Source organism: Corynebacterium pollutisoli (genome assembly GCF_900177745.1).
GTDB lineage: Bacteria > Actinomycetota > Actinomycetes > Mycobacteriales > Mycobacteriaceae > Corynebacterium > Corynebacterium pollutisoli.
Genome location: NZ_FXAR01000004.1, coordinates 1 through 53,301 on the forward strand (window position 1 = coordinate 1; position 53,301 = coordinate 53,301).

General features: G+C 68.2%; 66 protein-coding genes and 1 pseudogene. 47 read left to right on the forward strand and 20 right to left on the reverse strand.

What is annotated here, in order from left to right:
- Window positions 1-106: 106 nt before the first annotated feature.
- From B9Y70_RS06175 to B9Y70_RS06195, 5 genes are all read right to left on the reverse strand, one after another.
- Window positions 107-889 carry an SDR family oxidoreductase gene (locus tag B9Y70_RS06175; protein ID WP_085549400.1) on the reverse strand — a complete coding sequence of 261 codons (783 nt, stop codon included), beginning with the start codon at window positions 887-889 and terminating at the stop codon, window positions 107-109.
- Between the two features lie 23 nt (window positions 890-912).
- Window positions 913-1,554, reverse strand: a complete 642-nt coding sequence (locus B9Y70_RS06180; protein WP_085549401.1) for a DUF1707 SHOCT-like domain-containing protein — start codon at window positions 1,552-1,554, stop codon at window positions 913-915.
- A 17-nt stretch (window positions 1,555-1,571) separates the two neighbouring features.
- Window positions 1,572-2,180 carry an anaerobic ribonucleoside-triphosphate reductase activating protein gene (locus B9Y70_RS06185; RefSeq protein WP_085549402.1) on the reverse strand — a complete coding sequence of 203 codons (609 nt, stop codon included), beginning with the start codon at window positions 2,178-2,180 and terminating at the stop codon, window positions 1,572-1,574.
- Complete coding sequence (locus B9Y70_RS06190; protein WP_085549403.1) at window positions 2,173-3,948, reverse strand: ribonucleoside triphosphate reductase; 1,776 nt, start codon at window positions 3,946-3,948, stop codon at window positions 2,173-2,175. The genes B9Y70_RS06185 and B9Y70_RS06190 overlap by 8 nt, the downstream gene beginning before the upstream one ends.
- Before the next feature lie 134 nt (window positions 3,949-4,082).
- On the reverse strand, window positions 4,083-5,057 hold the full coding sequence (locus tag B9Y70_RS06195; protein WP_085549404.1) for an acyl-CoA thioester hydrolase/BAAT C-terminal domain-containing protein: 975 nt from the start codon (window positions 5,055-5,057) through the stop codon (window positions 4,083-4,085).
- 248 nt (window positions 5,058-5,305) lie between these two features.
- Here B9Y70_RS06195 and rpsL point away from each other — a divergent pair, with 248 nt between their 5' ends.
- From rpsL to B9Y70_RS06225, 6 genes are all read left to right on the forward strand, one after another.
- On the forward strand, window positions 5,306-5,677 hold the full coding sequence (rpsL, locus tag B9Y70_RS06200) for a 30S ribosomal protein S12 (RefSeq protein ID WP_085549405.1): 372 nt from the start codon (window positions 5,306-5,308) through the stop codon (window positions 5,675-5,677).
- 3 nt (window positions 5,678-5,680) lie between these two features.
- Window positions 5,681-6,148 (forward strand): 30S ribosomal protein S7, encoded by a 468-nt coding sequence (gene rpsG / locus B9Y70_RS06205; RefSeq protein ID WP_085549406.1) that lies wholly within the window; start codon window positions 5,681-5,683, stop codon window positions 6,146-6,148.
- A gap of 270 nt (window positions 6,149-6,418) precedes the next feature.
- On the forward strand, window positions 6,419-8,542 hold the full coding sequence (gene fusA, locus B9Y70_RS06210; protein ID WP_085549407.1) for an elongation factor G: 2,124 nt from the start codon (window positions 6,419-6,421) through the stop codon (window positions 8,540-8,542).
- A gap of 275 nt (window positions 8,543-8,817) precedes the next feature.
- Window positions 8,818-10,008: an elongation factor Tu gene (gene tuf / locus B9Y70_RS06215; RefSeq protein WP_085549408.1), complete on the forward strand. Its 1,191-nt coding sequence runs from the start codon at window positions 8,818-8,820 to the stop codon at window positions 10,006-10,008.
- Between the two features lie 137 nt (window positions 10,009-10,145).
- Window positions 10,146-10,553, forward strand: coding sequence for an aspartate 1-decarboxylase (panD, locus tag B9Y70_RS06220; RefSeq protein WP_085549409.1), 408 nt, complete (start codon window positions 10,146-10,148; stop codon window positions 10,551-10,553).
- On the forward strand, window positions 10,553-11,254 hold the full coding sequence (locus B9Y70_RS06225; RefSeq protein ID WP_085549410.1) for a hypothetical protein: 702 nt from the start codon (window positions 10,553-10,555) through the stop codon (window positions 11,252-11,254). Before panD ends, B9Y70_RS06225 begins: the two co-directional genes overlap by 1 nt.
- On the opposite strand, the gene B9Y70_RS06230 is transcribed toward B9Y70_RS06225, so the two are convergent.
- The 6 genes from B9Y70_RS06230 to B9Y70_RS06250 are packed head-to-tail and all read right to left on the reverse strand — an operon-like array spanning window position 11,251 to window position 13,590.
- The gene (locus B9Y70_RS06230) at window positions 11,251-11,808 is read right to left on the reverse strand and encodes a hypothetical protein (RefSeq protein WP_085549411.1); all 558 of its coding nucleotides are present in this window, start codon (window positions 11,806-11,808) and stop codon (window positions 11,251-11,253) included. The two genes, B9Y70_RS06225 and B9Y70_RS06230, sit on opposite strands and share 4 nt — an antisense overlap.
- Complete coding sequence (locus B9Y70_RS06235; protein ID WP_085549412.1) at window positions 11,805-12,326, reverse strand: DUF6286 domain-containing protein; 522 nt, start codon at window positions 12,324-12,326, stop codon at window positions 11,805-11,807. Before B9Y70_RS06235 ends, B9Y70_RS06230 begins: the two co-directional genes overlap by 4 nt.
- Entirely contained in the window at window positions 12,316-12,735 is a 420-nt protein-coding gene (locus B9Y70_RS06240; protein WP_085549413.1) for an Asp23/Gls24 family envelope stress response protein, read from the reverse strand. Before B9Y70_RS06240 ends, B9Y70_RS06235 begins: the two co-directional genes overlap by 11 nt.
- On the reverse strand, window positions 12,736-12,909 hold the full coding sequence (locus B9Y70_RS12865; RefSeq protein ID WP_162841655.1) for a hypothetical protein: 174 nt from the start codon (window positions 12,907-12,909) through the stop codon (window positions 12,736-12,738).
- Complete coding sequence (locus tag B9Y70_RS06245) at window positions 12,906-13,208, reverse strand: hypothetical protein (protein WP_085549414.1); 303 nt, start codon at window positions 13,206-13,208, stop codon at window positions 12,906-12,908. The genes B9Y70_RS12865 and B9Y70_RS06245 overlap by 4 nt, the downstream gene beginning before the upstream one ends.
- Window positions 13,198-13,590, reverse strand: coding sequence for an Asp23/Gls24 family envelope stress response protein (locus B9Y70_RS06250; RefSeq protein ID WP_085549415.1), 393 nt, complete (start codon window positions 13,588-13,590; stop codon window positions 13,198-13,200). The genes B9Y70_RS06245 and B9Y70_RS06250 overlap by 11 nt, the downstream gene beginning before the upstream one ends.
- 549 nt (window positions 13,591-14,139) lie before the next feature.
- On the opposite strand from B9Y70_RS06250, the gene rpsJ reads away from it, so the two are divergent.
- The 12 genes from rpsJ to B9Y70_RS06310 all read left to right on the forward strand — a co-directional run bounded on the left by rpsJ (window position 14,140) and on the right by B9Y70_RS06310 (window position 21,006).
- Window positions 14,140-14,445: a 30S ribosomal protein S10 gene (rpsJ, locus tag B9Y70_RS06255; protein WP_003848085.1), complete on the forward strand. Its 306-nt coding sequence runs from the start codon at window positions 14,140-14,142 to the stop codon at window positions 14,443-14,445.
- A gap of 29 nt (window positions 14,446-14,474) precedes the next feature.
- Complete coding sequence (gene rplC, locus B9Y70_RS06260; protein WP_085549416.1) at window positions 14,475-15,131, forward strand: 50S ribosomal protein L3; 657 nt, start codon at window positions 14,475-14,477, stop codon at window positions 15,129-15,131.
- On the forward strand, window positions 15,128-15,781 hold the full coding sequence (gene rplD / locus B9Y70_RS06265; protein ID WP_085549417.1) for a 50S ribosomal protein L4: 654 nt from the start codon (window positions 15,128-15,130) through the stop codon (window positions 15,779-15,781). Before rplC ends, rplD begins: the two co-directional genes overlap by 4 nt.
- Window positions 15,781-16,086: a 50S ribosomal protein L23 gene (gene rplW, locus B9Y70_RS06270; protein WP_085549418.1), complete on the forward strand. Its 306-nt coding sequence runs from the start codon at window positions 15,781-15,783 to the stop codon at window positions 16,084-16,086. The genes rplD and rplW overlap by 1 nt, the downstream gene beginning before the upstream one ends.
- A gap of 23 nt (window positions 16,087-16,109) precedes the next feature.
- Window positions 16,110-16,946: a 50S ribosomal protein L2 gene (gene rplB / locus B9Y70_RS06275; RefSeq protein ID WP_085549419.1), complete on the forward strand. Its 837-nt coding sequence runs from the start codon at window positions 16,110-16,112 to the stop codon at window positions 16,944-16,946.
- Between the two features lie 15 nt (window positions 16,947-16,961).
- Window positions 16,962-17,240: a 30S ribosomal protein S19 gene (rpsS, locus tag B9Y70_RS06280; RefSeq protein ID WP_040084843.1), complete on the forward strand. Its 279-nt coding sequence runs from the start codon at window positions 16,962-16,964 to the stop codon at window positions 17,238-17,240.
- Window positions 17,241-17,242: 2 nt separating this feature from the next.
- Window positions 17,243-17,605: a 50S ribosomal protein L22 gene (gene rplV / locus B9Y70_RS06285; RefSeq protein WP_040084844.1), complete on the forward strand. Its 363-nt coding sequence runs from the start codon at window positions 17,243-17,245 to the stop codon at window positions 17,603-17,605.
- Window positions 17,605-18,351: a 30S ribosomal protein S3 gene (gene rpsC, locus B9Y70_RS06290; RefSeq protein WP_085549420.1), complete on the forward strand. Its 747-nt coding sequence runs from the start codon at window positions 17,605-17,607 to the stop codon at window positions 18,349-18,351. Before rplV ends, rpsC begins: the two co-directional genes overlap by 1 nt.
- A 2-nt stretch (window positions 18,352-18,353) precedes the next feature.
- Entirely contained in the window at window positions 18,354-18,770 is a 417-nt protein-coding gene (gene rplP / locus B9Y70_RS06295) for a 50S ribosomal protein L16 (protein ID WP_085549421.1), read from the forward strand.
- The gene (gene rpmC, locus B9Y70_RS06300; RefSeq protein WP_085549422.1) at window positions 18,770-19,000 is read left to right on the forward strand and encodes a 50S ribosomal protein L29; all 231 of its coding nucleotides are present in this window, start codon (window positions 18,770-18,772) and stop codon (window positions 18,998-19,000) included. The genes rplP and rpmC overlap by 1 nt, the downstream gene beginning before the upstream one ends.
- 3 nt (window positions 19,001-19,003) lie before the next feature.
- Complete coding sequence (rpsQ, locus tag B9Y70_RS06305; protein WP_040084850.1) at window positions 19,004-19,288, forward strand: 30S ribosomal protein S17; 285 nt, start codon at window positions 19,004-19,006, stop codon at window positions 19,286-19,288.
- Window positions 19,289-19,488: 200 nt separating this feature from the next.
- Window positions 19,489-21,006, forward strand: coding sequence for an OFA family MFS transporter (locus tag B9Y70_RS06310; RefSeq protein ID WP_240309156.1), 1,518 nt, complete (start codon window positions 19,489-19,491; stop codon window positions 21,004-21,006).
- 123 nt (window positions 21,007-21,129) lie between these two features.
- Here the strand turns inward: B9Y70_RS06310 and B9Y70_RS06315 are convergent, their stop codons facing one another.
- Window positions 21,130-22,716 carry a GTPase family protein gene (locus B9Y70_RS06315; RefSeq protein WP_085549424.1) on the reverse strand — a complete coding sequence of 529 codons (1,587 nt, stop codon included), beginning with the start codon at window positions 22,714-22,716 and terminating at the stop codon, window positions 21,130-21,132.
- A complete protein-coding gene (locus B9Y70_RS06320; protein WP_205410418.1) occupies window positions 22,716-24,419 on the reverse strand; it encodes a dynamin family protein in 1,704 nt (567 codons plus the stop codon). Before B9Y70_RS06320 ends, B9Y70_RS06315 begins: the two co-directional genes overlap by 1 nt.
- 240 nt (window positions 24,420-24,659) lie before the next feature.
- Here B9Y70_RS06320 and rplN point away from each other — a divergent pair, with 240 nt between their 5' ends.
- From rplN to rplE, 3 genes are read left to right on the forward strand one after another with little or no spacing between them, the layout of a single operon-like run.
- Window positions 24,660-25,028 carry a 50S ribosomal protein L14 gene (gene rplN, locus B9Y70_RS06325; protein WP_085549426.1) on the forward strand — a complete coding sequence of 123 codons (369 nt, stop codon included), beginning with the start codon at window positions 24,660-24,662 and terminating at the stop codon, window positions 25,026-25,028.
- Window positions 25,029-25,343 (forward strand): 50S ribosomal protein L24, encoded by a 315-nt coding sequence (gene rplX, locus B9Y70_RS06330; protein WP_085549427.1) that lies wholly within the window; start codon window positions 25,029-25,031, stop codon window positions 25,341-25,343.
- Window positions 25,344-25,345: 2 nt separating this feature from the next.
- Complete coding sequence (gene rplE / locus B9Y70_RS06335; RefSeq protein ID WP_085549428.1) at window positions 25,346-25,900, forward strand: 50S ribosomal protein L5; 555 nt, start codon at window positions 25,346-25,348, stop codon at window positions 25,898-25,900.
- A gap of 54 nt (window positions 25,901-25,954) precedes the next feature.
- Here rplE and B9Y70_RS06340 read toward each other — a convergent pair whose 3' ends face one another.
- The 4 genes and pseudogenes from B9Y70_RS06340 to B9Y70_RS06355 all read right to left on the reverse strand — a co-directional run bounded on the left by B9Y70_RS06340 (window position 25,955) and on the right by B9Y70_RS06355 (window position 28,556).
- Window positions 25,955-26,239 carry a GNAT family N-acetyltransferase gene (locus tag B9Y70_RS06340; protein WP_085549429.1) on the reverse strand — a complete coding sequence of 95 codons (285 nt, stop codon included), beginning with the start codon at window positions 26,237-26,239 and terminating at the stop codon, window positions 25,955-25,957.
- Window positions 26,236-27,075, reverse strand: coding sequence for a formate dehydrogenase accessory sulfurtransferase FdhD (fdhD, locus tag B9Y70_RS06345; RefSeq protein ID WP_085549430.1), 840 nt, complete (start codon window positions 27,073-27,075; stop codon window positions 26,236-26,238). The genes B9Y70_RS06340 and fdhD overlap by 4 nt, the downstream gene beginning before the upstream one ends.
- Window positions 27,072-27,344 carry a DUF6457 domain-containing protein gene (locus B9Y70_RS06350; protein WP_085549431.1) on the reverse strand — a complete coding sequence of 91 codons (273 nt, stop codon included), beginning with the start codon at window positions 27,342-27,344 and terminating at the stop codon, window positions 27,072-27,074. The genes fdhD and B9Y70_RS06350 overlap by 4 nt, the downstream gene beginning before the upstream one ends.
- A 6-nt stretch (window positions 27,345-27,350) precedes the next feature.
- Window positions 27,351-28,556, reverse strand: a pseudogene (locus B9Y70_RS06355) (amidohydrolase).
- 280 nt (window positions 28,557-28,836) lie between these two features.
- Between B9Y70_RS06355 and rpsH the strand changes: the two are divergent.
- Genes rpsH through rplO form a run of 6 tightly spaced genes read left to right on the forward strand, consistent with a single transcriptional unit; the run spans window position 28,837 to window position 31,515 of the window.
- The gene (gene rpsH / locus B9Y70_RS06360; protein ID WP_085549432.1) at window positions 28,837-29,235 is read left to right on the forward strand and encodes a 30S ribosomal protein S8; all 399 of its coding nucleotides are present in this window, start codon (window positions 28,837-28,839) and stop codon (window positions 29,233-29,235) included.
- Between the two features lie 17 nt (window positions 29,236-29,252).
- Window positions 29,253-29,789 carry a 50S ribosomal protein L6 gene (gene rplF / locus B9Y70_RS06365; RefSeq protein WP_085549433.1) on the forward strand — a complete coding sequence of 179 codons (537 nt, stop codon included), beginning with the start codon at window positions 29,253-29,255 and terminating at the stop codon, window positions 29,787-29,789.
- A gap of 3 nt (window positions 29,790-29,792) precedes the next feature.
- Complete coding sequence (gene rplR / locus B9Y70_RS06370) at window positions 29,793-30,191, forward strand: 50S ribosomal protein L18 (RefSeq protein WP_085549434.1); 399 nt, start codon at window positions 29,793-29,795, stop codon at window positions 30,189-30,191.
- Between the two features lie 40 nt (window positions 30,192-30,231).
- Entirely contained in the window at window positions 30,232-30,873 is a 642-nt protein-coding gene (rpsE, locus tag B9Y70_RS06375) for a 30S ribosomal protein S5 (protein ID WP_085549435.1), read from the forward strand.
- Between the two features lie 4 nt (window positions 30,874-30,877).
- On the forward strand, window positions 30,878-31,063 hold the full coding sequence (rpmD, locus tag B9Y70_RS06380; protein ID WP_085549436.1) for a 50S ribosomal protein L30: 186 nt from the start codon (window positions 30,878-30,880) through the stop codon (window positions 31,061-31,063).
- 2 nt (window positions 31,064-31,065) lie between these two features.
- The gene (rplO, locus tag B9Y70_RS06385) at window positions 31,066-31,515 is read left to right on the forward strand and encodes a 50S ribosomal protein L15 (protein WP_085549437.1); all 450 of its coding nucleotides are present in this window, start codon (window positions 31,066-31,068) and stop codon (window positions 31,513-31,515) included.
- A 150-nt stretch (window positions 31,516-31,665) separates the two neighbouring features.
- On the opposite strand, the gene B9Y70_RS12765 is transcribed toward rplO, so the two are convergent.
- Complete coding sequence (locus B9Y70_RS12765) at window positions 31,666-31,812, reverse strand: hypothetical protein (protein WP_159449789.1); 147 nt, start codon at window positions 31,810-31,812, stop codon at window positions 31,666-31,668.
- 188 nt (window positions 31,813-32,000) lie between these two features.
- Between B9Y70_RS12765 and B9Y70_RS06390 the strand changes: the two genes are divergently transcribed.
- The 16 genes from B9Y70_RS06390 (at window position 32,001) to B9Y70_RS06465 (ending at window position 45,279) form a co-directional block, all read left to right on the forward strand.
- Window positions 32,001-32,438 carry a hypothetical protein gene (locus tag B9Y70_RS06390; protein WP_143337553.1) on the forward strand — a complete coding sequence of 146 codons (438 nt, stop codon included), beginning with the start codon at window positions 32,001-32,003 and terminating at the stop codon, window positions 32,436-32,438.
- Between the two features lie 135 nt (window positions 32,439-32,573).
- On the forward strand, window positions 32,574-33,896 hold the full coding sequence (gene secY, locus B9Y70_RS06395) for a preprotein translocase subunit SecY (RefSeq protein WP_085549439.1): 1,323 nt from the start codon (window positions 32,574-32,576) through the stop codon (window positions 33,894-33,896).
- The gene (locus tag B9Y70_RS06400) at window positions 33,893-34,438 is read left to right on the forward strand and encodes an adenylate kinase (RefSeq protein WP_085549440.1); all 546 of its coding nucleotides are present in this window, start codon (window positions 33,893-33,895) and stop codon (window positions 34,436-34,438) included. The genes secY and B9Y70_RS06400 overlap by 4 nt, the downstream gene beginning before the upstream one ends.
- 74 nt (window positions 34,439-34,512) lie before the next feature.
- Complete coding sequence (map, locus tag B9Y70_RS06405; protein WP_085549441.1) at window positions 34,513-35,307, forward strand: type I methionyl aminopeptidase; 795 nt, start codon at window positions 34,513-34,515, stop codon at window positions 35,305-35,307.
- Between the two features lie 30 nt (window positions 35,308-35,337).
- A complete protein-coding gene (locus B9Y70_RS06410) occupies window positions 35,338-35,991 on the forward strand; it encodes a L,D-transpeptidase (RefSeq protein ID WP_085549442.1) in 654 nt (217 codons plus the stop codon).
- A gap of 201 nt (window positions 35,992-36,192) precedes the next feature.
- Window positions 36,193-36,411 carry a translation initiation factor IF-1 gene (gene infA, locus B9Y70_RS06415; protein ID WP_003854422.1) on the forward strand — a complete coding sequence of 73 codons (219 nt, stop codon included), beginning with the start codon at window positions 36,193-36,195 and terminating at the stop codon, window positions 36,409-36,411.
- 198 nt (window positions 36,412-36,609) lie between these two features.
- Window positions 36,610-36,978, forward strand: a complete 369-nt coding sequence (gene rpsM, locus B9Y70_RS06420; RefSeq protein ID WP_085549443.1) for a 30S ribosomal protein S13 — start codon at window positions 36,610-36,612, stop codon at window positions 36,976-36,978.
- Between the two features lie 3 nt (window positions 36,979-36,981).
- Window positions 36,982-37,386 (forward strand): 30S ribosomal protein S11, encoded by a 405-nt coding sequence (gene rpsK, locus B9Y70_RS06425; protein WP_085549444.1) that lies wholly within the window; start codon window positions 36,982-36,984, stop codon window positions 37,384-37,386.
- Window positions 37,387-37,407: 21 nt separating this feature from the next.
- Window positions 37,408-38,013 (forward strand): 30S ribosomal protein S4, encoded by a 606-nt coding sequence (gene rpsD, locus B9Y70_RS06430; protein WP_085549445.1) that lies wholly within the window; start codon window positions 37,408-37,410, stop codon window positions 38,011-38,013.
- A gap of 117 nt (window positions 38,014-38,130) precedes the next feature.
- Window positions 38,131-39,153, forward strand: coding sequence for a DNA-directed RNA polymerase subunit alpha (locus tag B9Y70_RS06435; protein ID WP_085549446.1), 1,023 nt, complete (start codon window positions 38,131-38,133; stop codon window positions 39,151-39,153).
- 69 nt (window positions 39,154-39,222) lie between these two features.
- Window positions 39,223-39,843, forward strand: coding sequence for a 50S ribosomal protein L17 (gene rplQ / locus B9Y70_RS06440; protein ID WP_085549447.1), 621 nt, complete (start codon window positions 39,223-39,225; stop codon window positions 39,841-39,843).
- A 114-nt stretch (window positions 39,844-39,957) separates the two neighbouring features.
- Entirely contained in the window at window positions 39,958-40,149 is a 192-nt protein-coding gene (locus tag B9Y70_RS06445; RefSeq protein WP_085549448.1) for a YgaP family membrane protein, read from the forward strand.
- Window positions 40,150-40,169: 20 nt separating this feature from the next.
- Window positions 40,170-41,024, forward strand: coding sequence for a tRNA pseudouridine(38-40) synthase TruA (gene truA / locus B9Y70_RS06450; RefSeq protein WP_085549635.1), 855 nt, complete (start codon window positions 40,170-40,172; stop codon window positions 41,022-41,024).
- 72 nt (window positions 41,025-41,096) lie between these two features.
- Complete coding sequence (locus B9Y70_RS06455) at window positions 41,097-43,445, forward strand: DUF6541 family protein (RefSeq protein ID WP_085549449.1); 2,349 nt, start codon at window positions 41,097-41,099, stop codon at window positions 43,443-43,445.
- A 43-nt stretch (window positions 43,446-43,488) separates the two neighbouring features.
- Entirely contained in the window at window positions 43,489-44,715 is a 1,227-nt protein-coding gene (gene eccB, locus B9Y70_RS06460) for a type VII secretion protein EccB (protein WP_085549450.1), read from the forward strand.
- Window positions 44,716-44,850: 135 nt separating this feature from the next.
- Entirely contained in the window at window positions 44,851-45,279 is a 429-nt protein-coding gene (locus B9Y70_RS06465; protein WP_085549451.1) for a TIGR02611 family protein, read from the forward strand.
- Here the strand turns inward: B9Y70_RS06465 and B9Y70_RS06470 are convergent.
- Both B9Y70_RS06470 and eccD read right to left on the reverse strand, forming a co-directional pair.
- The gene (locus B9Y70_RS06470) at window positions 45,242-46,321 is read right to left on the reverse strand and encodes a S8 family serine peptidase (protein WP_085549452.1); all 1,080 of its coding nucleotides are present in this window, start codon (window positions 46,319-46,321) and stop codon (window positions 45,242-45,244) included. The two genes, B9Y70_RS06465 and B9Y70_RS06470, sit on opposite strands and share 38 nt — an antisense overlap.
- Window positions 46,318-47,646, reverse strand: coding sequence for a type VII secretion integral membrane protein EccD (eccD, locus tag B9Y70_RS06475; RefSeq protein WP_085549453.1), 1,329 nt, complete (start codon window positions 47,644-47,646; stop codon window positions 46,318-46,320). The genes B9Y70_RS06470 and eccD overlap by 4 nt, the downstream gene beginning before the upstream one ends.
- Before the next feature lie 190 nt (window positions 47,647-47,836).
- Between eccD and eccCa the strand changes: the two genes are divergently transcribed.
- The 4 genes from eccCa (at window position 47,837) to B9Y70_RS06495 (ending at window position 53,148) form a co-directional block, all read left to right on the forward strand.
- Window positions 47,837-51,445, forward strand: coding sequence for a type VII secretion protein EccCa (gene eccCa / locus B9Y70_RS06480; RefSeq protein ID WP_085549454.1), 3,609 nt, complete (start codon window positions 47,837-47,839; stop codon window positions 51,443-51,445).
- A complete protein-coding gene (locus B9Y70_RS06485; protein ID WP_085549455.1) occupies window positions 51,442-52,392 on the forward strand; it encodes a type VII secretion-associated protein in 951 nt (316 codons plus the stop codon). The genes eccCa and B9Y70_RS06485 overlap by 4 nt, the downstream gene beginning before the upstream one ends.
- A 134-nt stretch (window positions 52,393-52,526) precedes the next feature.
- Entirely contained in the window at window positions 52,527-52,844 is a 318-nt protein-coding gene (locus tag B9Y70_RS06490) for a WXG100 family type VII secretion target (protein WP_085549456.1), read from the forward strand.
- 16 nt (window positions 52,845-52,860) lie between these two features.
- Window positions 52,861-53,148, forward strand: coding sequence for a WXG100 family type VII secretion target (locus tag B9Y70_RS06495; protein WP_085549457.1), 288 nt, complete (start codon window positions 52,861-52,863; stop codon window positions 53,146-53,148).
- Window positions 53,149-53,301 lie beyond the last annotated feature (153 nt).

The following is a 53,301-nucleotide window of genomic DNA, read 5'->3' on the forward strand; positions in this document are numbered from 1 at the left end:
GGGCGCCTGGAACGTCATCCCGGCGGGGTGGTGCACATCCCACCGGATGGTGGGCCACCCCGCAGCAACACCCACCCCCTCCGCGACCTGTCCGCGGCTGGGAGGGTCACCAGGTAGAGTCGCCGCGGAAGACGGCGTCGACGCCACCGTCGATGAAGATGACCTGGCCGCACAGATGCGTGTTGGCCGGGGACGTCAGCCATGCCAGGAGCTCTGCCGCCGATTCCGCCGGCATCCACCCGTTGAGCGGCATGGGCACCTGCTCCTCCAGCTGGGCGCGCCCCTCGGGGCTGTTGACCAGCTGCTCGGTCATGGGGGAGAGCACCACGCCGGGGGCGATGGCGTTGAGGGGGATGCCCGCGCCGGCCCACTCCGGGGTGGGGGCGTGGCGGCGCACCCAGCGGGCGATGGCCTGCTTGGACGTCGAGTAGTTGAGGTAGCCGGCCTCGGGGCCTGCGGCCTCGAGGGCGGAGCCGCGGGCGACGGCTGCGGTCTCGTCGCCGTCGAGAAGCGCGGCGAGCAGTTCATCGTCGGCGGGCTGGAGGGAGGCCATGGAGGCGGTGACGACGGCGCGCGGGGCGTCGGACTCGAGGAGCAGCGGGCGCAGCCCCTCCAGGGTGGCCAGGGCGCCGAAGTAGTTCACCTGCACCGTCGCGGCTACGGGGGCGGAGATGCCGGCGTTGGCGATGATCCCGTCGAGGCGGCCCCCGGACAGGGACGTCGCCTCGTCGATCATGTGCTGACGGCCCTCGGGGGTGGTGAGGTCGACGGTGATGTCGGCGTTCTGGAGATCCACCCCGATGACCTTGTGTCCCTGGGAGGAGAGGAGTTCGGCGGTCGCGGCGCCGATGCCGCTGGCGGATCCGGTGACGAGGTAGGTACGTGTCATGACCCCAGCCTAGGGGTCGACGGCTACTTCGCGCCGCGCGCCTTGCGGGTCACCCCGACACCCCCCATGAGGGCCACGCCCCGGAAACGGATGACCGGGGCACCGGCGGGGATGTCCTCCCGGCGGAGGGTGACGCTCTTGTCGTCGCTGACCCCGAAACCACCCATGATGCCGACGCCGTCGCTGACGATGTGCACGTCCTCCGGGACGACGATCTCGATGCCGCCCATGATGGCGACAGCGTTGATGACCGTCTCACGGGCACCCAACCGGGCCTCCCGGAGATCCACCTCGGTGCCGCCCATGATGGCCAGCGAAGTGTGGGTCGGGGCGCACAACCAGTCGCCGGTGCGCTCCGAACCACCCATGACGGCGAAGCTGAACGAGTCCCCACCGGGCTCACCCGTCACCTGCAGGTGGGAGGGGCGCGTCTGCGGGGCGTGGCCCGGGCGGACGGCAGGGGTGCGCTCGCTGAAGACCCGCAGCGGATCCGGGAAGAGATCGGCGAGCGGCTCGAGGAGCTCGTCCTGGTACTTCGTGGCCCAGATCTGGCGGGTGCGCTCGTCGAACTCGGCGTAGTCGAGCTGACCCTGGGAGAAGGCCTGGTTGAGGGCGGTGACAGCGCGTTCGCGGTCACCGTCGCTGGCGCGGATGCGGGCGTTCATGTCTCCGATCGTACGGGTCAGGCGGCCCGATAGCGTCCCGAGGAGTCGACGCCGCGCGCGTACTGGACCACCAGGTGGGGGACCCGGCGGCGCAGTTCCGGCAGGTCACGCTCCAGGCGGGAGCCCGGCCACACCGTGGTGCGGATTTGGAGATCGACGCCGGATGCCCGGACCAGGTCCAGGGACTCCCACATGCGGTCGGCCACCGCGCGGCTGCAGCCGACCACCCCGGGGACGGACTCCGGCAGGCCCTTGATGTCCAGGCCGATCCAGTCGGGGCGGGTGGTGGGGGTGCCCAGCAACGCGACCAGCCGGGTGGGGGAGTAGCCGCTCGTGTGCAGCCCCACCGGGAAGCCGAGCTCGTGGACCGCGGCGATGGCGGCACCGAGGCCGGGGTGCATGGTGGGTTCGCCGCCGGAGATGACGGCGGCGTCGAGAAGCCCGCGGCGGCGGGTGAGCAGGGCGAGCAGATCCTCGAAGGGGACCGGGCCGACCCCCACCGGGCGGAGGGAGGGGTTGTGGCAGTAGCGGCACGCCAGGGGGCAGCCCTGGGTGAAGCCGGTGGCGACGAGGCGGCCGGGCCAGTCGGTGGCCGAGAACGGGATGATGCCGGCCAGGTCAGGCATGGAAGTGGACACGTTCGTGGAACTCCCCCTTCTTGCCGGTGTTGAAGCTGCTGACGGGGCGGAAGTAGCCCATGACGCGGGTCCACACCTCGGTGTCGGTGCCGCAGGTGGGGCAGGCGGGGTGGTCGCCGGAGAGGTAGCCGTGGGTGGCGCAGATGGAGAAGGTGGGGGTGATGGTGAGGTAGGGGAGACGGAAGGTGGACAGGGCGCGGCGCAGGAGGGTGGCGCACGCGTCGCCGGATTCGAGGGCCGCCCCCATGTAGAGGTGGAGGACGGTGCCGCCGGTGTACCTGGCCTGCAGGTCCTCCTGGGCGGCGAGGGCCGCGAAGGGGTCGGGGGTGTGCGCGACGGGCAGCTGGGAGGAGTTGGTGTAGTACGGTTCGGCGTCGGTGCCGGCCTGGAGGATGCCGGGGTGGCGCTGCCTGTCGGCGCGCGCGAACCGGTAGGTGGCGCCCTCGGCGGGGGTGGCCTCCAGGTTGTAGAGGTGGCCGGTCTCCTCCTGCGCCTCGACGAGGAGGGCGTTGAGGTGGTCGAGGAGGCGGGCGGTGAGCGCGTGGCCCTGGGGGTCGGTGATGTCGTAGGCGTCGCGGGTGAAGTTGCGGACCATCTCGTTGCAGCCGTTGACACCGATCGTCGAGAAGTGGTTGTCCAGGCTCGGCAGCCAGCGGGCGGTGTAGGGGTACAGGCCGCGCTCCATCTGCTTCTCGACGAACACCCGGCGCCGCTCGAGCGTGTCGACGCCGAGGTGGACGAGGTGGGTGGCGGCGTCGAGAAGCGCCTGCTCGTCGCCGGCATGGAGGTGCCCGAGGCGGGCACAGTTGAGGGTGACCACCCCGATGGAACCGGTGAGCTCCGCGGAACCGAACAGGCCGTTGCCGCGGGCGAGCAGCTCCCGCAGATCGAGCTGCAGGCGGCAGCACATCGACCGGATCATCCCCGGGTCGAGGTCGGAGGTGAGGAAGTTCTGGAAGTAGGGGAGCCCGTAGCGGGCCGTCATGTCGAACAGGGCCCGGGCGTTGGGGGAGTCCCAGTCGAAGTCCGCGGTGATGTTGTAGGTGGGGATGGGGAAGGTGAAGGGGCGGCCGTCGGCGTCCCCCGCCCCCAGCACCGCGATGAAGGCACGGTTGATGACGTCCATCTCCTCCTGCAGCTCCCCGTAGGTGAAGTCGACGGGCTCGCCGCCGATGAAGGGGTACTGGTCGCGCAGGTCGGTGGGGCACACCCAGTCGAAGGTGAGGTTGGTGAACGGCGTCTGGGTGCCCCACCGGGAGGGGACGTTGAGGTTGAAGACGAACTCCTGGAGGATCTGCTCCACCTGGTCGTAGGTGAGTCCGTCGAGGCGGACGAAGGGGGCCAGGTAGGTGTCGAAGGAGGAGAAGGCCTGCGCACCCGCCCACTCGTTCTGCAAGGTGCCGAGGAAGTTGACGATCTGCCCGCACGCCGAGGACAGGTGGCGCGGTGGGGCTGAGGAGATGGTGCCGGGCACGCCGCCGAACCCCTCGGCGAGGAGCTGGCGCAGGGACCAGCCGGCGCAGTAGCCGGCGAGCATGTCGAGGTCGTGGATGTGGATGTCGCCCTCGCGGTGGGCGCGGCCGGCAGTGGGGGAGAAGACCTCGTCGAGCCAGTAGTTGGCCACCACCTTGCCGGCGGTGTTGAGGATGAGGCCGCCGAGGGAGTAGTCCTGGTTGGCGTTGGCGTTGACGCGCCAGTCATGGCGGTCGAGGTAGGAGTTGATGGTGTCGGTGGGGGAGATCACGACATCAACCATAAGTCGGAATTACACCCGTGTTATCCCACATGTGGCGTTCATGTGTCACCCCCACCGCAACATGTGGTGGTCAGCCTGCGGTCTGCCGTCGGAGGGCCCCACTACATGTGGCGATGGGTGAGATCGGCCACCCCTCACCCCTGTCCGGGGGTGTGCCACTGCGCGAGGTGGTCGCGGAGGATCCGGTCGGAGACCTCCTTCGCCTCCCGGTTGGCCTCCACGGTGCCGCCCAGCATGACCTCCCAGCTCGGTCCGAACTGGGTGATGTCGTCCGCGAAGAGGTGCCCGGCGTTGGGCAAGATGTGGGCCTTAAGGCCCGGGTTGCGCTCGGCCAGGCCGCGCGCCGCCACCTCGCTCTGCCACATGGGGTCGGCGTCGCCGGCGAAGAGGAGGCCGCGGCCGTCGAAAAGCGGGATGTCGATGCGGGACTCCGGCGGTGCCGCCGCGGCTGCCGCCTCGTAGGTGGGGCGGTAGGAGATGGGCAGCCCGAGGATGAGGCGGCCCACCATGCCGAGATCGTTGCCGAAGGGGGCGAAGGGGACGGGCTCCCCCTCCCAGGTGAAGCTGCTCGCCTGCTCCGCGCTGTCGAACTGCAGTCCCGCGTAGGTGTATTCGGAGGGTGCGAACAGGACGAGGTTGTCGATCTCCGGGTAGCGGACCGCCAGGTTGGCGCCCAGTTCCGCCCCCTTCGAGGTGCCGATGACGGTGATCGGGCCGTCGTCGTCGGTCAGTACCAGGGCCTCGGCGAAAAACTCGAGCGGGACGTCGGCAAGCGAGTCCTGCTGGCCGGGCTGGCCGAAGAAGTAGAGGGCGAGCACGTCGTAGCCGTGGCGGTTGAGCTCGCGGGCGCGGGCGTCGTCCGCCGTGCCCTCCGAGCCGCCGAAGGTGATGACCATGCCGGGGAGGTCGCCCGGATAACGGATCCCCCGGAGGTAGTCGCCGTCGACGGGGATGCCGCCGTGTTCGCTCACCGCCAGCGCCCGGTTGGTCCGGTCGGGGCCGGGGACGGCGTAGTGGTTGAGGTTGTACGCACGCACGCCCCACACGACCAGCGCCGCGGCCAGAAGGACGCCCACGACAACGCCGAGAACTTTCGCTGCTCTTCTCATGACCCTATTCTGGCTCCTTGACGTAGCGGCATGCCCAGGGAATTTGGGTTGACGGCAGGGATTCCGGTAACGTGCACGGCAGTCCCACGTCTCCATGGTGGGAGCCTGAATTTCCTCCCGGTAGGCCAGCGAGAGCGGCTGACTGGGTTTCGCACGTTTAAAAGCGCGCACCAAACAGGCGAAGAAACTTCCGAATCTCTCGGTCGGCTCATCCGACCGGATAAGCCGATCAACACAGAAAGACGGTTATGCCCACTATTCAGCAGCTGATCCGTAAGGGTCGCCACGACAAGGCCGCGAAGATCAACTCCGCGGCTCTGAAGGGTTCCCCGCAGCGTCGCGGCGTGTGCACCCGTGTCTACACCACCACCCCGAAGAAGCCGAACTCCGCTCTCCGTAAGGTCGCCCGTGTGCGCCTGACCACCGGCGTCGAGGTCTCCGCCTACATCCCGGGTGAGGGCCACAACCTCCAGGAGCACTCCATGGTGCTCGTCCGTGGCGGCCGTGTGAAGGACCTCCCGGGTGTCCGCTACAAGATCGTCCGCGGCACCCTCGACACCCAGGGTGTCAAGGACCGCAAGCAGGCCCGCTCCCGCTACGGCGCCAAGAAGGGACAGTAATCAATGCGTAAGAACCGTGCACCCGAGCGTCCCGTCGTCAAGGACCCGGTCTACAACTCCGAGCTCGTGACCCAGCTCGTCAACAAGGTCCTCCTGGACGGCAAGAAGTCCACCGCTGAGCGCATCGTCTACGGCGCTCTCGAGGCCTGCCGCGAGAAGACCGGCACCGATCCGGTCGGCACCCTCGAGAAGGCACTGGGCAACATCCGCCCGGACCTCGAGGTCCGCTCCCGCCGCGTCGGTGGCGCCACCTACCAGGTTCCGATCGAGGTCCGCCCGGGCCGCTCCAACACCCTGGCCCTGCGTTGGCTGGTCACCTTCACCCGTCAGCGTCGTGAGAACACCATGATCGACCGCCTCGCCAACGAGATCCTGGACGCGTCCAACGGTCTCGGCGCCTCCGTCAAGCGCCGCGAGGACGTCCACAAGATGGCCGAGGCCAACCGCGCCTTCGCCCACTACCGCTGGTAGTAGAGGGATTCACCACCATGGCCCAACCGACAGCCGCTCATTGCCGTCCCGGACGGCTCTGAGGCGACTCGTCGTTGGGCCTTCGGTGTCCCCGGGGTGTTCTGTGAGGATCGTCCCACCACTGATGAACTGTCAGTGCCGTAGACTGGTATGTCGGCGACAGATGCCAGTGCGGCCATTCAATGGCAGTATTGAACGAGAACTATCCACTGAAGGTGTCCGCGGCTGACCCGCCGCCGGGCTCCGAGATCTACAAGTTGGGGTAAGACTGTGGCACAAGAAGTGCTTAAGGACCTGAACAAGGTCCGCAACATCGGCATCATGGCCCACATCGATGCCGGTAAGACCACCACCACCGAGCGCATTCTCTTCTACACCGGTATCAACCGTAAGGTCGGCGAGACCCACGACGGTGGCGCCACCACTGACTGGATGGAGCAGGAGAAGGAGCGCGGTATCACCATTACCTCCGCAGCTGTCACCTGCTTCTGGAACGAGAACCAGATCAACATCATCGACACCCCGGGCCACGTCGACTTCACCGTCGAGGTTGAGCGTTCCCTGCGTGTTCTCGATGGCGCCATCGCCGTCTTCGACGGCAAGGAGGGCGTGGAGCCGCAGTCCGAGCAGGTCTGGCGTCAGGCCACCAAGTACGACGTTCCGCGTATCTGCTTCGTCAACAAGATGGACAAGCTGGGCGCCGACTTCTACTACACCGTCGGCACCATCGTCGACCGCCTGGGCGCGAAGCCGCTGGTCATGCAGCTGCCGATCGGCGCTGAGGACGACTTCGACGGCGTCGTCGACCTCGTCGACATGAAGGCCCTCACCTGGCGCGGCAAGACCGAGATCGGCACCGAGGCCACCGTCGAGGAGATCCCGGCCGATCTGCAGGACAAGGCCGAGGAGTACCGCGAGAAGCTGCTCGAGACCGTCGCAGAGTCCGACGAAGAGCTCATGGAGAAGTACTTCGGCGGCGAGGAGCTGACCAAGGAGGAGATCCAGGGCGCCATCCGCAAGATGGTCGTCGCCTCCGAGATCTACCCGGTCTTCTGTGGCACCGCGTACCGCAACAAGGGCATCCAGCCGCTGCTGGACGCTGCTGTCGCGTACCTGCCGAACCCGCTGGACGTCGGCGAGGTCGTCGGCTCCTCCGTCACCGACGAGTCCGAGAAGATCACCCGTAAGCCGTCCGTCGACGAGCCGTTCTCCGCTCTGGCCTTCAAGATCGCCGCTCACCCGTTCTTCGGCAAGCTCACCTTCGTCCGCGTGTACTCCGGTCGCGTGGAGCCGGGCGAGCAGGTCCAGAACTCCACCAAGGGCAAGCGCGAGCGCATCGGCAAGCTGTTCCAGATGCACGCCAACAAGGAGAACCCGGTCGAGGAGGCCCTCGCCGGCAACATCTACGCGTTCATCGGCCTGAAGGACACCACCACCGGTGACACCCTCTGCGCCCAGGACGCCCCGATCATCCTCGAGTCCATGGACTTCCCGGATCCGGTCATCAAGGTCTCCATTGAGCCGAAGACCAAGGCCGACCAGGAGAAGCTGGGCGTCGCCATCGGCAAGCTCGCCGAGGAGGACCCGACCTTCACCGTCGAGCTCGACGAGGAGTCCGGCCAGACCGTCATCGGCGGCATGGGCGAGCTGCACCTCGACGTTCTCGTCGACCGCATGAAGCGCGAGTTCAAGGTCGAGGCCAACGTCGGTGCCCCGCAGGTCGCGTACCGCGAGACCATCCGCAAGCCCGTCGAGAAGCTCGAGTACACCCACAAGAAGCAGACCGGTGGTTCCGGTCAGTTCGCGAAGGTCATCATCGGCATCGAGCCCTACGCTCCGGCCGAGGACGAGCTGGAGGAGGGTCAGAACCCGCTGTACCACTTCGAGAACGCCGTCACCGGTGGCCGCGTGCCGAAGGAGTACATCCCGTCCGTCGACGCCGGCATCCAGGACGCCATGCAGTACGGCTACCTGGCCGGCTACCCGCTGGTGAACATCAAGGCCACCCTCATCGACGGTCAGTACCACGACGTCGACTCCTCGGAGATGGCGTTCAAGATCGCCGGCTCCCAGGCTCTCAAGGAGGCCGTCGCCAAGGCGAAGCCGGCCCTGCTCGAGCCGCTGATGGCCGTCGAGGTCGTCACCCCGGAGGAGTACATGGGCGATGTCATCGGTGACATCAACTCCCGCCGTGGCCAGGTCAGCGCCATGGAGGACCGCTCCGGCGCCAAGGTCGTCAAGGCCAAGGTCCCGCTGTCCGAGATGTTCGGTTACGTCGGTGACCTGCGTTCCAAGACCCAGGGTCGTGCAAACTACACCATGGTCTTCGACTCCTACGCCGAAGTCCCGTCCAGCGTCTCCGAGGCCATCATCGCCGAGCGCACCGGCGCTTAGCACCCCCACTGCTCATCGGCGCCCCGTGCCGGCGTCGATGGGCAGGGTGGGTAGCGGTCGGGCTGAGCAGGCACCTGACGTAGAAGGTGTCGGCTGAGCCGGCCGTTACCCACCGTGTGATCCACTCGGCCGCAGTTTGAAAAAACGGCGGTGGAAATCTAGGATCGTGTAACTGGCACATTGTGAAAACGCCATCCGGCTTGTTCCGGCACTGGCGACTGTCAACCACGTGGCTGCGAAGGTCGTAGCCACCATGAAGTCCAGGAGGACATACAGTGGCAAAGGCGAAGTTCGAGCGTACGAAGCCGCACGTCAACATCGGCACCATCGGTCACGTCGACCACGGCAAGACCACCACCACCGCCGCAATCACCAAGGTTCTGGCCGACAAGTACCCGGAGCTCAACGAGTCCTTCGCCTACGACGCCATCGACAAGGCGCCGGAGGAGAAGGAGCGTGGCATCACGATCAACATCTCCCACGTTGAGTACCAGACCGAGAAGCGTCACTACGCTCACGTCGATGCCCCGGGTCACGCCGACTACATCAAGAACATGATCACCGGTGCTGCTCAGATGGACGGCGCCATCCTCGTGGTCGCCGCCACCGACGGCCCGATGCCGCAGACCCGCGAGCACGTGCTGCTGGCCCGCCAGGTCGGCGTCCCGTACATCCTCGTCGCCCTGAACAAGTGCGACATGGTCGACGATGAGGAGATCATCGAGCTCGTCGAGATGGAGGTCCGCGAGCTGCTGGCTGAGCAGGACTACGACGAGGAAGCCCCGATCATCCACATCTCCGCTCTCGGCGCCCTCAACGGCGAGCAGAAGTGGGTCGACTCCGTTCTCGAGCTCATGCAGGCCTGCGATGACTCCATCCCGGACCCGGAGCGCGAGACCGACAAGCCGTTCCTGATGCCGGTCGAGGACATCTTCACCATCACCGGTCGTGGCACCGTCGTCACCGGCCGTGTCGAGCGTGGTCAGCTGAACGTCAACGAGGATGTCGAGATCATCGGCATCAAGGACAAGGCCACCACCACCACCGTCACCGGTATCGAGATGTTCCGTAAGCTCCTCGACTACACCGAGGCCGGCGACAACTGTGGTCTGCTGCTCCGCGGTATCAAGCGTGAGGACGTTGAGCGCGGCCAGGTCATCATCAAGCCGGGCGCTTACACCCCGCACACCGAGTTCGAGGGTTCCGTCTACGTCCTGTCCAAGGACGAGGGCGGCCGCCACACCCCGTTCTTCGACAACTACCGTCCGCAGTTCTACTTCCGCACCACCGACGTCACCGGCGTCGTGAAGCTGCCGGAGGGCACCGAGATGGTCATGCCGGGCGACAACGTCGACATGTCCGTCACCCTGATCCAGCCGGTCGCCATGGACGAGGGCCTGCGCTTCGCTATCCGCGAGGGCTCCCGCACCGTCGGCGCTGGCCGCGTCACCAAGATCATCAAGTAAGGTCCCCTTACTGATCTGACCTGAAGGGTCCGGTGGGAATGATCCCGCCGGGCCCTTTCGGCGATTCCGGGGTAGTTACGCAACCGTAACCGTCCGGGCCTTTGGTAATCGGGGGTGGTCCGGGTATCTTCTATCGCATGCTCAGAACCATTCTCGGCGCCAAGATCCACCGCGCCACCGTCACGCAGGCCGACCTGAACTACGTCGGTTCCGTCACGGTGGACGCTGACCTGCTTGCCGCGGCCGGCCTCATCGAGGGAGAGAAGGTCGCGATCGTCGACGTCACCAACGGTGCGCGTCTGGAGACCTACGTCATCACCGGCCGCCCGGGCACCGGTGAGATCTGCATCAACGGTGCCGCCGCGCACCTCATCCACCCGGGTGACATCGTCATTCTCATCTCGTACCTGCAGGCCACGCTCGAGGAGGCACTCGAGTACGAGCCGCGCATCGTCCACGTCGACGAGAACAACCGCATCGTCGCGCTCGGCAATGACATCGCCGAGGCCGTTCCGGGTTCGGACACCGTCTCCGCCCGTATCTGATGCACGATCCGCTGCGGATCCCGGGGGTGCTCGACGCGGTGCGTCGGGTGTGGGAGGGGCAGCCCGATCTCACCCTGCCGACGCTGTTCGCCATGCTGGCGAATCGCGGTGTCGGGTGGGGCGCGGGCGATGAGGATCTCCTCCGTGAGCTCGCCGCGATGGAACGTCTCCATCCCGGCGAGCTCCCGCTTGTCGACGCCCGCGTCACCGCCCGTTTCCTCCTCCACACCGACGGCCCCGCGCACCGGGTGATGGTCGACCCGTGGCGCGTCGTCGTCCGCCGCCCAGGTGTCACCGCGCAGCCCGGTGTGTGGAGGTACGCCACCCTGCGCGCGGCCACCGTCGGTGGCCCCCTGGTGGTCACCTCCGCCGAGGGCATCGATCACCGCCTCGGGGTGCTCACCCGGATCACGCTTATCGACGACGCACCGACCTCGACCGTCGCCACCCTCGACGGGCGGCGTCGCCGCGACCAGGGCGATGCGGTGTATCTGCTCAGTCTCACCGATGACACGACGCTGCTGCTCTCCCACGGGCTCGACGTCTTCCGCGCGGGGCGCCGCGAGCTGCAGCATGAGACGCGATCGTGGGAGTCCCTCGTCACCTGCACCCCGGGGCACCCGCTGGTGGTGCAGCCGCCCGGTGGGGGTCCGGTCGTGGAGTATGCGTCGGTGCGGGAGATCCTCGTCGTCGAGGGTTAACGCTCCGGGGGGAGCAGGTGCAGTTTGTACACCGTGTCTACCTCGATACCGGGGGTGGCGGCGCGGAACTCTCGTTCGGAGGCCTCGAGTGTCTCGCGCAGGGCGAGGACATCGGCACCGGGGCGGGCCCGGACGGTGATGGTCATCGTCGGGCGGTCCCAGTGGGTGACCACGCTGTGGAGCACGGAATCGACGCGGGGATGTTCCTCGAGTTCCTTTGCGATGGCTCCGGCCAGGGACGCCAGGTTGAGGGCGATGGTGCCGGAGGCGTCGGAGGCGGGGGAGACCACGCGGCTGAGCCGGTAGCGGCGGACGTTGAGCGCGATGAGCCACCCACCGAGCACCGCGCTGACCAGCATGATCCCCGCCAGCGCCCAGTCGAACCAGGACTGGTCGGGCGCCGCGCGCCAGGCGGGGAAGTCGATGAAGCCGGTGACGCGCTGCGACAACGGGAGGTCGAAGTACAGGCCCACCGCCCACACGCCGCCGGCGAGGATGAGTAGCCCGACGACGAGGACGACGATCCGGTCGAAGTAGTTGATTCGCCTGTTCATTCGCTCGCCACCTCCTGGCGGACACGCACCGACAGGCCGAGGCCGAGGGCAGAGACGGTGTGGGCGAGGGCGGCGTCGACAAGCGGGGCGAGATCGTCCCGGTGTCCGGTGACGGACACGTGGGCCGTGCTGCCGGACAGCCGGGTCGCGGCGGTGGTGACGCCCGGGACGCGGCGGGCGGTGGCGCTGAGCAGGCGGGAGATGTCCACCGGCCGCATCCACAGCGACGCCTCCGAGCGGACGGCGCGGTGCGTGTACGTGCGGGGGCGCAGCGCCACCCACACCAGTAACGTCCCGAGCACGCCCGCCACGGCACCGGCGGGCAGCATCCACGGCTGGTAGGTGGCGTCGCCGATGGTCATGATGATCGGTTCCACCCAAGAGTCCCAGTGGATGGACGTCGAGTTGCGCAGCCAGATCTCCCGGCCGCACACGATCGCCGTGGCGAGCAGGGCCAGCCCGATGATGATGGCCACGTACCGGGCCAGCGGCGTGGCGCGGGGCGATCTACCGGTCACGGTGACTCCTCACGGTGACCGGGCGCAGCCGCGGCGGCGGGGGAGTGGCGACCGGTCGCAGGCGGGGTCGGGTGGGGTGCGCGGCGACGGCGGTGGCCGTGACCGGGACATCCGGAACGACCGGCCCGACGACGACGTTGACGTGGGTGACCGTCAGCCCCGTCATGTCGGTGACCCAGTCGGTGATGGTGCGACGGACCGATTCCGCCACGGCGGTCACGGGCGAGGGCCACACGACGGCGATGAACGCCTCGACCGAACAGGTGCCGGCGGCGTCGTCGACGATGACGTCGTAACGCGGGTACGTCCGGCCGGCCAGACTGCGCGCCAGCTCCGTCGTCCCGGGCACCGAGGCGGCCGCGCCGGCCACGATGCGGGAGACCGCCCGCTCGGAGATCCGGACGCCCATCTACTCGCGTCCCCTCAGCAGCGAACGCAGGTCGAGCGTGCCGTCGAGGTGTGCGCCCACCACCCCGCCGAGGGTGCCGAACAACACCGCCCACAGCAGTCCCGCCCACCCGCCGAAGATGGTGGCGAAGGCGAGGACGAGTCCCAGGATGATCCCGGCCCGGGTGTGGCTCATGCCGCTCCCTCCCGGGCATCGGCGAAGCAGACGGTGACGGGGACGTCGACAAGCGGGGCGACGGTGGCGCGCACCTCCGCGGCGATGTCCGCCAGGGGGCGCGGGTCGGAGAGGTCGACGACCAGCCACACCTCGAGGGCGTCCGCGGTGCGGCGCAGCCCGGTGACGCGGTGACGGGGATAGAGGAGGGCCACCTCCCCGAAACGACCCGAGTGGAGATCCGCCACCCCGGGCACCGCGCGGATCGCGGCGGCGAGCCGGTCGGCGGTCGGCCGCGGCACGAGCACACTAGCGGACATCGGGTTCCTCGTCCGGACCCAGATCCAGGTGCACGTCGTGGACGGTGACGTTGACCTCCGTCACCTGCAGCCCCGTCATACGCTCGACGGCGGTGATGATGTTGGAACGGATCGCCTCCGCCAGATCGTGGATGGCGACGCCGTACTCGGCGACGATGGCCACGTCGACCGCGGCCTGCCGCTCACCGACCTCCACGTGCACACCCTGCTGGGCTACGGCCTCCCGGAACCCGGACCCCATGCGGGCCCCGCTGCCGCCGAGCGCGTGCACCCCGGAGACCTCCCGGGCGGCCAGCCCGGCGATCTTGGACACCACGACATCCTCGATGAGGGTGATCCCCCGACCGGAGTCGGTGGGCGGCGTGAGATTCTGCTCCGACATGATGTGACTCCTGCAACATTATCGACGTGTGCGTGATCCCCATACTAGTTCTGCACAGGCGGATTGTGTTTCGGACGCGTGACGTGCTTTAATACATGGGTTGCTTTAACACGACGTGTGCCCGGGCGCAGCTCGGGGAACATCGTCGCTGGTGAGGCGAACATGACACCTTCGTCAGGCAGTCCGTCAGGACCGGCTGGGAAGGCTCCGCACATCGGGTCAAGGTCACCACCCTGGTTCGACACACCCGAGCGCGGAGACCGGAGAAGGGGCATGGCAAATAAACAGCGGCAGTACACGAGGGCCCACGCTTATCGCGAGATGAACGTTCCCTTCCTACTTGACTAACGGGTCTTGTACCCCGTCAGGAGCACTCCCGGTGATGTTGTTTGTCACGTTGAACAGCCCCGGAACCTCCCGGCCAGTCATGGCAGTCAGTAACTGGCGTTGCGCCCAGGCCCCATAGCCCGGACAACGTTATAGAGAAATCGAGAAGCGAATTCCCACCGCTCCAGCACGGATGTGGGACAAGCGAGGAAGAGGATAAGCGTGGCCGGACAGAAGATCCGCATTCGGCTTAAGGCCTACGACCACGAGGCGATCGACGCATCCGCTAAGAAGATCGTCGAGACCGTCACCCGCACGGGTGCCCGCGTCGTTGGCCCGGTGCCGTTGCCCACCGAAAAGAACGTGTACGCCGTTATTCGTTCTCCCCACAAGTACAAGGATTCTCGCGAGCACTTCGAGATGCGCACCCACAAGCGCCTGATCGACATCCTCGACCCGACGCCGAAGACGGTTGACGCCCTCATGCGCATCGACCTTCCGGCCAGCGTCGACGTGAACATTCAGTGATCGACGAGAAACTTGGCGGAGAATAAATAATGAGTGAAAACGAGATCAAGGGCATTCTGGGCACCAAGCTCGGCATGACCCAGATCTTCGACGAGGAGAACCGTGTCATCCCGGTCACCGTCGTCGAGGCTGGGCCGTGCGTTGTGACCCAGATTCGCACCAAGGAAACCGATGGCTACAACGCCATCCAGATCGCCTACGGCGAGATCGACCCGCGTAAGGCCAACAAGCCCGTCGCAGGTCACTTCAAGAAGGCCGGCGTCACCCCGCGTCGCCACGTGACCGAGATCCGCATGGACGACGTCTCCGGCTACGAGCTCGGACAGGACATCACCGTCGAGATCTTCGACGGCGTCACGTTCGTCGACGTCACCGGCACCTCCAAGGGTAAGGGCTTCGCCGGTGGCATGAAGCGCCACGGCTTCGCAGGTCAGGGTGCCGGTCACGGTAACCAGGCCGCACACCGTCGCCCCGGTGGCATCGGTGCTGCCGCGACCCCGGGTCGTATTTTCAAGGGCAAGCGCATGGCCGGCCGCATGGGTACTGACCGCGTCACCACCCAGAACCTCAAGGTTCAGAAGATTGACGCCGATGCCAACCTGCTGCTCATCAAGGGCGCAATCCCGGGCAACCGTGGCGGCATCGTGACCGTTAAGACCGCAGTGAAGGGCGGTGCTCACGCATGACCAATCTGAAGCTCGACGTCCACACCGCTGACGGTAAGACCGACGGCCAGGTTGAGCTGCCGGCCGATATCTTCGACCGCGAGGTGTCCATCGCTCTGATGCACCAGGTCGTCAACGCCCAGCTCGCCGGCGCCCGTCAGGGCACCCACTCCACCAAGACCCGTTCCGAGGTCCGTGGTGGTGGCCGCAAGCCGTACCGCCAGAAGGGAACCGGCCGCGCCCGTCAGGGCTCGATCCGCGCACCGCACTACACCGGCGGCGGCATCTCGCACGGCCCGAAGCCGCGCGACTACAGCCAGCGCACCCCCAAGAAGATGAAGGCCGCCGCACTCGCAGGCGCCCTGACCGACCGCGCACGTAACGCACGTATCCACGTGATCACCGAGCTCGTTCCGGGTCAGACCCCGTCGACCAAGTCGGCACGCACCTTCATCGAGCGCCTGACCGACCGTAAGTCGGTTCTGCTGGTCGTCGGCCGCGAGGACCTCAACGCCCGCCGCAGCGCCAACAACCTGCCCGGCGTCCACATCCTGGATGCCGGCCAGCTGAACACCTACGACGTCCTCAAGTCGGACGACATCGTGTTCTCCGTTGAGGCTCTGCACGCCTTCATCAACCGCAACGCTGTTGCGGACCAGGAGGAGAACTAATGGCCAAGATCGCCAACCCGCGCGACATCATCATCGCGCCGGTCGTCTCGGAGAAGTCCTACGGTCTGATGGAGCAGAACGTCTACACGTTCCTCGTCGACCCGGCCTCCAACAAGACCCAGATCAAGATTGCCGTGGAGCAGATCTTCGGCGTGAAGGTGGATTCCGTGAACACCGCCAACCGTGAGGGCAAGCGCAAGCGCACCCGCACCGGTTTCGGTCAGCGCAAGTCCACCAAGCGCGCCTACGTGACGCTCCGTGAGGGCAGCGACTCCATCGACATCTTCGGCGGCTCCGCCTCCTAAGGGTCGAGAGAAAAGGACACATTATGGCTATTCGTAAGTACAAGCCGACAACCCCGGGTCGCCGCCAGAGCTCCGTCTCCATGTTCGACGAGATCACTCGTTCGACCCCGGAGAAGTCTCTGCTGCGCCCGATCCACAAGACCGGTGGCCGCAACGTGCACGGCCACATCACCACCCGTCATAAGGGTGGCGGACACAAGCGTCGCTACCGCGTCATCGACTTCCGTCGCAACGACAAGGACGGCGTGCTGGCCAAGGTCGCTCACATCGAGTACGACCCGAACCGCACCGCCAACATCGCGCTGCTCCACTACTTCGACGGCGAGAAGCGTTACATTCTCGCTCCGAAGGGTCTCAAGCAGGGCACCATCGTCGAGTCCGGCGCCAACGCCGACATCAAGGTGGGCAACAACCTGCCGCTGCGCAACATCCCGACCGGTACCACCATCCACAACGTCGAGCTGAAGCCGGGCGCCGGCGCCAAGCTCGCCCGTTCCGCTGGTGCGTCCATCCAGCTGCTGGGTAAGGAGGGCTCCTACGCTGTTCTGCGTATGCCGTCCTCTGAGATCCGCCGCGTTGACATCCGCTGCCGCGCCACTGTCGGCGAGGTCGGCAACGCCGAGCAGATCAACATCCGCTGGGGTAAGGCCGGCCGTATGCGCTGGAAGGGCGTCCGCCCGACCGTCCGCGGTGTCGTCATGAACCCGGTCGACCACCCGCACGGTGGTGGTGAGGGTAAGACCTCGGGTGGTCGCCACCCGGTGTCGCCGTGGGGCCAGAAGGAAGGCCGCACCCGCAACCCGAACCGCTACTCCAACAACATGATCGTGCGTCGTCGCCGGTCCAACAAGAAGCGCTAAGAGGAGGTAAACGATATGCCACGCAGCCTTAAGAAGGGCCCGTTCGTCGATGAGCACCTCCTCAACAAGGTGGATGCTCAGAACGAGGCCGGCACCAAGCAGGTCATCAAGACCTGGTCCCGCCGCTCCACCATTCTCCCGGACTTCATCGGCCACACCTTCGCCGTCCACGACGGTCGTAAGCACGTGCCGGTGTTCGTGGACGACTCCATGGTCGGCCACAAGCTGGGCGAGTTCGCACCCACCAAGACCTTCAAGGGTCACGTCAAGGACGACAAGAAGGGACGTCGATAGCGATGAGTGACACCATCACCTCCGCACGCGCGACGGCCAAGTACGTCCGCACCTCCTCGATGAAGGCCGGCCGCATTCTGGACCTCGTCCGCGGCAAGTCCGTCTCCGAGGCACTCGCGATCCTGAAGTACGCTCCGCAGGATGCAGCCAAGGCCATCGCCAAGGTTGTCGCCTCCGCAGCTGCCAACGCCGAGAACAACTTCGGCCTGGACCCGCGCACCCTGGTCATCTCCGAGGCCTACGCCAACGAGGGTCCGACCATGCGTCGTTTCCAGCCGCGCGCTCAGGGCCGTGCTTTCCAGATCCGCAAGCGCACCAGCCACATCACCGTTGTGGTTGAGAGCCAGAAGGAAGGGGCCAAGTAGTGGGCCAGAAGATTCATCCTCACGGCCTCCGGCTGGGCATCACTTCCGACTGGAAGTCCCACTGGTTCGCCGAGCAGAACTACGCTGATTACGTCGCCGAGGACATCAAGATCCGCGACTTCCTGTCCAAGGGACTGGAGCGCGCCGGTATCGCCGATGTCGTCATCGAGCGCACCCGTGACCGCGTCCGCGTCGACATCCACACCGCCCGCCCGGGCATCGTCATCGGTCGTCGCGGTGCTGAGGCCGACCGCATCCGCCGCGAGCTCGAGAAGCTCACCGGCAAGATGGTCGCCCTCAACATCCTCGAGGTCAAGAACATCGACGCCAACGCCGCACTGGTCGCCCAGTCCGTCGCTGAGCAGCTGGTCAACCGTGTCGCGTTCCGTCGCGCCATGCGCAAGGCCATCCAGTCCGCCATGCGCCAGCCGCAGGTCAAGGGCATCAAGGTCGTCTGCGCCGGTCGTCTCGGCGGTGCCGAGATGGGCCGCGTCGAGCGCTACCACGAGGGTCGCGTTCCGCTGCACACCCTGCGTGCCGAGATCGACTACGGCACCGCAGAGGCCCACACCACCTTCGGCCGTATCGGCGTCAAGGTGTGGATCTACAAGGGTGACGTCGTCGGCGGTCGTCGCGAGTCCGAGATCAACGCACCGGCCGAGCGCCGTGGCCGCGGTGACCGCAACGCACGCCCGCGTCGTGGCGGCCAGCGTCGTCAGCGCGCCGAGCAGAAGCAGGAGGGCTAAGAATGCTTATCCCCAAGCGCGTGAAGTTCCGTCGCCAGCACCGTCCGCACCGTTCGGGCGTGTCCAAGGGCGGCAACAAGATCACCTTCGGTGACTACGGCATCCAGGCTCTCGAGCCGGCCTACGTCACCAACCGTCAGATCGAGTCCGCACGTATCGCCATCAACCGCCACGTCAAGCGTGGTGGCAAGGTGTGGATCAACATCTTCCCGGATCGTCCGCTGACCCAGAAGGCACTCGGTGTGCGTATGGGTTCCGGTAAGGGCGCCGTCGAGAAGTGGGTCGCCAACGTCAAGCCGGGCCGCATCCTCTTCGAGATGTCCTACCCGGATGAGGCAACCGCCCTCGAGGCTCTGCGCCGTGCCGGCCAGAAGCTGCCCTGCAAGGTCCGCATCATCAAGAAGGAGGACCAGTTCTAATGGCAACCGGTACCCCTGCTTTCGAGTTCCGCGAGCTTGACGCCGCTGAGCTGGAGACCCGCCTGAACGAGGCCAAGGAAGAGCTGTTCAACCTGCGCTTCCAGCTGGCCACCGGTCAGCTGACCAACAACCGCCGCCTTCGCACGGTCAAGCGCGACATCGCCCGCATCTACACTGTCATCCGCGAGCGTGAGCTGGGCCTGTCCGTCGTTCCGGGAGCTGAGGCTTAAATCATGAGTGAGGCAAACGTGAACGAGAACAAGAAGGAGAAGGGCGCTCGCAAGATCCGCACCGGCTACGTGGTTTCTGACAAGATGCAGAAGACCATCGTCGTCGAGCTCGAGGATCGCAAGCAGCACGCCCTCTACGGCAAGATCCTGCGCACCAACTCCAAGGTGAAGGCGCACGATGAGGATGAGATCGCCGGCATCGGCGACCGCGTCCGCATCCAGGAGACCCGCCCGCTGTCCAAGGACAAGCACTTCCGTCTCATCGAGATCGTCGAGAAGGCCAAGTAGGCCGCTTATCGACGCCGTGACGGCCACAGCCCCGCACTTCGGTGCGGGGCTTTTGTGTTGTCCGGATCGCATAAGTAGTGTCATTCGCCCTCCGGAACTGAGGGACTGCTTGTAATATTGCGTGAACCACATGAGGGTGGGGGTTTCGCCCCCGGCCTCTGACCACGTCCCGCAACGCTACGAGGTACATCATGTCCTTCATGTCCCGGAGCGCGATCATCGCTCCCCAGGAGTTCAACCGCTGGCTCATCCCGCCGGCGGCCCTGGCGATCCATCTGTCGATCGGCCAGGTCTACGCATTCAGTGTCTTCAAACTTCCGCTCATGGATTTCTTCGAGGTCCGTGAGGTCGCCGTCGGCTGGATCTTCTCGCTGGCGATCGGCATGCTCGGTCTGTCCTCCGCCGTCGCCGGCACCTGGGTCGAGCGGGTCGGACCGCGCGTGTCCATGGCCGTGGCCGGCGCGTTCTGGGTGGTGGGCTTCTTTGTCGCCACCATGGGCATCTACTCGGGGCAGTTGTGGTTGGTGTACGTCGGCTACGGCCTCATCGGCGGTATCGGCCTGGGTATCGGTTACATCTCGCCGGTGTCGACCCTGATGAAGTGGTTCCCGGACCGCCCGGGCCTGGCGACCGGCCTGGCCATCATGGGCTTCGGTGGCGGTGCCCTCATCGCCAGCCCCGCGTCGAACTCGCTCATGGCCTTCTTCGGTGGCGGTAACTCCACGGAGCAGCTGGCCGCCGGCCTGCCGCAGACGTTCCTCACCCTGGCCGTCCTCTACTTCATCGTCATCGCGCTGGGCGCCTACGCGATCCGCCTGCCGCACCCGGACTGGCGTCCGAAGGGCTACCAGAAGTCCACGGCGCAGGAGAAGCCGATGCAGACGAAGGGCAGCGTCTCCGCGAACACGGCGATCCGCACCCCGCAGTTCTGGCTTCTGTGGATCGTGCTGTTCACCAACGTCACCGCCGGTATCGGCATCCTCGAGAACGCCGCCCCGATGATCGGCGACTACTTCCCGCACATCGCCGCCGGTGCCGCGGCCGGTTTCGTCGGCCTGCTGTCCCTGACCAACATGGGTGGCCGCTTCGTGTGGTCTTCGGTGTCCGACTGGATCGGCCGCCGCAACATCTACATGGTCTACCTGGGCGTCGGCCTGCTCATGTACCTGCTCATCGCCACCCTCGGTGCCTCGTCCATGGCGATCTTCGTCATCGCGGCGCTCATCATCCTGTCGTTCTACGGCGGCGGCTTCGCCACCATCCCCGCCTACCTGCGTGACCTCTTCGGCGTCTACCAGGTCGGCGCCATCCACGGACGTCTGCTCACCGCGTGGTCGGCCGCCGGCATCGCGGGTCCGCTCATCGTCAACATGGTCGTCGAGAACCAGGCCGCGCGCGGCCTCGAGGGCCAGGATCTCTACCAGCTCAGCCTCTACATCATGGCCGGTGTTCTGGCGGTGGGCTTCATCGCCAACTTCCTCGTCCGTCCGGTGTCGAAGAAGCACTTCGTCGAGCCGGAGCTCGTCGAGGCGAAGCTCGAGGCTGACCGCCAGGCCGTCCTCGACGCCGAGGCGGAGGCCAAGGAGGCCGGCCGCACGGGCGGCAACGCCGGTGGCGTGCACACGGCCGTGTCGATGGTGCTCGCGCTGTTCATCGGCGCCAGCCTCGCCTTCGGTCTCCTCCAGACCGCGGTCAAGGCGGCCGGCCTGTTCATGTAGGGAAGGTCCGTCGGTTTTCGACCTGGAGCGATCCGAGAGCCGCGGCAGGACGTACCTCGAAGCCACCTCGCCGACATCGGGGAGGGGGCTTCGAGGGACGTTTTACCGCTCCGTCGGGGTCTCCTAGGCGGCCCTCCGGATGGCGTCGAGGAACTCCAGGTAGCGGGCGCGCACCGCGAGCAGTGGTTCGACGACCTTGGCCTGGGAGATGGAGGACACCTCGCGCCGGAGGGCGCGCCGCGTCCGGTGTTTCACGCTCGAGCCGATGGCCAGGCCGAACACCCCGGTGAACATGCCGAGCACGATGCCCAGCAACAGTCCACCGACGATGAGCAGGGTGGGGATGGGCCAGCCCTCGATCTCCGGGATGATGGTGTCCATGAACGGGTGGAGCACGCCGGGCAGGAACGCGGCGAGCAGGTACCAGCCGATGCCCACGAGCGCGGCGACGAGCGCCAGCCACTGGATGATCGTGAACAGCCCCCACGCCTTCGACGGCTGGGCGGGCAGCGTCGTGCGGGCGGCGGCGCGGTCGAGGTCCTCGGGGAGCGTCTCGACGATCGCCTCCGTCTGGTCCACCACCGACGACGCCCAGCGGTCCGGCAGTCCCGCGGACACCGCCTGGGCGTATCCGCGCACACCCCGGTTGGCCACGGCCTTGCCGGCGGCGTCGAGCTGCGGGATGGAGGAGCGGTGCACGCCGAGGTCGTCGGCCTCCTCGCGCAGGCCGAGGCGCTTGAGCGGGTCGGCACGCAGGCGCAGCAGCCACGAGGTGAGCAACCAACCGGTCTTCTGTCCCAGACGCTTGCGGTAGGCGGCGGCGGTGATCGCGGCGAGGCGGTCGGCGCCGGCGGCCTCGGCGAGGTGGTCGTCGAGACGCCGCTTGTCCATGGCGGTGACCTCGATGAGCTTCTGCTTCGCGACGAACGGGGCCGTCACCGTTTGCAGGTCCGCCTCGATGCGGGCCTGCTGGGCGGAGTGCGCGGAGGCGACCTTCGCGATCGCGGAACGCAGGTCCTCGACACCGGCCCCGGTGCGGGCGGAGGTGCGGATGACCTTGACCTTCCTGAGGCCGTCGTCGACAAGCAGCTGTTCCAGGGAGGCGGAGACGCGCTGGGCGTCGTCGGCGGCGAGACGGTCGGACTTGTTGAGCACCGCGAGGGTGACCGAGCTGTGCGAGGCATGCGGCCGGATGAAGTGGTCGTGGATGATCGAGTCCGCGTACTTCTCGGGATCCGTCACCCACACGAGCACGTCGACCTGGCCGGCCAGGCGGGTCGCGATGGCCCGGTGCTCCGGCTCCACGGAGTCGAAGTCGGGGAGGTCGAGGAGGATGACAGGGCCCGCGCCGGGGGCGAACTCGCCGGGGCGGTTGCGGCGGTCCTCGACCTGGAGCCAGTCGAGGAGCTCCTCGGAACCCTGCGGGTCCCACACGGCGGCCAGGGGCGAGGACGTCGTGGGGCGGCGGGCGGCGGTCTGGCCCAGGTCCTCACCGACGACGGCGTTGAACAGGGAGGTCTTGCCGGAGCCGGTGGCACCGAAGAAGCCGATGACAGTGTGCTCGCCGGACAGGGCGCGGCGTTCGGAGGCGGCGTCGGCGACGCGGACCAGGTTGGCGTGCTCGGCGGGGGAGATGAGCCCCTCGCCCAGGTCGGCGGCCTCGCGCAGGGCCTTGAGACGTTCAGTGATGGTGCGCTTCTTCCGGAACATCAGACCTCACCTCCCGTCTGGGTGCGCACGTCACGCTCGGCGGTCTCGGCGGCGACGACGAGGGCGGTGGCGCTCGTGCCGGCGGTGAGCTCGTCGGTGATGTCCCAGTAGCGGGCCCGCTCGGCGTCGAGGAGCTCGGTGGTGCGCTCGTCGAGGTCCTCGCGGGCGCGGGTGGCCATCCGGCGGACGGCCTCCTCACCGAAGATCGTCTCCAGCAGCTTCTGGCCGACGACCGCGGAACCACCCGCGATGGCGATCTCGCCGCCGGTCAACCCGGCGGTGGAGGCGAAGACCACGAGCATGAGGGCGACCGTGGCGACGTTGAGGCCGAGCGACATGATGCGGGCCTTCATCCGCTTGTCACCGGCGGTGGACTGGATCGTCTCGACGAGGCTGGCCTGCCAGTCGCGGACCAGCTGCGCGGCCTTCTCGTCGATGCCGGGGCTGGCGTGGGCCAGGGCCGGGTGGGCGGCGGCGCGCAGCTCGGGGGCGACGGAACCGAGGTGCGACCAGCTGCGGGTGGCGGCGGTCTCGGCGGCGTCGACGATGACGGCGTGGAGGCCGGCCTCGATCTCCGTCTCGACCTCGCGCACGGGGGCGGGGCGGCCGGAGAAGAAGCTGCCGATCGCGTCGAGTGCGGCGGAGTACCAGCGCTCGATGGTGCGGAACGCGTCGGAGGTGCCCACGAAGTCCTGCCAGCGCTGCAGCACCTCCTGGCGCAGGAGGTTGCCGTCGGAGGTGGCGTCGATGACGTGGCGGCGCGCCGAGTCGTAGGTCTCGTCGAGGGCGTCGCCGAGCAGACCGGCGAACTCCTCCTGGCGCTGCTTCGTCGCGGCCAGCGCCTCGACGCGGCCGTTGACGCTGCCCAGCGCGCCGAGCACCGTCTTCGCGGCCATGGTGCGGCGGGCGGCGGCGTCCGCGGCGAGGTGGTCGAGGTGCTGACGGAGCGTATCGACGAGCGCCCCCGGCAGCAGGCCCTCCACCTGGCCGGCGTCGGGCACGGTGAACATAGTGGCGTCACCCAGCCCGGCCTCGGCCATCATGCGGCGCAGGTCATCGGGCACGGTGGCCAGGGCGTCGTCGTCGACGCGGTTGAGAACGACGATGACCTCGATGTCCCGGCCCGCGGCGTCGTGGAGGAAGTTCCACACCAGCTGGTCCGCGTAGCGCGACGGGGTGGTGACGAACACCCACAGGTCGGCCGCCGCCAGCAGCTGGGAGGCCAGCGCCCGGTTGCGGTCGTCGATGGAGTCGAAGTCGGGGGCGTCGAGAAGCGCGAGCCCGGGGCTGATCGACTCGGTGCTCACCAGCCGCAGGGACGTCGCCGCCGGGTTCGCGCCGGGTTCCCCCTGCTCGCGGGCCAGCCCGGGCAGGACGTGCGTCGAGTGGAACCATGCGGCGTCGTTCGGGTGGCTGACCAGCACCGGCTGGCGGGTCGTCGGGCGGATGACACCGGAGGTGGACACCTGGCGGCCGACGATCGCGTTGACCAGCGTCGACTTGCCGGAGCCGGTGGAACCGCCGACGACGGCCAGCAGGGGGGCGTCGATGTTGGCCAGGCGCGGGAGGATGTAGTCGTCGATCTGGGCGACGATCGCCCGCGCCTCCGTGGCCGCGTCGGGGTCCGTGGAGAACTCGGTGGCGGCGACGGCGTCGCGCAACGCCACCACGGAGTCGAGAGTTGTCTCAGTCACAGGTTCCATTCTGTCAGACTGCGCTCAGGAAAGGAGCGGGCCGGGAATTTGGATTCCGACCTGGCCGTATGGTTGAATATCCGGGTTGACCGAGCTGGTCGGTGACGCGTGCATTTTCCGGGCGCGACACCGAGACCCTTCGACGCCCGCGTGGTGTTCGTCGATAAGCACGGAAGACAGTAAGACACAGACCAGGTGCGTACAGGCCGGAAATCTGACGCACATCAATCCAGGTCAAGGAGACCCATCGTGATCCAGCAGGAATCGCGTCTCAAGGTCGCCGACAACACCGGTGCACGTGAAATTCTGTGCATCCGCGTGCTCGGCGGTTCCGGTCGACGCTTTGCTGGCATTGGTGACGTTATCGTCGCCACTGTCAAGGAGGCCGCCCCGGGCGGCAACGTGAAGGCCGGCGAAGTCGTCAAGGCCGTCATCGTCCGCGCCAAGAAGGAGACCCGTCGCACCGACGGCTCCTACATCCGCTTTGATGAGAACGCTGCCGTCATCATCAAGCCCGACAACGAGCCCCGTGGTACCCGTATCTTCGGCCCTGTCGCCCGCGAGCTGCGCGACAAGAAGTTCATGAAGATCGTGTCCCTGGCTCCGGAGGTGATCTAGTTGAAGATCCACAAGGGCGATATGGTCCTCGTCATCTCTGGCCCCGATAAGGGCGCCAAGGGCAAGGTCATCCAGGCTTTCCCGAAGACCGACAAGGTCCTCGTCGAGGGCGTCAACCGCATCAAGAAGCACGTCGCCAACTCCGCTCAGGAGCGTGGCGCACAGTCCGGCGGCATCGTGACCCAGGAGGCACCGATCCACGTCTCCAACGTGATGGTCCTCGATTCCGACGGCAACCCGACCCGCGTCGGCTACCGCTTCGACGAGAACGGCAAGAAGGTCCGTGTCTCGCGTCGTAACGGGAAGGACATCTAGGCATGAGCGAGAACTACACCCCCCGTCTGAAGACCCGCTACCGCGAGGAGATCCGCACCAAGCTCGGTGAGGAGTTCTCCTACGAGAACGTCATGCAGATCCCGGGCGTCGAGAAGGTCGTCGTCAACATGGGCGTCGGTGAGGCTGCCCGCGACTCCAAGCTGATCAACGGTGCCCTCGAGGACCTGACCCTCATCACCGGTCAGAAGCCGCAGCTGCGTCGCGCCAAGACCTCCATCGCGAACTTCAAGCTGCGTGAGGGCATGCCGATCGGCGCCCGCGTCACCCTGCGTGGCGACCGCATGTGGGAGTTCCTCGACCGTCTGCTGACCGTCGCTCTCCCGCGTATCCGCGACTTCCGCGGCCTGTCCGACCAGCAGTTCGACGGCCACGGCAACTACACCTTCGGTCTCACCGAGCAGACCATGTTCTACGAGATCGACGTCGACAAGGTCGACCGTCCGCGTGGTATGGACATCACCGTCGTCACCACCGCGACCAACAACGACGAGGGTCGTGCTCTGCTCCGCGAGCTCGGCTTCCCGTTCAAGAAGTAACCTTTCGCTTCTCGACGCCCCCTTCCCGTCCGCGGGAAGGGGGCGTTCGTCGATTCAGGGTTCAACGACGAGGTCGGCGAACTCCGGATTCTTCGCGACGAAGGACGTCACAGCCGGGCACGTGATCAAGGCGTTGAGCCCGCGGTCGCGGATGTCGCTGAGGGCGTGGCGGGCCAGTTCGCCGGCCAGACCCTGCCCGGCGTGGGACTCGGCGATCTCCGTGTGCTCGAGGTCGACGGCGCCGGTGAAGGGGATGTAGCTGAGGTACCCGGCCTCCTCCCCGTCGACGGTGAGGATGTAGCGGTTGCGGCCGGTGTCGTTGCGGATGTCGTGGCTCATGCCCCCGAGGCTAGTTCACCGGAGTAGAGGTTGAAGCGCTGCCCGCGGGTGAAGCCGGTGAGCGCCATGCCGGATTCCCGGGCCAGGTCGACAGCGAGGGAACTGGCGGCGGAGACCGCGACCATGGCGCCGAAACCCGCCGTGACCGCCTTCTGCACCAGTTCGAAGGAGGCGCGGGAACTGACGACGAGGATGAGGTCGTCGGCGGGGAGGCGGGCGTCGAGAAGCAGGTGCCCGATGACCTTGTCGGCGGCGTTGTGGCGACCGATGTCCTCGCGGACGACGATCATCTCCCCGTCGCGGGTGAACGCGCCGGCGGCGTGGATGCCCCCGGTGCGGCGGAACTGCTTCTGCTCCCCGCGCAGGCGGTCCGGCAGGGAGAGGACGAGCGCCGGGTCGAGGGGGAAGGTGCGCAGCGGGCGGTCAGCGCGGCGCATGATCTGGTCGATGGAGCTCGTCCCGCACACCCCGCAGGCCGACGACGTCGGGGTGAGGCGCAGCAGCTCCGGGCCGGGCGGGGAGACACCGGGGGAGAGGTCGACGTCGAGGACGTTGTACGTGTTCATCCCGTCCGGGCCCGTCGCGCCGGCGCAGTAGCGGGCGGTGGTGACGTCCGCGGCGGAGGAGATGATGCCCTCGCCGTAGAGGAAACCGTGGAGGAGCTCGATGTCGTGGCCCGGGGTGCGCATCGTCGTCGTCAGCGTCGGGCCGCCGACGCGGATCTCCAGGGGTTCCTCGACGGTGACGGTGTCGGCGCGGGTGTCGGTGTGGACGTCACCCGCGTCGTCGACGGTGACGCGGGTGACGGCGAAGTCACGGCTCAACCGTCCCATCACCGCTCCCCCTCGAGCAGTTCGCTCAGCCGCTCGATCCGGGCGCGGACCTCGGCGGGGGTGTCACCGCCCGCGCGGCCTGCGGACAGTCCGACGAGGAAGGCGGTCACCGGGGCAGCCGGGCGGGAGGGCCCGTGGGCGACGTCGCGCGTGAGGTCGAGGATGTCCCCGATAAGCTCGCGGACGATCCCGGGATCCACTCCCAGTTCGGTGGCGGCGGTGCGCAGCCACACGTGGGCGGAGGCGAGGGCATCGTGGTTAGGCGTCGTCATGGTTCATCAGTGTGCCGGGGGTCGGGTGTCCGCGTCCAGCCAGGCCGAGGCGGCGACGACGATCGCCGCGAGGCGGGTGTCCAGAGTCGGCTGCAGGTCGGGGGGCGAAGGCCGGATGGTGGTTGGCCGGGGCCGCCTCCTGATCCGCGAATCCGCCCAGCCCCCAGTAGCAGTAGGGGACCCCGAGGGCGTCGGGGATGACGGAGAAGTCCTCGGACGCGGACACCGGCTCCATGTCCGTCGCCCGCTCCCCGAACCACCGGTCGAAGGCCGCGCGCACCCGCGCCGTTGCCGCCGCGTCGTTGGAGGTCAGCGGGTAGGCGTCGTACCACTCGAACTCCGGTTCGCGCGGGCTCGCCGACGCCGCGCACTCCGCCCGCACGATCCGCTCGATCGCGCTCCGCAGATGCTTCTCGACGCCCCCGTCGTACGCCCGGATGTTGAGCAGCAGCTCCGCCCGGTCGGCGATGACGTTCGACTTCGTCCCCGCGTGCAGTGCCCCCACCGTGACCACGGCCGTCTCCCGCGGGCCGATCTCGCGCGCCACGATGGTCTGCAGACGCATCACGATTGCCGCCGCCAGCACCACCGGGTCCACGGACTTCTCCGGCATCGACCCGTGCGAGCCGCGACCGTGCACCGTCACCCGCAGCGAGGCCCCGGCGGAGAGCACCGGCCCGGCCGCCGTGCCGACGTGCCCGCCCGGCACCGTCGCCAGGACGTGCTGGCCGAGGTAGACGTCCGGTCGGGGCATCATCCCTGCGAGACCGTCGGCGAGCATCTGCCGCGCCCCCGACGCCGTCTCCTCCGCCGGCTGGAAGACGGCGACGAAGGTACCCGACTAACGGTCGCGGTGTCGGTGCAGGTACCGCGCCGCGCCGAGCAGCGAGGAGATGTGGACGTCGTGCCCGCACGCGTGTGACACCGGCCCCTTGCCGCGTACTCCTTCCCCGAGGCCTCCGTGACGGGCAGGGCGTCGATGTCGGCGCGGACCGCGACGACCGGCCCGTCACCGCCCCCGACCACGGCCAGCACCCCGGTGGCGCCGACTCGGCGGGCGGCGATGCCGGCGTCGAGAAGCTCGGTGAGGATGCGTTGCGACGTCGCGTGTTCCTGCCCCGAGAGCTCCGGGTTCCGGTGGAACCAACGGTGGAGTTCCTCCCGGTCGGCCCGGGTGGCGGCGAGATCGGCGGTCAGAGGTGCGAGAAGCATGAAACCAGTGTAACGAGGGATTTGGTTTCCGGGCGGGGAGACGGTAGCCTTGACCGCTGGACTTGTGCTCCCGTTCAGGATGAGCGCGAGACCACCCAAGAACTGAACATCCCAACTTTGTTGCAGGCCCCCCGCCAACCTGTGGCGACCGGGTGAAAAGCGGCAGCGAGCGCCCCAGGCTACTGAGCCTGCGGGAGCGTCAAGTGGCCCGACGGAACACCCGGTACACGTCCTTCGGTGGGTGTGGAACCGCAACGAGAAAGGTAAACGGTCACAACACATGACCATGACTGACCCCATCGCCGACATGCTGTCGCGCGTGCGCAACGCAAACCACGCGCACCACGACACCGTGTCGATGCCGTCCTCGAAGATCAAGGCGAACATCGCCGAGATCCTCAAGCAGGAGGGCTACATCGCCAACTACACCGTCGAGGACGCCAAGGTCGGCAAGACCCTGAACCTCGAGCTGAAGTACGGCCCGTCCCGCGAGCGCTCCATCGCTGGTGTCCGCCGCGTCTCCAAGCCGGGTCTGCGCGTGTACGCCAAGTCCACCAACCTGCCGCAGGTCCTCGGCGGCCTGGGCGTGGCCATCATCTCCACGTCCCAGGGTCTGCTGACCGACCGCCAGGCTACCGAGAAGGGCGTGGGCGGAGAAGTTCTCGCCTACGTCTGGTAACAGGGAGGATTTGAAACATGTCGCGTATCGGTAAGAACCCGATCACCATCCCGTCCGGCGTCACCACCTCGGTGAACGGCCAGAACGTCGAGGTCAAGGGCCCGAAGGGCACCCTGTCCTTCGAGGTTCCGTCCCCGATCACCGTCGCCGTGGAGGACAACCAGATCGTTGTCTCCCGCCCGGACGACAACCGCCAGAACCGCGCACTCCACGGTCTGTCCCGCTCCCTCGTCAACAACCTCGTTGTCGGCGTGACCGAGGGCTACACCATCAAGATGGAGATCTTCGGCGTCGGTTACCGTGTCCAGGCCAAGGGCAAGAACCTCGAGTTCTCCCTGGGCTACTCCCACCCGATCCTGATCGAGGCTCCGGAGGGCGTCACCTTCGCTGTTGACGGCACCACCAAGTTCTCCATCTCGGGTATTGACAAGCAGCAGGTCGGGCAGATCGCCGCCAACATCCGTCGTCTGCGGAAGGACGATCCCTACAAGGGTAAGGGCATCCGCTACGAGGGTGAGCAGGTCCGCCGCAAGGTCGGAAAGACGGGTAAGTAAGCAATGAGCACTGAGAACACCAAGCGCACCCCGGTCGGCAAGGACATCTCCACCCGCCGCCGTCAGGCCCGCGCACGTCGCCACTTCCGTATCCGCAAGACCCTGCGTGGCACCCCCGAGGCGCCGCGTCTGGTCGTGCACCGCACCTCCCGCCACCTGCACGTCCAGGTCATCGACGACCTGGCCGGCCACACCCTGGTCGCCGCATCCTCCATGGAGCCGGAGATCCGCTCCGCCGAGGGTGACAAGAAGGCCAAGGGCGCCAAGGTCGGTGCTCTCATCGCAGAGCGCGCCAAGGCTGCAGGCATCGAGCAGGTCGTCTTCGACCGTGCGGGCTACAAGTACCACGGCCGCATCGCCGCTCTCGCCGATGCCGCTCGTGAAGGTGGTCTGAAGTTCTAATGACCATCGCCATCAAGAACATCAACGGAAGGAATGCGTAATGCCGGGACGTGAACGGCGTGACGGCGGACGCTCCGCCGACAACACCAACGAGCGCAACGAGCGCCAGGGCCGCGGCGGCAACCGCCGCGACCGCGACGATCGTCGCAACCAGCAGCAGGACGAGCGCGACAAGTACATCGAGCGCGTCGTCACCATCAACCGTGTCTCCAAGGTCGTCAAGGGTGGTCGTCGCTTCAGCTTCACCGCTCTCGTGATCGTCGGCGACGGCCAGGGCATGGTCGGCGTCGGCTACGGCAAGGCCAAGGAAGTTCCCGCCGCCATCCAGAAGGGTGCCGAAGAGGCTCGCAAGAACTTCTTCCGCGTCCCGATGGTCGGTGGCACCATCACCCACCCGGTCCAGGGTGAGGCCGCAGCGGGCATCGTCATGCTCCGCCCGGCTGCCCCGGGTACCGGTGTCATCGCCGGTGGCGCCGCCCGCCCGGTGCTCGAGTGCGCCGGCGTGCAGGACATCCTGTCGAAGTCCCTCGGCTCCGACAACGCCATCAACGTCGTCCACGCCACCGTGGACGGCCTGAAGCAGCTCGTCCGCCCCGAGGAGGTCGCCGCACGTCGCGGTAAGACCCTCGAGGAGGTCGCCCCGGCCCGTATGCTGCGTGCACGCGCAGGTCAGGAGGCTTAAGAGCATGGCACTGAAGATCACCCTCAACAAGGGTTTCATCGGTGAGAAGCCGAAGACCCGTGCCAATCTGCAGGCCCTCGGCCTGCGGAAGATCCGCCAGTCCGTGATCAAGCAGGACAACGACGCCACCCGTGGTCAGATCCACGTCGTGCGTCACCTGGTCACGGTCGAAGAAGTGGCAGGAGAGTAACCATGAGCGACATCATCAAGCTCCACGATCTGCGCCCGGCTCCGGGCAGCAACAAGCCCAAGCACCGCGTCGGTCGCGGTGAGGGTGGCAAGGGCGGCAAGACTGCCGGCCGCGGCACCAAGGGCACCAAGGCCCGTAACAAGGTTTCTGCAGCGTTCGAGGGTGGCCAGATGCCGCTCCAGATGCGTCTGCCGAAGCTCAAGGGCTTCAAGAACCCCAACAAGGTCACCTTCCAGGTCGTCAACGTCGCCGACCTCGAGAAGGCTTTCCCGAACGGTGGCGACGTCACCGTGGCCGACATCGTTGCAGCGGGCCTCGTGCGCCCGAAGCAGCCGGTGAAGGTCCTGGGTAACGGCGACCTCGGCGTCAAGCTGAACGTCACCGCGACCAAGTTCTCCAAGTCCGCCGTCGAGAAGATCGAGGCAGCCGGAGGCTCCGTCACCGAGGCTTAAGGCTCGCTGACAACGAAGACCACCGTCCCCCGTGGGGGCGGTGGTTTTTCATGCTTATCGACGCCCGCGTGAGGTAGATGGCCGGTACACAGCGCGGTTTCCAGGGCGGAAAAGCGGGGGAGTGTACCGGCTTTCTACCCGGGGGTCCTGTCATGAGGACGCCGGCGGGGTCTCCGAGAATCCGAAGATGAAGAAACAGGCCATGAGGATGAGCATCGGGGATGCGACCGTCACGCAGGCGATGATGCCGAGAATCCACCGCTGCTGGGCGAGCGCCACCAGGCGCGCTGACCCCATTCATGGGGGACGCTCAGGATGACGTAGGCGAGGACCCACAGTAGCGCGACGAGGGTCCAGGCGAGGGGGCCGAAGGAGGGGCGTCGACAAGCATCGAGGCGCATGGCCCCTGTCTGCCACGTGACGGGGAAAGCAAAGAAGGGGGGCAGCTGCGCAGCTGGGCGAAACACTCCCTCGACGCCGAGATCATGGAGATCTTCCCCACCGGCAATACGGAGATGGAGCGGGTGCGCACCACCGGAGACCGCTACGAACGGGGCGGCGCCACCTACCTCTTCGCCGGGGACGGACTCGAACGCATCCATCTCGTGGACACCGAGATCGTCTTCGACCCGCCCCTCGACATCGGGCGGGCGGGGGAGGGGCGGGTGACCATGACCTCCCACCCCGACCGCGGGCACGTCGCCGGCGCGTGGGAGATTATCCGCGACGGCGAGGTCGGCCGCCTCAGGCTGCTCATCGACGACGTCGAGGTTCCGCGTCAACGCGGGGTGCTCTACCGCCTCATCGTCAACAACCGGTCGGTCTTTGCCTCCTGGACGCAGAACTACTCCTTCACCGCGACCTACGATCCCGCGACCGGGGAACAACGGGCGCAGTGGCGTAACGGGGACCCGCAGGGGTGAGGGGCGTCGATAAGCGACTAACGGCACCGTGACTGAGCCGTTACACGGGGTCGCTGGTAGGCTGATCGAGTCAATCGTGTCAATTTCCTTGTCCCCCACGGTCCACGAGCCGGGGGAGCGAGGCCAGGAGGATTCGTGTCCGCCATTATCCAGGCATTCAAGGACGTCGACCTGCGGAAGAAGATCATCTTCACGGTGCTGATGGTCATTCTCTACCGCATCGGTGCGCAGATCCCGTCACCCGGCGTCGACTATGCGTCGATCAGTGGTCGACTCCGTGAACTCACCCAGGAACAGGGCAGCGTCTACTCGCTCATCAACCTGTTCTCGGGTGGAGCGCTGCTGCAGCTGTCGATCTTCGCCATCGGCATCATGCCTTACATCACCGCGTCGATCATCACGCAGCTGCTGACCGTGGTCATCCCGCACTTCGAGGAACTGAAGAAGGAGGGGCAGTCCGGTCAGACCAAGATGACGCAGTACACGCGTTACCTCACGCTGGCACTGGCCCTCCTGCAGTCCGCCGGCATCGTCGCCCTCGCGGACCGCGAGCAGCTGCTCGGCCAGGGCATCTCCGTCCTCATCCCGGACCGCACGATCTGGGACCTCATCCTCCTGGTGGTCGTCATGACCTCGGGCGCGATCCTCGTCATGTGGCTCGGTGAGCTCATCACGGAGAAGGGCGTGGGCAACGGTATGTCCCTGCTCATCTTCGCCGGCATCGCCACCCGCCTGCCCACCGACGGCATGAACATCCTCCAGACCTCCGGTGGAGTGGTGTTCGCGGTCGTCCTGGCGGCGGTCATCGCCCTCGTCGTCGGCGTCGTCTTCGTCGAGCAGGGGCAGCGCCGCATCCCGGTGCAGTACGCCAAGCGCATGGTCGGTCGCCGTCAGTACGGCGGCACCTCCACCTACCTGCCGCTCAAGGTCAACCAGGCCGGCGTCATCCCGGTCATCTTCGCGTCCTCCCTGATCTACATGCCGGTGCTCATCACCGAGATAGTCAACTCCGGATCCGCCACGGCGGCCGACAACTGGTGGCAGCGCAACGTCATCCAGTACCTCATGACGCCCTCGTCCTGGCAGTACATCGTCGCGTACTTCGTCCTCATCATCTTCTTCTCCTACTTTTATGTCTCGGTTCAGTACGACCCGGCCGAGCAGGCGGATAACATGAAGAAGTACGGCGGTTTCATTCCGGGCATCCGCCCGGGACGGCCGACCGCGGAGTACCTCGGTTTCGTCATGAACCGACTGCTCTTCGTCGGTGCCGCCTACCTCGGCATCATTGCTGTTCTGCCGAACATCGCCCTCGACCTGGGTGTGGGTAACGCCAGCGCAGGTATGACGGCGTTCGGTGGTACCGCGATCCTCATTATGGTGTCGGTGGCCCTGACAACCGTGAAGCAGATTGAATCCCAGCTTCTCCAAAGCAACTACGAAGGACTCCTCAAATGAGACTTGTACTCCTCGGACCCCCCGGCGCCGGCAAGGGCACCCAGGCCGTTCTCCTCTCCGAGAAGCTGGGTGTGCCGCACATCTCCACCGGCGACCTCTTCCGCGCCAACATCGGCGAGGGCACCCCGCTCGGCGTGGAGGCCAAGGGCTACATCGACGCCGGCAAGCTCGTGCCGACCGATGTGACCGCGCGCATGGTCAAGTCCCGTCTCGAGGAGGCCGACGCAGCAGACGGCTTCCTCCTCGACGGCTTCCCCCGCACCGTCGAGCAGGCCGAGATCCTCCAGGACCTCCTCGCCGAGAAGGGCCAGAACCTCGACGGCGTGCTGAACTTCGTCGTGTCCGAGGACGTCGTCGTCGAGCGCATGCTCGCCCGCGGTCGTGCCGACGACAACGAGGAGACCATCCGCACCCGTCTCGGCGTCTACCGCGACGAGACCGCCCCGCTCATCGAGCACTACGGCGACCAGATCATCTCCATCGAGGCGGAGGGCGAGGTCGAGGAGATCAACGACCGCGCCATGGCAGCACTCGGCAAGTAAGACCCGCACCACCTTTTCGTCGGCCGCGTCCCGCACCCCCGGGCCGCGGCTGCACCATTTCCACAGGAGCCACCATGGGATTCCGTTCCAAGCGTCGCGTCATCGCGGCGAAGACCCCCGGCGAACTCGACGCCATGCAGGCCGCCGGTGAGATCGTCGGCAAGGCGCTGCAGGCGGTCAAGGCGGCGGCCGCGCCCGGCGTGAGCACGCTCGAGCTCGACCAGATCGCCGAGGCCACCATCCGCGACGCCGGAGCGGTCCCCAGTTTCCTCGGCTACCAGGGCTTCACCGGGTCCATCTGCGCCTCGCCCAACGACGTCATCGTCCACGGCATCCCGGCCGCCGACGTCGTCCTGCAGGAGGGAGACCTCCTCGCCGTCGACTGCGGTGCCACCTACGAGGGCTGGGTCGGCGACTCGGCGTGGACCTTCGGCATCGGGGAGCTGGACGAGGACGTCGAGAAGCTCAACCGGGCCACCGAGTGGGTCCTGTACGAGGGGCTCAAGGCGATGGTGCCGGGCAACCGCCTCACCGACGTCTCCCACGCCCTGGAGAAGGCGACCCGCGCGGCGGAGGAGAAGTTCGGCGTGATGCTGGGCATCGTCGACGGGTACGGCGGGCACGGCATCGGACGCACCATGCACGAGGAGCCCTTCCTGGCCAACGAGGGCCGCCCGGGTCGCGGGCCCCTCATCCAGGCGGGATCGGTGCTGGCCATCGAGCCGATGCTCACCCTCGGCACCACCGACTCCGCCGTGCTCGACGACGACTGGACCGTGGTCACCCTCGACGGCTCCTTCGCCTCCCACTGGGAACACACCGTCGCCGCCACCGACACGGGCCCGCGAATCCTCACCCCCAGGCGGTAGAAACCGCCTATCGGGTTTATACTCCTACGCATGCGTACCATCACCCGCCGTCTCGGCACCGCCTTCGCCTCTGTCGCCACCGCCGCCGCGCTCATCGCGGTGCCCGTCACCGCGCAGGCGCAGGACCTGTCCTCGCAGGTCGGCATCGACCAGCAGCAGGTGCGCGACGGTGCGTGGAACACCCGCAACCAGCTGCACCGGCAGGCCGGTAACCTCCCGGCCGGTTCCTCCGACGCGCTGACCGGCGCGGTCGACGGAGCCGTCGACGCCGCGTTCCCGGGCCTCATCCAGGAGCGCACCGCCCCCCGCCCGGCTCCGCGGGACACCTTCGACTACGGCCCGTGCCCGCGTGACGCCAAGGTCTGCGTCGACATCGACGGCAACCGCACCTGGCTGCAGAACGCCAACGGCAAGTACTACGGCCCCGCGTACCACGCCCCGGGCAAGCCGGGCCAGGAGACCCCGCGCGGCACCTTCCACGTCACCCGCAAGGTGAAGGACGAGGTGTCCTACCTCTTCGACATGGCCCCGATGCCGTACGCCGTGTACTTCACCAACAACGGCCACGCCTTCCACCAGGGCAACACCTACTACGAGTCCGCCGGCTGCATCCGCCTCGCCGAGCAGGACGCGATCAAGTACTTCAACGACCTGCAGGTCCGCGACAAGGTCTTCATCTACTAGTCGCCTGACCGGGGGTCCGACGGGGCGTCGACAAGCACGGTTGACCGGGGGAGTGCCAGTCGACGCCCGGTCGGGGGTTTGGTTTTCCACGCCACTGCAGGTAGGGTGTCTGTTTGGTGTCTATGCGAATGCATGCACACCGGCAGTAGATCTGTGAAATCAGCAGGTGCCACCCCATAAGGCACCAGGAATGTGGAGGATATGGCTAAGGAAGGCGCAATTGAGGTTGAGGGCCGCATCGTCGAGCCCCTGCCGAACGCAATGTTCCGTGTCGAGCTCGACAACGGGCACAAGGTTCTCGCTCACATCAGTGGCAAGATGCGCCAGCACTACATCCGTATCCTCCCCGAGGATCGCGTCGTTGTGGAGCTGTCTCCGTACGACCTGACCCGCGGACGCATCGTCTACCGCTACAAGTAAGACCAACCGCCTTCTTACTCACCGGCGTGGTCACGGAGCGCATCGCTGTGCTTCTTCACGCCCATTCACCTTCGGCCGCGGTGGCTGAAGCCTCACGAATCACGATCCATCGTCCGGTCATCGGTCCGGGCAAAGCATCGCCAGGTGGGGACGAGTAGGGAGAAAACCACCGTAAACAACCCGAAAGGTACGTACCACATGGCACGTCTTGCAGGTGTTGATCTTCCGCGCAACAAGCGCATGGAAGTCGCACTCACTTACATCTACGGCATCGGCCCCGCCCGTGCCGCCCAGCTTCTCGCAGAGACCGGCATCTCTCCCGACCTGCGCACCGACAACCTGTCCGATGACCAGGTTGCTGCCCTCCGTGACGTCATCGAGGCCTCCTGGAAGGTCGAGGGTGACCTCCGTCGCGAGGTTCAGGCCGACATCCGTCGCAAGATTGAGATCGGCTGCTACCAGGGTCTGCGCCACCGTCGTGGCCTGCCCGTCCGTGGCCAGCGCACCAAGACCAACGCGCGTACGCGTAAGGGTCCGAAGAAGACGATCGCCGGAAAGAAGAAGTAGAACATGCCTCCGAAGACTCGCTCTGGCGCGCGCCGCACTGGTCGTCGCGTCGTCAAGAAGAATGTGGCCCAGGGCCACGCCTACATCAAGTCCACCTTCAACAACACCATCGTGTCCATCACCGACACCAACGGTGCTGTCATCGCATGGGCCTCCTCCGGCCACGTCGGGTTCAAGGGCTCCCGTAAGTCCACCCCGTTCGCCGCGCAGATGGCTGCCGAGAACGCTGCCCGCAAGGCAATGGATCACGGCATGAAGAAGGTCGACGTGTTCGTCAAGGGTCCGGGCTCCGGCCGCGAGACCGCAATCCGTTCCCTCCAGGCCGCCGGCCTCGAGGTGTCCTCCATCTCGGACGTCACCCCCCAGCCGCACAACGGCTGCCGTCCGCCGAAGCGTCGTCGCGTCTAAGAAAGGAAGAGGTAACTTACCATGGCTCGTTACACCGGCCCTGTCACCCGTAAGTCCCGCCGCCTCCGCGTCGACCTCGTCGGCGGAGACATGGCATTCGAGCGTCGCCCCTACCCCCCGGGTCAGGCTGGCCGCGCCCGCATCAAGGAGTCCGAGTACCTCCTGCAGCTGCAGGAGAAGCAGAAGGCGAAGTACACCTACGGTGTGCTGGAGAAGCAGTTCCGTCGCTACTACGCCGAGGCGAACCGTCGCCCCGGCAAGACCGGTGACAACCTGCTCGTTCTGCTGGAGTCCCGCCTGGACAACGTCGTCTACCGTGCAGGCCTGGCCCGCACCCGTCGTCAGGCACGTCAGCTGGTCTCCCACGGCCACTTCCTCGTGAACGGCAAGAAGGTCAACGTTCCTTCTTTCCAGGTGTCCCAGTACGACATCATCGACGTTCGTGAGAAGTCCCAGAAGATGATCTGGTTCGAGGAGGCCCAGGACGGCCTCGTCGACGCTGTCGTCCCGGCCTGGCTGCAGGTCGTTCCGTCCACCCTGCGCATCCTCGTGCACCAGCTGCCCGAGCGCGCCCAGATCGACGTTCCGCTGCAGGAGCAGCTCATCGTCGAGCTCTACTCGAAGTAAGGCTTCTTTTCCGGACGGCCCCCGGGCCGCACCGGAAGAGGAATCCTCTTCATCAGCGTCTCACCCCCTCATTTTCCGACCGACGTCAAATAGCGGGCGTCGACAAAGGAGAGTCCCATGCTCATTTCCCAGCGTCCTGTGCTCACCGAGGAGTACATCGATTCCGCTCGTTCCCGGTTCGTCATCGAGCCGCTCGAGCCCGGCTTCGGCTACACCCTCGGCAACTCGCTGCGCCGTACCCTGCTGTCGTCCATCCCGGGCGCAGCCGTCACCTCCGTGAAGATCGACGGTATTCTCCACGAGTTCACCACGATCAACGGTGTGAAGGAGGATGTCTCCGAAATCATCCTCAACATCAAGGGTCTGGTCCTGTCCTCCGACTCCGACGAGCCGGTGGTCATGTACCTGAGCAAGGAAGGCCCGGGAGAGGTCACCGCCGGTGACATCCAGCCGCCGGCCGGTGTGGAGATCCACAACCCGGACATGCACATCGCCTCCCTCAATGAGCAGGCTCGTCTGGACATCGAGTTCATCGTCGAGCGTGGCCGCGGCTACGTTCCGGCGGCCACCACCGCCGGCGGCGGAGACATCGGCCGGATCCCGGTCGACCAGATCTACTCCCCGGTGCTCAAGGTCAGCTACAAGGTCGAGGCCACCCGTGTCGAGCAGCGCACGGACTTCGACAAGCTGATCATCGATGTCGAGACCAAGAACTCCATCACCGCCCGCGATGCCGTCGCATCCGCAGGTAAGACCCTCGTCGAGCTCTTCGGCCTGGCCCGTGAGCTCAACGTCGCCGCTGAAGGCATCGAGATCGGTCCCTCCCCGCAGGAGACCGAGTACATCGCCGCCTACGGCATGCCGATCGAGGACCTGAACTTCTCCGTCCGTTCCTACAACTGCCTGAAGCGGCAGGAGATCCACACCGTCGGTGAGCTCGCAGAGTGCACCGAGTCGGACCTGCTGGACATCCGCAACTTCGGCCAGAAGTCGATCAACGAGGTGAAGATCAAGCTCGCCGGCCTGGGCCTGACCCTGAAGGACGCCCCGGAGGACTTCGATCCGACCACCATCGAGGGCTACGACGCTGAGACCGGTGACTTCGTCGACACCGACGCCACCGCTGAGGATTCCGAGTAGCACGCCCCACCGGGTCCCCGTTCCACGGGACCCACGCGCTCACCACACACGTACCCGAGGAGTACCACAATGCCTACCCCTAAGAAGGGCGCCCGTCTCGGCGGCTCCGCGAGCAACCAGAAGAAGATCCTCTCTAACCTGGCTGCCTCGCTGTTCGAGCACGGCGCTATCAAGACCACCGACGCCAAGGCCAAGGCCCTGCGTCCGTACGCCGAGAAGCTGATCACCAAGGCCAAGGACGGCTCCGTCGCCGCCCGCCGCCAGGTGCTCGCCGAGGTTCCGCAGAAGGACGTCGTCGCCTACCTCTTCAACGAGCTGGCCCCGAAGTTCGAGAACCGTCAGGGTGGTTACACCCGCATCATCAAGCTGGAGAACCGCGCCGGCGACAACGCCCCGATGTCTCAGATCTCCCTCGTTCTCGAGGAGACCGTGAGCGCCGAGGCCACCCGCGCCACCCGCGCCGCCGCCTCCAAGAAGGCCGCCGAGGAGACCAAGGCCGACGAGGCTGAGGCTCCGGCCGAGGAGACCAACGACGAGAACGTCGAGGTCAACGCCGACGACACCGCCGCGGATCCGGTCGAGCCGGCCGAGGGCGACGTCGCTGCCGAGGCACCGGCCCAGGAGGGCTCCGTCGCCGAGGCCGAGGCTGACGCCAAGGCTGAGGAGACCAAGGAGACCGAGGAGAAGTAATTCTCCCCTCCGCTCACGCACCGCCCCACTCCCGTTCGTCGGGGGTGGGGCGGTGTCGTCGTTCACACCGGATACCCCTCGCGGTATAGGGGTGCCGGGCGTACGCTGGCACTCATGAAGCCCAACGAGTCCTCCACCGACCGCGCCGTGCGCGGTGTCGTCGCCGTCGTCGCCCTCATCGCCGCATTCCTGGTCTCCGGACCGCTGCGTATCGTCCTGTTCGTCGTGGCCGCCATCATGGCCGTCACCGCCGCCGTGGGCTTCTGCCCGATCTACCGCATCCTCGGGGTGGGCACCCGGAAATAGGGTTGTAGGCTGGGGTGATCATGAGTGACGATCAGCCGAGCCTGCGCCTGCGCCTCGACCTCGCGTACGACGGCACCGACTTCCACGGCTGGGCCCGCCAGAAGCAGGCCGGGTTGCGCACCGTGCAGGGCGTCCTCGAGGATGCCCTGTCGCTCATCCTGCGTACCGACGCCGCGCTCACCGTCGCCGGCCGCACCGATGCCGGCGTCCACGCCCACTGGCAGGTGGCGCACCTCGACGTGCCCGCCGCCAGCCTGGAGCAGCGCACCATCGCCGGTGATCCCACCCGTCTGGTGCGCCGCCTGGCCCGCCTGCTCCCCGAGGATGTCCGTGTCCACGCGGTGACCGCCGCGCCGGAGGGGTTCGACGCCCGTTTCTCCGCCCTGCGCCGCCACTACGTCTACCGGGTGACCACCCACTCGCGGGGCCCGCTGCCCACCCGCGCGCGGGACACCGCGCACTGGCTCAAGCCCGTGGACATGGGGAACATGCAGACCGCCGCGGACATCCTCATCGGCCTCCACGACTTCGCGGCCTTCTGCAAGCCGCGCGAGCACGCGACGACGATCCGCGAGTTGCAGGCCTTCACGTGGCACGACGTGTCCACCCGCCTGGAGCCGCAGACCTACGAGGCCCATGTCACCGCCGACGCGTTCTGCTGGAACATGGTGCGCTCGCTGGTGGGGACGTGCCTGACGGTGGGGGAGGGGCGTCGTGACGCATCGTTGCCCGCCGCACTGCTCACCGAGACGCAGCGGTCGTCCGTCATCCCGCTGGCCCCGGCGAAGGGGCTGAGCCTCGTCGGCGTGGACTATCCGCCGGACGAGCAGCTGGCCGCGCGCACGGATGTCACCCGTGACCGGCGGAGCCTGTGACAGTTCCGGTCACTTGGGTTGTAGAGTAATCCGTGGTTTTACGTTCAATGGCCTGACAGAAAGGTGCCCGGGGTGGAGACATCGACGCTGGTGCTCATCGCGGCGCTGGTGTTCACCGTGCCCGGCGCGTCCCTGGGATGGATCTCCGGGTTGCGTCTGCCGTGGGCGCTGGCCGGCTCTATCCCCGTCACCTTCGGCCTCTACGGCCTGGCGGGCTGGATCCTCGGCCAGCTGGACATCCGTTTCGACTGGCTGTCGTTCGCGGTCTTCTGGGCCCTGTGCGCCCTGGTCGCAGGCCTGTGGCGGGGGGCGTTCCTGCTCGCTTCCCGACGCCGCCCCCGCCGCCGTCATCACGTCCCCGCGGAGGACGCCGCCCCCGGATCGACCGCGCTGAGCGCGGCGACGGGCGCGGAGGACGTCGATAAGCGGCGGGCCCGGTGGTGGCGGACCCGGCAGGGCCGACAGGGCGGGCTGCTGGATCCGGCGTGGATCCTGCCGTTCGCCGGTGTGGTGACCGGCATGTGGCTCATCATCGACCACAGCATGAAGCTGTTCGAGGAGGTGCCGCGCGGGCTGGGAAATATCGTCCAGGGTTGGGACGTGCACTGGCACGCCTCGATGGTGCGGTGGTTCATGGACGCCGGCATCGGCGATCCCACCCGCATGGGCGAACTGCGCCACATCGAGACCGGCAATGACCTGTACTACCCCTCGGCGTGGCACATCGGTGCCGGGCTGGCGGGGCAGGCCGCGAACATCACCCCCATCGAGGCACTCAACCTCACGAGCGTGGTGCTGCCGGGCATGCTGCTGCCGCTGTCGGTGGCGCTCATCGCGTGGAAGCTCATCGGCAGGGTGGGGCTGACGGCGCAGATCGCGGCGGGTATCGCCGGAATCGCGATCTTCGCGTCGCCGGTGCTCATGTGGATCGGCACGTACACCGGCATGTGGCCGTACCTGGCGTCGATGTCCGCCGTCGGTGTGGTCATCGGCCTGTTCATGCACGTGCCCTACCGCCCGGTGGCGGCGCTGGCGGCGATGCTGGCGTTCACCGGTGTGGTGCAGATGCACCCGGCGCCGGTCACCGTCGTGGTCCTCGCCCTGGCGCTGTGGTGGCTGTTGTACCTCGTGTGGGCACCCTCCCGTCGTCCGGTGTCCGCCCGGGATGCGGTGCTGGTGCGCCTGCAGGATGTCGGCTGGCTGGCCCTGTCCGGCGGGCTCGGCGTGGCCATCCTCCTGCCGCAGCTGCTCAGTGGCTCCGAGGCGACGGAGGAGGTCTCCTCCTGGACGGCCGTCGAGGACGTCACCCGCGGCGAGTCGTGGGAGATGGCGATCCAGATGCAGACCCGCCACACGGATTTCTTCCCGGACCTCAACCAGACGTTGCTCATGTGGCTGGCCGGATTCGGGGCCGTGGCGCTGCTCGTGTGGCGCCGTAACCTGTGGGCGCCGCTGTTCTGGTTCCTCTCCGTGGCGATGACCGCCAACGCGCTGCTGCCCTTCGACACGATGTGGGGCGAGTGGCTGGCGATCGTCGGCAACCTGCACTACGCGACGGCGCACCGCCTCGTCATGTCGGTCGCCCTGTTCACCTTCGCCGCGGCGGCGGTGGGCGTGGCCATCATCATCCGCCTGCTCTCCCTGGCACCGCTGCGCATGACGTCCCCGTGGACGCAGGTGTCCGTCGCCGTTTCCCTCATCCTGGCGCTCGGTGCCGGCTGGGGCACCTACGTGTGGACCACCCGGGACACCGTCATCGAGGGTCTCGAGCCGTCCATGAACGGCCCGCGCCACGACGACCGCATGGTCTCCGAGGCCGACATCCGCGCCTTCGACTGGCTTTCCGGGCAGCCCGACGCCTACGAGGGCACCATCTTCGGAGAGCCGGCGGACGGGCACGGCTGGATGTACGCCTACAACGGCCTGCCCTCGGTCATGCGCCACTACCTGTGGCCGCACGTCCACCGCACCTCCGACACCGACCTCCTCTACTGGCACCCCGACCTGATCGGCGCGGGCAACCACGGTGACCCGGACCAGGAGAACAACGTCGACAAGGCCGCCCAACGGATGGACGTGAAGTACTACTTCGTCTCCCCGTGGAGCTTCTGGGCCTTCCAGGAGCCGCGCTTCGAGATGATCGACGGGCTGTGGCACACCCCGGGCGTCACCCCGGTGTACCGGGACCAGAACGTCGCCATCTTCGCCGTCAACCAGCAGTTCACCGACGAGGAGATCCTCGGCATGCGCGAGCCGGGCAACTCGCCGGAGGAGCTGCCGCCGCTGCCCCTCGACGCCGCGGGCAACCCGGTGATCCACCGGCCCTCCAAGCCGGACTCGGGTGGCGACGCCCCGCTGGAGGCCCCCGGCAACCCGGCGCTCGACGCCCCTCCGGTTGAGATCCCCGGCACCCGCCCTTAGTCTGACGCGGTAAGCAATTCACTGTCATCAAGGGGGAGATGGCATGAGGCAGACTGTGCTGCCGACGACGCGCGCGCAGGTGTCCGGGCACCGGTTCCTGCGCCGCCGCGTGGAACACGGCCTGGTGTTCGGCGACATCCGCATGATCCACGATCCGTTGGCCGCCCGCAGTCGGGCGCTGCTGTTCGGGGTGGTGGCCGTCGTGATGATCTCGTTGGGTGCCGGGTTGCTGGCCTGGCTGCGCCCGGCGGCCGACCCGGGGGACGCCCCGATCCTGCAGACCGCGGACGGGGCATTGTTCGTGCGTGTCGACGACCGCGTCCACCCCGTCACCAACCTCGCCTCCGCGCGGCTCATCGCCGGGGAGCCGGCGGACCCCGCGCGGATCGGGGACGGGGTGCTCGGGGAGATCGACCGCGGCGTGCCCCTCGGGGTGCACCCCGCGCCCCTGCTCATCGACGGCGGGCCGGTGGACGAGGACCCGCAGTGGTCGGTGTGCTCCGGGGCAGGCACTGTCACCGTCGCGGTGGGCAGGCACACGAATCCGCTCGGCGGGCACCGCGGGGTGGTGGCCGCCGGCGCGGGCGCGGACTGGCTGCTCACCGTCGACGGGCGTCACCAGCTCCCGCACCCGGAGTCCCCGGAGGGCCGCATGGTGCGCCGCGCGCTGGGCATCACCCCGGACACCCCACGGTGGGAGCCTCCCGTGGAGGTGCTCTCGGCTGTGACGGAACGCGACCCGATCACGCTGCCCGAGTTGCCCGCCGAGATCCTCGACACCGGGGCCGGGCTGTGGGCTGTGCTGCCGGAGGGGGTGGCCCCGGTGACCGGGGTGCAGGCGGAGATCCTCGCGGAGGCCGGGGTGGGGCGCCGGACGGTGCTGCGGGAGGCCCTCGCCGGCTACCCCGACGCCCCCTATGACCTGCGCCTGCCGGCCGTGGCCCCGCTCTTCCTTGACCCGGCGGAGCTCACGGTGTGCGCCACCGACGGCCGGGTGGGCACCCTGCATTCGGTGGCCAGCCCGGTGACGTTGGCGGGGGAGGGCGTAGCCGATGAGTTCCGCAGCGACACCCGCTCTGCCCGGGCGGTGGACACCGGCCACGGCCATCACCTCATCGACGCCACCGGCCTACGTCATCCCGTGCCGGAGCGGGCGGATCTGGCGGCGCTGGGGCTGGATGCACCGGTGTCGGCACCGTGGTCGGTCGTCCGCCTGCTGCCGGAGGGTCCGCCGCTCAGCCGGGAGGCGGCGTCCCGGGCCAGCTACTGAAGGGCGGGCTGCAGAAGCTGACGTACAGACATGTGGCGAACAGGGGAAATGCAGCGAATTGAACAATGTTCAGGTGAGCGATTGCACGCCCGTACCCGTCGGGAACTCCCCGGCCCCGTTCCGCGTTGAATGAACATGCCCTCGATGAGAGAAATGGTGGCCGAGCGGATCGACCGGATCGAGGACAGGCATGCCCGCGCGAAAGAGGGCAGGTACGGCTTCATGGTCCGCCCGCTGACGCTCACGCTCGGCTGGACGTTGCTCATCATCGGGCTCATCACCATCCCCCTGCCCGGGCAGGGCTGGCTGACCACGTTCATCGGCGTGGGCATCCTCTCCCTGGAGCAGCGCTGGGCGAAGAATCTGCTGGTGAAAGGTGTGCACCTCTACGACCGCTTCTTCGACTGGTTCCACCGCCAGCGGCAGTCGGTGCGGGTGACGCTGGTGATCCTGCTCATCATCGTCATCTGGGTGGTGTTCATCGGCATCGGCTACGGCATGTGGCGCGCCGGCACCCTGGACTTCCTCACGCCCTACGCCACCCAGCTCGGACTGGTCCGATGAGGAGCGCGGCCCCGGCCGCCGCCCCCAGGATCTGCCACGCCACCCGCCCGGTGGCGGTCTCCGCCTTGTCCTGCTTGTCGACGCCCACCTCCCGCCCCGCCACCCCGTAGTCCCCGGCGAGGTGGCTCGCGGCCACGTGCGGGTCGATGACCCCGTGGCCGGGTTCCGCCGCCTGCCGGATGCGCTCCCGGATCTCGGCGGCCGAATCGTGCGGGTGGCGCTCGCGCAGGAGGGCCGCCACCCCGGACACCACCGGGGCGGCGAAGCTGGTGCCCTCGAACCCGGTCTCCCGGCCGTGGGCACCCCGGGTGCCCGTCGCCCAGCCGTGCCCGTGCGGGGACAGTCCCACCGGGAGCCGTCCGGGGGCGGCGACATCACCGTCGCCGAGGACGTAGTCGGCCAGGGCGTGCGGATCCCCGGGGTGCACCGCGGCCACCGCGAGAACCGACTCCTCGACGGCCGGGTACACGGTCATCCCCGGCTGGCACGCGCCCCCGGCGTTGCCCGCCGCGGCGACGAGCACCGCCCCCTCGGTCTCCGCGCGGTGGAGGGCGTCGTGGAGGGGGCCGGTGTCGAGAAGCAGGGTCGGATCGAGGCACGAGACGACGGAGATGTTGATCACCCGGGCATCCGCATCGAGGGCGACGTGGATGCCCTGCGTGAGGGTGGCGAGAGTGCCGCCCGGCGAATCCCGGTAGTGCGCGCTCGACTGGCGGATGCTGAGGATCTGCGCGCCGGGCGCGATGCCGCGGATGACGCCCGCGACGGCGGTGCCGTGCCCGTCGCAGTCGAGGAGGGGATCCGGGGCCCACGGGCTGACCAGGTCGGCGAGCGGTTCGACGTGGCCCAGCTCCGGGTGCGGGGCGACCCCGGTGTCGATGACCGCCACCCTCACCCCCTCGCCGCGGGCCAGCCTCAGGTGCGGATGCTCGACCGGGGCCGGCGGCGGCGCCTCGAGGGGCTGCACACACGCGACATCCTGGGCGTGGGCCGGAAACGGGGCCAACACGGCGATGAGCAGCGCCAGGGCGGCCGACCTCATCCCAGCCCCCGGATGAGCGCGAACAGTCCCGCCAGGTGGGCGGCCAACGGCAGGGTGGCGGCCAGCGACAGGGACTCCGCGCGCTCCCACCACACCACGGCCGTCGGCTCCAGACGCGGCACCCGTCCGGCCCACAACGGGGCGGACAGGGTAGCCGCCCCCACGGCCCCGGCCAGCGCCCACTGCACCGGGTGCCCCGGTTCGGACGCCGCCCAGGCGCCGCCCACGCAGGCCAGCAGGCCCACCGTCATCCACGACCACGCCGCGACCGCCTGCCGGTGGCGGACGGCGTGGAGGAGGACGGCTCCGGCCGTCGCCACGCACAGGGCCTGGGCGAACGCCCCGCCCTGGGAACCGGTGACCAGCACCGCGGGACCGAGCAGGAGCGCCGCACCGAGTGCCGCCCCCTCGTGCAGGCGGCGCGCCCGCCGGGCCTGCCTGTCGACGTCACCGGGCTCCTCGTCCGCCACCGCCAGATCCTGGCCCGCGGTGGGCAGCCGGGGAATGCGCAGCCCTGCGGCGCGGGTGGCCAGGCCCGGCAACTGCCCGATGAACACCACCCCCGCCGCCACCACCAGCGCGGACACCGCGACCGGGGGAGAGGTGACGTGGGCGGGCAGCGCCCCACCGACCGCCCCGACCGTGGCCAGTCCGAGGAGGGTGGCGGTGGCGGCCGTCGTCCGCGCCCCGATGCCCCCGATGACCAGCAGGAGCACGAGCGTCGCCCCGGATGTGCCCGCTGCCGCCCATACCGCGGGGGCGAGGGTGGCCGGATCGGCCAGCTCCCCCGGGCGGGCCGCCTCGAGGACCAGCGCGCCCGCCGCCCCACCGGCCGCGGCGAGGATGACCGGGGCGAGCACCCGCACGGACCGGCATGTGAGCAGCACCGCCAGCGCCCCGAGGGCCGCCACCGCGAGGGCCTGCGACCAGGGGAGACGGGCGAGGGCGAGGATCAGCAGCACACCCACGCCGGTCACCGCCCCGGCCGCCGCCAGGCCGCGGGTGGTGGCCTCCGCGCCGGACTCCGCCAGCGCCTCCGCGGAGTCGCGCACGACCGGCAGGGAACCCTCGTGCCGCGGGGAGAGCACCACCACCGACCCGTGGTCGAGGGGAGTCTGGTGGAGCGGGACCGCCGGGTCGAGGGGGACGCCGGCGGCGGTGGTCGCCAACCAGGGGCGCGAGATCCGCGGCGCACCGACCAGGGTGGCGACCTCCGGGATCACCTCCCCCAACGTAGACCCCGCGGGCAGGGCGACATCGGCCTCCCGCTGGTAGGTACCGATGCGGAACCGGGTGGTCAGACGCAGGACATGGTCGACGGACACCGTGGAATCTCCCCCTGGGAATGCGGCGGGCGCACCCCTGCACCCGCATCACGGGGCATTGTCACCTGCCGCGGCCGGGCTGTCCACCCGGGGCCCGCGCCATGCGGGATCGCGGCGGGTGTCCTAGCATGACGGGCGAGATACGCCGGTTGGGGTGACCGGCGGGGGACATCTGCCAAGGGGGACAGACATGTCGCTGCCCGTGACCGGCACGCTCAGCCGGGAGATCGAGCCACTGACCACCGCGGAACGCGAGCCCGCACCGCCGCTGCCGCAGGGGACGTTGAGTGCGGAGCCGGTGCCGGCGGCGCACCGGCCGGGGCAGGTGCCGCTGCTGCGGATCCTCATGCCGCTGGTGATGGTGGCGGGCATGGTGGCGATGGTCGCGCTCCTCATGCTCGGCGGGGCGGGGGCCAACCCGATGATGCTGCTGTTCCCGCTCATGATGGGAATGTCCCTGCTCATGGTCTTCTCCCCGCAGCAGGGCGAGGACGCCGACGAGACGCGCCGGGCCTACCTCCGCCACCTCGGGGCCCTGCGGGAGAAGGCGCTGCGCAACGCCGAACGGCAGCGGGCCCACGAGTTCCACCGCCACCCGGAGCCGGGGGAGCTGTGGACCTGCGTCGACGGACGTCGACTGTGGGAACGCGGACCAGACGACCCCGACACCCTCGAGGTGCGCATCGGACGGGGCGACACCGCCCTGTGCACCCCGGTCCAGGTCCCGGACTCCGGGGCTGCCGAGGATCTTGATCCGGTGTGCGCGGTGAGCCTGCGCCGGACGGTGCAGGCGGTGGGCACCTGCCCCGGGATGCCGGTCGCGGTGCAGCTGCAGGCCTTCCGCTACCTGGGCCTGGCCGGGGCGGGGGCGGGGGATCTGGCGCGGGCGATCGTCGCCCAGCTGGTGGTGGCGCACGGCCCGGAGACGGTGGCGGTGGAGGCGGTGGGCAGTGGCTGGGACTGGCTCAAGTGGCTGCCCCATTCCCGTCACCCGGAGCAGGCGCGTCACCGGATCCTCCTCGTCGACCACACGACGACCACCGGCACCGAGCCCTACCTCGACGACCCCGTGTGGACCACCATCATCGACGTCGGCTCGCGCGCGACCACCGCCCTGGGCATGCGCGCGGAGCAGGAGGGACTGGCGCTGAGCGCCGACGGGGATCTGGTGGCGCACACGGCGGCCGGCGTCGAGAAGCTCGGGGAGGCCGACGGCCTGCGACCGGAGGAGGCGCTGCTGCTGGCGCGGAAGCTCACCCGCTACCGACGGCCCGCCGGGGCCACCGCCGAGGGCGGACGCGACCTCCTGTCCCTCATCGGGGTCGCCGACATCGAGGCGCTCACCCCGGACACGATGTGGCCCGGCCGGGAGCTCAGCCGGCAGCGGCTGGTGGTGCCCATCGGCACGACGGAGCAGGGCGTGCCCGTGCGCCTCGACCTCAAGGAGTCCGCGCACGGTGGCATGGGGCCGCACGGGCTGTGCATCGGTGCGACGGGCAGCGGTAAGTCGGAGCTGTTGCGCACGCTCGTCGTCTCCCTGGCGGCGACCCACAGCCCCGACGAACTCAACCTCGTGCTCGTCGACTTCAAGGGTGGTGCCACGTTCCTCGGCTGTGAGGGATTGCCGCACACGTCGGCGGTGATCACCAACCTGGCGGACGAGGCCGTGCTGGTGGAGCGCATGTTCGACGCCATCTCCGGCGAGCTCAACCGCCGGCAGGAGGTGTTGCGCGAGGCGGGCAACTTCGCCAACGTCACCGAGTACACCACCGCCCGCCTCGCCGGTCGGGATCTGCCGCCGCTGCCCGCCCTGGTCATCGTCGTCGACGAGTTCTCCGAGCTGCTCGCCGCGCACCCCGACTTCGCGGACCTCTTCGTCGCGGTCGGCCGCCTGGGGCGTTCCCTGCACGTGCACCTGCTGCTCGCCAGTCAGCGCCTCGAGGAGGGGCGGCTGCGCGGGCTCGACTCGCACCTGTCCTACCGGATCGGCCTGAAAACCTTCTCGGCGGCCGAGTCGCGGCAGGTCCTCGGCGTCACCGACGCCCACCATCTGCCGGCCCGGCCCGGCGCGGGGTTCCTGCGTCACGACGCCGACCTCACCCGCTTCCAGGCCGCCTACGTCTCCGGACCCCTGGAACGCCGCGACGTCTCCGCGCTGCCCGGCGGCACCGGCCGCGTCGCCCTGTTCACCGGGTGGAAGCAGTTCGAGGAGGCGGAGACGCCGATGGTGGTCGACGAATCCACGACGCTTCTCGACGCCGTCGTCGACCGCGCCCGCGCCACCGCCGAGGCCCGCGGCCAGCGGGCCCACCGGGTGTGGCTGCCGCCGCTGCCACCGGTGGTGGAACTGGCGGGGGTCGCCGAGGACGTCGGTGCGCTCCGGGCGGTGGTCGGTATCGTCGATGTGCCCTACCACCAGCGTCAGGACCCGCTCGTGCTCGACCTGGGGGCGGCCGGCGGGCACGTGGCGGTGTGTGGGGGACCCCAGTCCGGCAAGTCCACGGCACTGCGCACCATCGTGGCGTCGCTGGCCGCCACCCACCCGACCGCGCTGCTGCGCTTCTACGTGCTCGACCTCGGCGGCGGGCAGCTGTCCACCCTCGACCGCCTGCCACACGTCGCCGGGGTCGCCGGGCGCGCCGAGCCGGAGCGGGTGCGGCGCATCGTCGACGAGGTGACCGGATTCATCGGGTGCCCGGAGGAACGTCACACGTTCCTCGTCGTCGACGGCTGGCACACGCTCGCCGCCGACTTCGAGGACCTCGTCGACCCGCTCACCGCCCTGGCCGCCGACGGACCCTCGCACCGGGTCCACCTCGTCGTCTCCGCGCCGCGGTGGACGGTGCTGCGCCCGGCGGTCCGCGACCTCATCAGCCACCGCCTGGAACTGAAACTCGGCGAGGCGATGGACTCGCTCATCGACCGCAAGGCTCAGCAGAAGCTCCCCGGCCTCCCGGGACGCGGGCTCGACCCCGAGGGCCGACCGATGCTGCTCGCGCTCAGCTCCAACCAGGACATCGCGCACATCGTCACCGCCACCCCGCAGGAACCCGTCCCGCGCCTGCGGGTGCTGCCGCCCCGGGTGACGCTGCCGGAGCTCGACCCCGCGCCGGGTATCCCGCTGGCCGTCGGTGGCCCCCGCCTGGGCACCCTGTGCTGGGACCCGGTGGGCAGCCCGCACCTGGTGTGCATCGGCGGGCAGGGGTCGGGCAAGTCCACCGCGCTGGCCACCGTCATGGCCGGCATCTGCGCACTCGGACGCGACGCCGCCCGACTCGTGCTCATCGACCACCGCCGCGCCCACCTGGGGCGTGTCGACGAGTCGATGCTCGCCGCCTACTCCGCCACGACGACCGCCACCGCCGACACCCTCCGCGACGTGGTCACCACGCTCAGCGCCCGCCTGCCCGGGCCCGACATCACCCCCGCGCAGCTGGCCGCCCGCGACTGGTGGACCGGCCCCGACATCCACGTGGTCATCGACGACCTCGACCTCGTCGCCGACAATGACCTCGCCCGCCTCACCGACCTGCTCCCGCACGCCCGGGACATCGGCCTGCACCTCATCCTCGCCCGCAAGGCCGGTGGCATCGGCCGCGCCCTGTTCTCCCCGTTCCTGGCCGCTGTCCGCGACCAGACCCCGGCCGTCCTGCTTCTCGACGCCGACCGCGAGGAAGGCGCCGTCTTCGGCATCCGCCCCGTCACCCAACCACCCGGCCGTGGCACCTGGCAGGTCCGCGGCGAGACCATCGGCGTCTGTCAGGTCGCCGTGCCCCCGGAGAAAACGGAGGAATCATGAGCGCGCCCGCCGCCCCCACCACCCTGACCATCACAGTCCTCGACACCGCCACCATCTTCGAGGGCCCCGACACCGTCTACCGATACGACCTGCCCGGCACCGGCATCATCGACGGCTGGGCGCTGGCCGCCGTCCTCGACCAGGCGAAGGAGCTGTGCAGCCTGCACTGGCCGGACGTGGAGATCATCGTCGACGCCGACGACCCCACCACCGAGGTGCTCACCCGCTCCCTGCTCAACAAGGGTGTCGCCGCCTACCCTTCCGAGGTGCTCCGCGAGACCGAGATCCCGCCCCCGGAGGAGGTCACCGTCACCCGCCCCAGCGCCTCTGCCGGACGCCACCGCCTCGACACCCCGGTCCAGCCCTTCCACATCCTCGTCGGCGTGGTCGTCGTGGCCATCCTGGGCCTGAGCTGGTGGGTGGTGGGCGGGACGTCCGCCCCGGCGGCCACCGAGGTGGAGACCCCGGAGGTGGAGACGAGCAGCTCCCCGCCCCCGGCGACGCCGTCGGTGACGTCGACGTCGACAAGCGGGGGACCGGAACCACGGACCGTCCTCGAACACGAGAACCTGCGTCTCGAGGCACCCACCGGATTCCGCATGGAACAGCGCGACGGGCTGCGCTACGCCACCGGCGACGACCCCGCGCTGCGCATCCACGTCGCCGCCGACCCCGTCTACACCGTGCCCGCGGAGGCGGTGGAGGCACACATCCACGCCATGATCGACACCGACGACACCCTCCACCTCCTCGCCCCCGAACGCGCCGGGCGTGGCGTGGAGGCCATCCGCTACCGCGAGACCCCCGGCGACGGGTCCGAGGTCACCTGGCACGCCTGGATCGAGGACGCCCACCAGCTCTCCGTCGGCTGCCACACCCGCGAGTCCCCGACACTGCCGCAGCAGGCCGCTTGCCGCATGGTCCTCGACTCCCTCAGCGTGCGCTGACCTGCGCTGATGGGGTGGGCGGAAAATAGTTCTGTGGGGCAGGGAACCTTTCGCCGGTTTTCGGAGTCCAACAATGGTGGACGGGCCGAGAACGGACCGTCGGGAAGAAACACACAACTCGGGAGGGGCAGAACTTGACCCAGATGTTCAGGACCGAAGCCGACGTGATGCTGGCGACCGCCGGCCACGTCGACACCACCAACAACGAAGTACAGAGCGAACTGACCCGCCTGCAGGGCGTCGTCGACGGGGTGCGCGCCAGCTGGACCGGCAGCGCCCAGGTCTCCTTCGACTCACTCATGCAGCGCTGGCACGCCTCCGCAGGCGAACTGCGCGAAGCACTGACCAGCATCTCCGACAACATCCGCCACAACGCCCGCTCCTTCGAGTCGATGGAGGCCGACAACGCACAGGCCTTCAGCGCCGTCGGCGGCCAGGGCCTGGCCCTCTAAGGAAGGGAAACAGACAATGGACGCAATCAAGTACCAGTTCGGCGCCATCGAGGCCGCCGCCGGTGACATCAACGCCACTTCCGGCCGCATCACCGCGCTGCTCGACGATCTCCGCTCCCAGCTCCAGCCCATGGTCGCCACCTGGGAGGGCGACTCCGCCACGGCGTATGCCGAGGCACAGGCGAAGTGGGACCGTTCCGCCGCGGAACTCAACACCATCCTCGCCACCATCTCCCGCACCGTCAGCCAGGGCAACGAGCGCATGTCCGACGTCAACCGCATGGCCGCCGCCAGCTGGGGCTGATCCGGACCCGGCGGCGCCGGGCCGGTTCCCCGCTGACGGGGACAGACGCAGACCCGGCCCGGCGCTTCTGTACTACCGCGCGCCCGCCCGGGCAGGTGGGCCGCACACGTCAACCGCCCGTGCTCTCCCCGTGGGGGAGTGCGCGGGCGGTCC

Excerpts from the sequence above, each read along its gene's own strand:
- B9Y70_RS06230 (WP_085549411.1), bottom strand. The coding sequence starts at position 11,808 with ATGAACAGGCGAATCAACTACTTCGACCGGATCGTCGTCCTCGTCGTC.
- map (WP_085549441.1), top strand. The coding sequence starts at position 34,513 with ATGGGATTCCGTTCCAAGCGTCGCGTCATCGCGGCGAAGACCCCCGGC.
- B9Y70_RS06485 (WP_085549455.1), top strand. The coding sequence starts at position 51,442 with ATGAGCGCGCCCGCCGCCCCCACCACCCTGACCATCACAGTCCTCGAC.
- B9Y70_RS06185 (WP_085549402.1), bottom strand. The coding sequence starts at position 2,180 with ATGCCTGACCTGGCCGGCATCATCCCGTTCTCGGCCACCGACTGGCCC.
- B9Y70_RS06320 (WP_205410418.1), bottom strand. The coding sequence starts at position 24,419 with ATGGAACCTGTGACTGAGACAACTCTCGACTCCGTGGTGGCGTTGCGC.
- rpsS (WP_040084843.1), top strand. The coding sequence starts at position 16,962 with ATGCCACGCAGCCTTAAGAAGGGCCCGTTCGTCGATGAGCACCTCCTC.
- rplC (WP_085549416.1), top strand. The coding sequence starts at position 14,475 with ATGAGTGAAAACGAGATCAAGGGCATTCTGGGCACCAAGCTCGGCATG.
- B9Y70_RS06470 (WP_085549452.1), bottom strand. The coding sequence starts at position 46,321 with ATGAGGTCGGCCGCCCTGGCGCTGCTCATCGCCGTGTTGGCCCCGTTT.
- rplR (WP_085549434.1), top strand. The coding sequence starts at position 29,793 with ATGAGCACTGAGAACACCAAGCGCACCCCGGTCGGCAAGGACATCTCC.
- rplD (WP_085549417.1), top strand. The coding sequence starts at position 15,128 with ATGACCAATCTGAAGCTCGACGTCCACACCGCTGACGGTAAGACCGAC.
- rplQ (WP_085549447.1), top strand. The coding sequence starts at position 39,223 with ATGCCTACCCCTAAGAAGGGCGCCCGTCTCGGCGGCTCCGCGAGCAAC.
- rplO (WP_085549437.1), top strand. The coding sequence starts at position 31,066 with ATGAGCGACATCATCAAGCTCCACGATCTGCGCCCGGCTCCGGGCAGC.
- B9Y70_RS06445 (WP_085549448.1), top strand. The coding sequence starts at position 39,958 with ATGAAGCCCAACGAGTCCTCCACCGACCGCGCCGTGCGCGGTGTCGTC.
- rplP (WP_085549421.1), top strand. The coding sequence starts at position 18,354 with ATGCTTATCCCCAAGCGCGTGAAGTTCCGTCGCCAGCACCGTCCGCAC.
- B9Y70_RS06390 (WP_143337553.1), top strand. The coding sequence starts at position 32,001 with ATGGAGATCTTCCCCACCGGCAATACGGAGATGGAGCGGGTGCGCACC.
- B9Y70_RS12765 (WP_159449789.1), bottom strand. The coding sequence starts at position 31,812 with ATGGGGTCAGCGCGCCTGGTGGCGCTCGCCCAGCAGCGGTGGATTCTC.
- B9Y70_RS06245 (WP_085549414.1), bottom strand. The coding sequence starts at position 13,208 with ATGTCCGCTAGTGTGCTCGTGCCGCGGCCGACCGCCGACCGGCTCGCC.
- rpsL (WP_085549405.1), top strand. The coding sequence starts at position 5,306 with ATGCCCACTATTCAGCAGCTGATCCGTAAGGGTCGCCACGACAAGGCC.
- B9Y70_RS06190 (WP_085549403.1), bottom strand. The coding sequence starts at position 3,948 with ATGGTTGATGTCGTGATCTCCCCCACCGACACCATCAACTCCTACCTC.
- B9Y70_RS06465 (WP_085549451.1), top strand. The coding sequence starts at position 44,851 with ATGCCCTCGATGAGAGAAATGGTGGCCGAGCGGATCGACCGGATCGAG.
- B9Y70_RS06435 (WP_085549446.1), top strand. The coding sequence starts at position 38,131 with ATGCTCATTTCCCAGCGTCCTGTGCTCACCGAGGAGTACATCGATTCC.
- B9Y70_RS06495 (WP_085549457.1), top strand. The coding sequence starts at position 52,861 with ATGGACGCAATCAAGTACCAGTTCGGCGCCATCGAGGCCGCCGCCGGT.
- rplB (WP_085549419.1), top strand. The coding sequence starts at position 16,110 with ATGGCTATTCGTAAGTACAAGCCGACAACCCCGGGTCGCCGCCAGAGC.
- B9Y70_RS06350 (WP_085549431.1), bottom strand. The coding sequence starts at position 27,344 with ATGACGACGCCTAACCACGATGCCCTCGCCTCCGCCCACGTGTGGCTG.
- B9Y70_RS06340 (WP_085549429.1), bottom strand. The coding sequence starts at position 26,239 with ATGAGCCACGACATCCGCAACGACACCGGCCGCAACCGCTACATCCTC.
- B9Y70_RS06400 (WP_085549440.1), top strand. The coding sequence starts at position 33,893 with ATGAGACTTGTACTCCTCGGACCCCCCGGCGCCGGCAAGGGCACCCAG.
- B9Y70_RS06410 (WP_085549442.1), top strand. The coding sequence starts at position 35,338 with ATGCGTACCATCACCCGCCGTCTCGGCACCGCCTTCGCCTCTGTCGCC.
- B9Y70_RS06250 (WP_085549415.1), bottom strand. The coding sequence starts at position 13,590 with ATGTCGGAGCAGAATCTCACGCCGCCCACCGACTCCGGTCGGGGGATC.
- infA (WP_003854422.1), top strand. The coding sequence starts at position 36,193 with ATGGCTAAGGAAGGCGCAATTGAGGTTGAGGGCCGCATCGTCGAGCCC.
- B9Y70_RS06310 (WP_240309156.1), top strand. The coding sequence starts at position 19,489 with ATGTCCCGGAGCGCGATCATCGCTCCCCAGGAGTTCAACCGCTGGCTC.
- rpmC (WP_085549422.1), top strand. The coding sequence starts at position 18,770 with ATGGCAACCGGTACCCCTGCTTTCGAGTTCCGCGAGCTTGACGCCGCT.
- rpmD (WP_085549436.1), top strand. The coding sequence starts at position 30,878 with ATGGCACTGAAGATCACCCTCAACAAGGGTTTCATCGGTGAGAAGCCG.
- rplW (WP_085549418.1), top strand. The coding sequence starts at position 15,781 with ATGGCCAAGATCGCCAACCCGCGCGACATCATCATCGCGCCGGTCGTC.
- rpsE (WP_085549435.1), top strand. The coding sequence starts at position 30,232 with ATGCCGGGACGTGAACGGCGTGACGGCGGACGCTCCGCCGACAACACC.
- rpsK (WP_085549444.1), top strand. The coding sequence starts at position 36,982 with ATGCCTCCGAAGACTCGCTCTGGCGCGCGCCGCACTGGTCGTCGCGTC.
- B9Y70_RS06180 (WP_085549401.1), bottom strand. The coding sequence starts at position 1,554 with ATGAACGCCCGCATCCGCGCCAGCGACGGTGACCGCGAACGCGCTGTC.
- panD (WP_085549409.1), top strand. The coding sequence starts at position 10,146 with ATGCTCAGAACCATTCTCGGCGCCAAGATCCACCGCGCCACCGTCACG.
- rplF (WP_085549433.1), top strand. The coding sequence starts at position 29,253 with ATGTCGCGTATCGGTAAGAACCCGATCACCATCCCGTCCGGCGTCACC.
- B9Y70_RS06225 (WP_085549410.1), top strand. The coding sequence starts at position 10,553 with ATGCACGATCCGCTGCGGATCCCGGGGGTGCTCGACGCGGTGCGTCGG.
- rplV (WP_040084844.1), top strand. The coding sequence starts at position 17,243 with ATGAGTGACACCATCACCTCCGCACGCGCGACGGCCAAGTACGTCCGC.
- B9Y70_RS06195 (WP_085549404.1), bottom strand. The coding sequence starts at position 5,057 with ATGAGAAGAGCAGCGAAAGTTCTCGGCGTTGTCGTGGGCGTCCTTCTG.
- B9Y70_RS06240 (WP_085549413.1), bottom strand. The coding sequence starts at position 12,735 with ATGGGCGTCCGGATCTCCGAGCGGGCGGTCTCCCGCATCGTGGCCGGC.
- B9Y70_RS06315 (WP_085549424.1), bottom strand. The coding sequence starts at position 22,716 with ATGTTCCGGAAGAAGCGCACCATCACTGAACGTCTCAAGGCCCTGCGC.
- B9Y70_RS06175 (WP_085549400.1), bottom strand. The coding sequence starts at position 889 with ATGACACGTACCTACCTCGTCACCGGATCCGCCAGCGGCATCGGCGCC.
- truA (WP_085549635.1), top strand. The coding sequence starts at position 40,170 with ATGAGTGACGATCAGCCGAGCCTGCGCCTGCGCCTCGACCTCGCGTAC.
- rpsH (WP_085549432.1), top strand. The coding sequence starts at position 28,837 with ATGACCATGACTGACCCCATCGCCGACATGCTGTCGCGCGTGCGCAAC.
- rplE (WP_085549428.1), top strand. The coding sequence starts at position 25,346 with ATGAGCGAGAACTACACCCCCCGTCTGAAGACCCGCTACCGCGAGGAG.
- rpsD (WP_085549445.1), top strand. The coding sequence starts at position 37,408 with ATGGCTCGTTACACCGGCCCTGTCACCCGTAAGTCCCGCCGCCTCCGC.
- rpsG (WP_085549406.1), top strand. The coding sequence starts at position 5,681 with ATGCGTAAGAACCGTGCACCCGAGCGTCCCGTCGTCAAGGACCCGGTC.
- eccB (WP_085549450.1), top strand. The coding sequence starts at position 43,489 with ATGAGGCAGACTGTGCTGCCGACGACGCGCGCGCAGGTGTCCGGGCAC.
- eccCa (WP_085549454.1), top strand. The coding sequence starts at position 47,837 with ATGTCGCTGCCCGTGACCGGCACGCTCAGCCGGGAGATCGAGCCACTG.
- B9Y70_RS12865 (WP_162841655.1), bottom strand. The coding sequence starts at position 12,909 with ATGAGCCACACCCGGGCCGGGATCATCCTGGGACTCGTCCTCGCCTTC.
- rpsM (WP_085549443.1), top strand. The coding sequence starts at position 36,610 with ATGGCACGTCTTGCAGGTGTTGATCTTCCGCGCAACAAGCGCATGGAA.
- rpsQ (WP_040084850.1), top strand. The coding sequence starts at position 19,004 with ATGAGTGAGGCAAACGTGAACGAGAACAAGAAGGAGAAGGGCGCTCGC.